Annotated in this window: 51 protein-coding genes (1 of these 51 running past the window's edge); 15 read left to right on the top strand and 36 right to left on the bottom strand. The window is 54.0% G+C overall.

Annotated features, from left to right (window positions below; all coding sequences use genetic code 11):
* From HUU59_10350 to HUU59_10285, 14 genes are all read right to left on the bottom strand, one after another.
* Positions 1 to 539, bottom strand: partial view of an aldo/keto reductase gene (locus HUU59_10350; GenBank protein ID NUO19838.1) — the 5' portion only. 460 nt of this gene lie to the left of the window's left edge; 539 of the gene's 999 nt are visible here — the first part of the coding sequence; it begins with the start codon at positions 537 to 539; its stop codon lies off the left edge, out of view.
* Positions 540 to 601: 62 nt separating this feature from the next.
* Complete coding sequence (locus HUU59_10345) at positions 602 to 1,975, bottom strand: hypothetical protein (GenBank protein NUO19837.1); 1,374 nt, start codon at positions 1,973 to 1,975, stop codon at positions 602 to 604.
* Between the two features lie 79 nt (positions 1,976 to 2,054).
* Entirely contained in the window at positions 2,055 to 2,714 is a 660-nt protein-coding gene (locus HUU59_10340) for a hypothetical protein (GenBank protein ID NUO19836.1), read from the bottom strand.
* 248 nt (positions 2,715 to 2,962) lie between these two features.
* Entirely contained in the window at positions 2,963 to 4,825 is a 1,863-nt protein-coding gene (locus HUU59_10335) for a glutamate mutase L (protein ID NUO19835.1), read from the bottom strand.
* Between the two features lie 49 nt (positions 4,826 to 4,874).
* Complete coding sequence (locus HUU59_10330; GenBank protein NUO19834.1) at positions 4,875 to 5,177, bottom strand: hypothetical protein; 303 nt, start codon at positions 5,175 to 5,177, stop codon at positions 4,875 to 4,877.
* Between the two features lie 7 nt (positions 5,178 to 5,184).
* Complete coding sequence (locus HUU59_10325) at positions 5,185 to 5,631, bottom strand: hypothetical protein (GenBank protein NUO19833.1); 447 nt, start codon at positions 5,629 to 5,631, stop codon at positions 5,185 to 5,187.
* Between the two features lie 58 nt (positions 5,632 to 5,689).
* Positions 5,690 to 6,847 carry a Fic family protein gene (locus HUU59_10320; protein NUO19832.1) on the bottom strand — a complete coding sequence of 386 codons (1,158 nt, stop codon included), beginning with the start codon at positions 6,845 to 6,847 and terminating at the stop codon, positions 5,690 to 5,692.
* A 175-nt stretch (positions 6,848 to 7,022) separates the two neighbouring features.
* On the bottom strand, positions 7,023 to 7,250 hold the full coding sequence (locus HUU59_10315) for a ferredoxin (GenBank protein ID NUO19831.1): 228 nt from the start codon (positions 7,248 to 7,250) through the stop codon (positions 7,023 to 7,025).
* A gap of 54 nt (positions 7,251 to 7,304) precedes the next feature.
* Entirely contained in the window at positions 7,305 to 8,555 is a 1,251-nt protein-coding gene (locus HUU59_10310; GenBank protein ID NUO19830.1) for a cytochrome P450, read from the bottom strand.
* A 210-nt stretch (positions 8,556 to 8,765) separates the two neighbouring features.
* Positions 8,766 to 9,269, bottom strand: coding sequence for an ORF6N domain-containing protein (locus tag HUU59_10305; GenBank protein ID NUO19829.1), 504 nt, complete (start codon positions 9,267 to 9,269; stop codon positions 8,766 to 8,768).
* Between the two features lie 85 nt (positions 9,270 to 9,354).
* The gene (locus tag HUU59_10300; protein ID NUO19828.1) at positions 9,355 to 10,218 is read right to left on the bottom strand and encodes a hypothetical protein; all 864 of its coding nucleotides are present in this window, start codon (positions 10,216 to 10,218) and stop codon (positions 9,355 to 9,357) included.
* Positions 10,219 to 11,769: a hypothetical protein gene (locus tag HUU59_10295; GenBank protein NUO19827.1), complete on the bottom strand. Its 1,551-nt coding sequence runs from the start codon at positions 11,767 to 11,769 to the stop codon at positions 10,219 to 10,221.
* A complete protein-coding gene (locus HUU59_10290) occupies positions 11,757 to 11,987 on the bottom strand; it encodes a hypothetical protein (GenBank protein ID NUO19826.1) in 231 nt (76 codons plus the stop codon). Before HUU59_10290 ends, HUU59_10295 begins: the two co-directional genes overlap by 13 nt.
* 209 nt (positions 11,988 to 12,196) lie before the next feature.
* Positions 12,197 to 13,417 (bottom strand): hypothetical protein, encoded by a 1,221-nt coding sequence (locus HUU59_10285; protein ID NUO19825.1) that lies wholly within the window; start codon positions 13,415 to 13,417, stop codon positions 12,197 to 12,199.
* A 635-nt stretch (positions 13,418 to 14,052) separates the two neighbouring features.
* On the opposite strand from HUU59_10285, the gene HUU59_10280 reads away from it, so the two are divergent.
* The 7 genes from HUU59_10280 to HUU59_10250 all read left to right on the top strand — a co-directional run bounded on the left by HUU59_10280 (position 14,053) and on the right by HUU59_10250 (position 19,142).
* Positions 14,053 to 14,430: a hypothetical protein gene (locus tag HUU59_10280; GenBank protein ID NUO19824.1), complete on the top strand. Its 378-nt coding sequence runs from the start codon at positions 14,053 to 14,055 to the stop codon at positions 14,428 to 14,430.
* Between the two features lie 115 nt (positions 14,431 to 14,545).
* Positions 14,546 to 14,989 (top strand): hypothetical protein, encoded by a 444-nt coding sequence (locus HUU59_10275; GenBank protein NUO19823.1) that lies wholly within the window; start codon positions 14,546 to 14,548, stop codon positions 14,987 to 14,989.
* Entirely contained in the window at positions 14,989 to 16,137 is a 1,149-nt protein-coding gene (locus HUU59_10270; protein ID NUO19822.1) for a hypothetical protein, read from the top strand. Before HUU59_10275 ends, HUU59_10270 begins: the two co-directional genes overlap by 1 nt.
* A gap of 212 nt (positions 16,138 to 16,349) precedes the next feature.
* Positions 16,350 to 16,718, top strand: coding sequence for a hypothetical protein (locus tag HUU59_10265; protein ID NUO19821.1), 369 nt, complete (start codon positions 16,350 to 16,352; stop codon positions 16,716 to 16,718).
* A gap of 9 nt (positions 16,719 to 16,727) precedes the next feature.
* Positions 16,728 to 17,552, top strand: coding sequence for a hypothetical protein (locus HUU59_10260; GenBank protein NUO19820.1), 825 nt, complete (start codon positions 16,728 to 16,730; stop codon positions 17,550 to 17,552).
* A 1-nt stretch (position 17,553) separates the two neighbouring features.
* On the top strand, positions 17,554 to 17,760 hold the full coding sequence (locus HUU59_10255; protein NUO19819.1) for a hypothetical protein: 207 nt from the start codon (positions 17,554 to 17,556) through the stop codon (positions 17,758 to 17,760).
* Positions 17,757 to 19,142, top strand: a complete 1,386-nt coding sequence (locus HUU59_10250; protein NUO19818.1) for a hypothetical protein — start codon at positions 17,757 to 17,759, stop codon at positions 19,140 to 19,142. The genes HUU59_10255 and HUU59_10250 overlap by 4 nt, the downstream gene beginning before the upstream one ends.
* A 58-nt stretch (positions 19,143 to 19,200) precedes the next feature.
* On the opposite strand, the gene HUU59_10245 is transcribed toward HUU59_10250, so the two are convergent.
* The 4 genes from HUU59_10245 to HUU59_10230 all read right to left on the bottom strand — a co-directional run bounded on the left by HUU59_10245 (position 19,201) and on the right by HUU59_10230 (position 27,464).
* Positions 19,201 to 21,759, bottom strand: a complete 2,559-nt coding sequence (locus tag HUU59_10245) for a hypothetical protein (protein NUO19817.1) — start codon at positions 21,757 to 21,759, stop codon at positions 19,201 to 19,203.
* A 573-nt stretch (positions 21,760 to 22,332) separates the two neighbouring features.
* Positions 22,333 to 24,873: a hypothetical protein gene (locus tag HUU59_10240; GenBank protein ID NUO19816.1), complete on the bottom strand. Its 2,541-nt coding sequence runs from the start codon at positions 24,871 to 24,873 to the stop codon at positions 22,333 to 22,335.
* Positions 24,874 to 25,092: 219 nt separating this feature from the next.
* Positions 25,093 to 25,335 (bottom strand): T9SS type A sorting domain-containing protein, encoded by a 243-nt coding sequence (locus tag HUU59_10235; protein ID NUO19815.1) that lies wholly within the window; start codon positions 25,333 to 25,335, stop codon positions 25,093 to 25,095.
* Between the two features lie 8 nt (positions 25,336 to 25,343).
* Positions 25,344 to 27,464: a hypothetical protein gene (locus HUU59_10230; protein NUO19814.1), complete on the bottom strand. Its 2,121-nt coding sequence runs from the start codon at positions 27,462 to 27,464 to the stop codon at positions 25,344 to 25,346.
* Positions 27,465 to 27,556: 92 nt separating this feature from the next.
* Between HUU59_10230 and HUU59_10225 the strand changes: the two genes are divergently transcribed.
* Positions 27,557 to 28,873, top strand: a complete 1,317-nt coding sequence (locus HUU59_10225) for a hypothetical protein (protein NUO19813.1) — start codon at positions 27,557 to 27,559, stop codon at positions 28,871 to 28,873.
* Between the two features lie 85 nt (positions 28,874 to 28,958).
* Here HUU59_10225 and HUU59_10220 read toward each other — a convergent pair whose 3' ends face one another.
* From HUU59_10220 to HUU59_10205, 4 genes are all read right to left on the bottom strand, one after another.
* A complete protein-coding gene (locus HUU59_10220; GenBank protein NUO19812.1) occupies positions 28,959 to 29,567 on the bottom strand; it encodes a hypothetical protein in 609 nt (202 codons plus the stop codon).
* A 233-nt stretch (positions 29,568 to 29,800) separates the two neighbouring features.
* A complete protein-coding gene (locus HUU59_10215; GenBank protein ID NUO19811.1) occupies positions 29,801 to 31,111 on the bottom strand; it encodes an alpha/beta hydrolase in 1,311 nt (436 codons plus the stop codon).
* 122 nt (positions 31,112 to 31,233) lie between these two features.
* Complete coding sequence (locus HUU59_10210) at positions 31,234 to 31,578, bottom strand: T9SS type A sorting domain-containing protein (GenBank protein NUO19810.1); 345 nt, start codon at positions 31,576 to 31,578, stop codon at positions 31,234 to 31,236.
* 1,457 nt (positions 31,579 to 33,035) lie between these two features.
* Positions 33,036 to 36,380, bottom strand: coding sequence for a hypothetical protein (locus HUU59_10205; GenBank protein ID NUO19809.1), 3,345 nt, complete (start codon positions 36,378 to 36,380; stop codon positions 33,036 to 33,038).
* A 182-nt stretch (positions 36,381 to 36,562) separates the two neighbouring features.
* On the opposite strand from HUU59_10205, the gene HUU59_10200 reads away from it, so the two are divergent.
* The gene (locus tag HUU59_10200; GenBank protein NUO19808.1) at positions 36,563 to 37,252 is read left to right on the top strand and encodes a hypothetical protein; all 690 of its coding nucleotides are present in this window, start codon (positions 36,563 to 36,565) and stop codon (positions 37,250 to 37,252) included.
* Between the two features lie 68 nt (positions 37,253 to 37,320).
* On the opposite strand, the gene HUU59_10195 is transcribed toward HUU59_10200, so the two are convergent.
* From HUU59_10195 to HUU59_10180, 4 genes are all read right to left on the bottom strand, one after another.
* Positions 37,321 to 37,722 (bottom strand): MGMT family protein, encoded by a 402-nt coding sequence (locus tag HUU59_10195; GenBank protein NUO19807.1) that lies wholly within the window; start codon positions 37,720 to 37,722, stop codon positions 37,321 to 37,323.
* Complete coding sequence (locus HUU59_10190) at positions 37,712 to 38,620, bottom strand: hypothetical protein (protein ID NUO19806.1); 909 nt, start codon at positions 38,618 to 38,620, stop codon at positions 37,712 to 37,714. Before HUU59_10190 ends, HUU59_10195 begins: the two co-directional genes overlap by 11 nt.
* 183 nt (positions 38,621 to 38,803) lie before the next feature.
* Entirely contained in the window at positions 38,804 to 41,353 is a 2,550-nt protein-coding gene (locus HUU59_10185) for a hypothetical protein (protein ID NUO19805.1), read from the bottom strand.
* Positions 41,354 to 41,476: 123 nt separating this feature from the next.
* Positions 41,477 to 43,996 carry a hypothetical protein gene (locus HUU59_10180; GenBank protein NUO19804.1) on the bottom strand — a complete coding sequence of 840 codons (2,520 nt, stop codon included), beginning with the start codon at positions 43,994 to 43,996 and terminating at the stop codon, positions 41,477 to 41,479.
* A 423-nt stretch (positions 43,997 to 44,419) separates the two neighbouring features.
* Here HUU59_10180 and HUU59_10175 point away from each other — a divergent pair, with 423 nt between their 5' ends.
* Positions 44,420 to 46,453, top strand: a complete 2,034-nt coding sequence (locus HUU59_10175; protein NUO19803.1) for a T9SS type A sorting domain-containing protein — start codon at positions 44,420 to 44,422, stop codon at positions 46,451 to 46,453.
* A gap of 112 nt (positions 46,454 to 46,565) precedes the next feature.
* On the opposite strand, the gene HUU59_10170 is transcribed toward HUU59_10175, so the two are convergent.
* From HUU59_10170 to pyrF, 7 genes are read right to left on the bottom strand one after another with little or no spacing between them, the layout of a single operon-like run.
* On the bottom strand, positions 46,566 to 47,255 hold the full coding sequence (locus HUU59_10170; protein NUO19802.1) for a peptidylprolyl isomerase: 690 nt from the start codon (positions 47,253 to 47,255) through the stop codon (positions 46,566 to 46,568).
* 38 nt (positions 47,256 to 47,293) lie between these two features.
* On the bottom strand, positions 47,294 to 48,100 hold the full coding sequence (locus HUU59_10165) for an MBL fold metallo-hydrolase (GenBank protein ID NUO19801.1): 807 nt from the start codon (positions 48,098 to 48,100) through the stop codon (positions 47,294 to 47,296).
* A 20-nt stretch (positions 48,101 to 48,120) separates the two neighbouring features.
* Entirely contained in the window at positions 48,121 to 48,633 is a 513-nt protein-coding gene (locus HUU59_10160) for an RDD family protein (GenBank protein NUO19800.1), read from the bottom strand.
* A gap of 10 nt (positions 48,634 to 48,643) precedes the next feature.
* Positions 48,644 to 48,961: a zinc ribbon domain-containing protein gene (locus HUU59_10155; GenBank protein NUO19799.1), complete on the bottom strand. Its 318-nt coding sequence runs from the start codon at positions 48,959 to 48,961 to the stop codon at positions 48,644 to 48,646.
* A gap of 3 nt (positions 48,962 to 48,964) precedes the next feature.
* A complete protein-coding gene (locus tag HUU59_10150; protein ID NUO19798.1) occupies positions 48,965 to 49,534 on the bottom strand; it encodes an orotate phosphoribosyltransferase in 570 nt (189 codons plus the stop codon).
* Positions 49,535 to 49,552: 18 nt separating this feature from the next.
* Positions 49,553 to 50,173, bottom strand: a complete 621-nt coding sequence (locus HUU59_10145; GenBank protein NUO19797.1) for an RDD family protein — start codon at positions 50,171 to 50,173, stop codon at positions 49,553 to 49,555.
* Positions 50,174 to 50,175: 2 nt separating this feature from the next.
* The gene (gene pyrF, locus HUU59_10140) at positions 50,176 to 50,970 is read right to left on the bottom strand and encodes an orotidine-5'-phosphate decarboxylase (protein NUO19796.1); all 795 of its coding nucleotides are present in this window, start codon (positions 50,968 to 50,970) and stop codon (positions 50,176 to 50,178) included.
* 177 nt (positions 50,971 to 51,147) lie between these two features.
* On the opposite strand from pyrF, the gene HUU59_10135 reads away from it, so the two are divergent.
* The gene (locus HUU59_10135) at positions 51,148 to 52,404 is read left to right on the top strand and encodes an SO_0444 family Cu/Zn efflux transporter (protein NUO19795.1); all 1,257 of its coding nucleotides are present in this window, start codon (positions 51,148 to 51,150) and stop codon (positions 52,402 to 52,404) included.
* Positions 52,401 to 52,814, top strand: coding sequence for a hypothetical protein (locus HUU59_10130; protein NUO19794.1), 414 nt, complete (start codon positions 52,401 to 52,403; stop codon positions 52,812 to 52,814). The genes HUU59_10135 and HUU59_10130 overlap by 4 nt, the downstream gene beginning before the upstream one ends.
* Here the strand turns inward: HUU59_10130 and alr are convergent, their stop codons facing one another.
* The 3 genes from alr to HUU59_10115 are packed head-to-tail and all read right to left on the bottom strand — an operon-like array spanning position 52,815 to position 55,179.
* Positions 52,815 to 53,924: an alanine racemase gene (alr, locus tag HUU59_10125; protein ID NUO19793.1), complete on the bottom strand. Its 1,110-nt coding sequence runs from the start codon at positions 53,922 to 53,924 to the stop codon at positions 52,815 to 52,817.
* Positions 53,925 to 53,981: 57 nt separating this feature from the next.
* The gene (locus HUU59_10120; protein ID NUO19792.1) at positions 53,982 to 54,584 is read right to left on the bottom strand and encodes a hypothetical protein; all 603 of its coding nucleotides are present in this window, start codon (positions 54,582 to 54,584) and stop codon (positions 53,982 to 53,984) included.
* 7 nt (positions 54,585 to 54,591) lie between these two features.
* On the bottom strand, positions 54,592 to 55,179 hold the full coding sequence (locus tag HUU59_10115) for a hypothetical protein (GenBank protein ID NUO19791.1): 588 nt from the start codon (positions 55,177 to 55,179) through the stop codon (positions 54,592 to 54,594).
* 281 nt (positions 55,180 to 55,460) lie between these two features.
* Between HUU59_10115 and HUU59_10110 the strand changes: the two genes are divergently transcribed.
* From HUU59_10110 to HUU59_10100, 3 genes are read left to right on the top strand one after another with little or no spacing between them, the layout of a single operon-like run.
* Positions 55,461 to 56,069, top strand: a complete 609-nt coding sequence (locus tag HUU59_10110; protein NUO19790.1) for a MotA/TolQ/ExbB proton channel family protein — start codon at positions 55,461 to 55,463, stop codon at positions 56,067 to 56,069.
* A 1-nt stretch (position 56,070) separates the two neighbouring features.
* Positions 56,071 to 56,514, top strand: coding sequence for a biopolymer transporter ExbD (locus tag HUU59_10105; protein NUO19789.1), 444 nt, complete (start codon positions 56,071 to 56,073; stop codon positions 56,512 to 56,514).
* Positions 56,442 to 57,605 carry a hypothetical protein gene (locus HUU59_10100; protein ID NUO19788.1) on the top strand — a complete coding sequence of 388 codons (1,164 nt, stop codon included), beginning with the start codon at positions 56,442 to 56,444 and terminating at the stop codon, positions 57,603 to 57,605. The genes HUU59_10105 and HUU59_10100 overlap by 73 nt, the downstream gene beginning before the upstream one ends.
* The last annotated feature ends 66 nt before the right edge of the window (positions 57,606 to 57,671 follow it).

Raw genomic sequence — 57,671 nt, 5'->3', positions numbered from 1 at the left:
CACAATGAATACTCATACTGCGCCGCGATCATCGGATGCACCGCATGCGCGCGGCGAATCGTTTTCGGTCCCGCTTCGGAAATACCGAGATAGCGGACTTTGCCTGCTTGCACGAGTTCCTTCAGCGCGCCCCAGGTCTCTTCAATCGGCACGGTCGGATCAACACGATGTTGGTAATAGAGATCAATCACGTCAACACCCAGCCGCATCAAACTTGCGTCACAGCAGCGTTTCACGTACTCCGGTTTGCCGTTCACTCCCAGAAACGACCCGTCGAAACTGCGCACGTTGGCAAACTTCGTGGCCAAAAATACCTCGTTGCGGCGCGTGCGCAAAACATTTGAGAGCAAAACTTCATTGAGTCCCACACCGTACATGTCCGCCGTATCCCAGAAATTGCAGCCCAATTCCAGCGCGCGATTCAGGACCTTGATATTTTCTTTGTTATCCGAGATTCCGTAAAATTCGGACATCCCCATACAGCCCAAGCCAAGTGCCGAAACTTTGGGGCCATTCTTACCAAGTTGTCGTTGTTGCATTGTAATAGTTAATTTGACGTATGAAAAGCGCCACTGACACGCTGAGCTAATTGTTTGATCTGTTAATCTTCATCCAACTCGAGCGACAATTGTGCCTCGTCGAATGCAGTGGGTTCTGACTCCATTGTCGAAGCGACGGGTTCCGAAAGTTTGTTCATTTGTGATGCAGCAGCTTGTCGAATTTCTTCACCAAGTGCTCCTGTAATTGCCGCTAGCACTGTTAATCCTGTCATCCTGTAAATTCGCGCCCTCCCCTTCTCTTCAACAGAGAGAATACCTTTGTCAGATAATACTTTCAGCGCACTATTAAAACCCTGAATCGTTTTATAGTCGAAATTTGCGAAATCCTTAGGCCTACATGACTCTTTTGCCCAAACCGCTGAAAGGATTTTAACCTTGCTTTCTGACAAGTCAAGATCTTTTGCGCGTTCGTATGCATATTGTACAAATGCGGAAACTGCAATTTCCCTAGGTATGATTTTTAGAGCAGGATTTACTCCTATTACTCTTCTGACTACTTCACCACAGATGCTCAGTGTTTCACGAGTTTCTTTGAGTGACATATCGTGAAAAAGATATATCATGTCTTCCTGCAATGGACATACAGCATCAGGCCGAGAATCTAATCTAAGCTCGTCAACTCTTCTATCAATAATCTGTTTTGTGTCAGGAAATTTAAGCGGAGTAAGACAAAGTTCTGTACCAGACAGATAATCTCCGACTCTGTCAGATTCAGTTGAAATGACAGTTGCTATTCCCTTCCTGCCAATTAGTGTCCAATAAATACCAGGAATGTCAAACAGTTCGTCACGAGCTTCATTAACAAATTGCAACAAGCTATCTTTAGACAAAATATCTAAGTTGTTAACAACTACCGAAATGCCGTCAAACCTGAGCTCGTCCATGGACAACTCTACTAGTTTGAGTAGATGGTGGCGTATGTTCTTTATGGAAGTTGGGGTTGATGCTTTTCCCGAACCACCAAGCTCAATTCCAAATCCAGCAGGTAAATTGAATCCCACGGAACCACCTGCACCACCCGATTGAATATTGAGATCTAAGAAGAAACGAAGGTACTCCTTTACAAGTGTTGGTGGTTCGATTGTTGCTATTTTGCAGTGATAGGCAATACTCTGACAAATCGTAACCATTACTTGTTGAAAGAATACATCAAGATTATTGCCTTCTCTTACTTGTATTTTATCAAAGCAAGGGAGCAATTTGGGAAGTTCAAATGGGAATCCATCAGGTGATTGCCCGGCATATGACATATATTGACAGGCATTAACAAACGTCGTTTTCCCGACACCAACATCTCCTGTGACGACTTTCAAAGCACGCTTGTCGCTTAAGAGGTCAACCAAATATCTTCGAGTTTCCTCATCACGGCCAACAAAAAGCCTTAGATCTTCTGAAATCGGACGCAAAGGATCCACGAAAAACAAATTTCTCGTAAAGCCGAGATGTCTCCATATTAACATGCGAGTCCCTCTTGATTTTCCATTCTAGAAAGCCCTACTTCCTCACCGTCGCGACACCGTCGTCATGCGCACCGGTGAGAATGAAGTCCTGAATCTTCGTCCACTTCTGAATCTTGGCGACACGATTTTCCGTCTGCGGAGGCAAATCGAGCGGACGGCCGCGCGTGTCGACAATCAAATCCGAATCCGCCGCCGGCAATGTCCGCTCAAAATTCGACTGCATCTGCCCCTGCCGAAGATGCAGCTGGGTCTCGATTTGGTGTTCAAGCACTCGTTGCGACCAACGATGCTTCTTTGAGGCCTCGATGTACCACAACCGTTCTTCAGGCGAGCTTAGCCTGTCCAGAATTCGGGTGTGATGTCCCCAGGGTAATTGTGCAATCACTGATTGCACAATTTGAACGTCCGGCCAAGCCTGTGCGAACTTCTGCATATACTTAAGGTTACGCGCCGACAATCCAGTCATCTCCGGGAACTCCGCCCGCAAGTCAGCCGCCAGCCGCTCGATTACCTTCGTCCCCCAGCCCTCGGCTTCCTGCCGCCGCAGAATCTCCCGGCCAATCTCCCAATACAGCAGCACCAGCTCGCGATTCACCGCCACCACCGCCCGCACCTGCGTCGAACGAATGCGCTGCTTCAACTCCGCCAACAAGTCGGCATAGCTCGGTGTCGAGGGAGTAAGTTGAGAGTTCATGGTCGTAAGTCAATTTGTGCAACAAGCTGTTGCATAATCGTGCAGGCACCTCATGCACAATTCCAAGCGCTTGTCATCCTGAACAAAGTGAAGGATCTATCCAAGCAAACCGATTATTCCAAGCGCATCCGTAGTGCAGCACCTTTGCGCTCTGCTTCCACCGAGCGGGGATTTAGCGAAGCGGTTCCCCGCCGGAATCAGGGCATGTTGACCCTCGCGCCAGCGCAATGTTGGACACTTTTCAAGTGTCACTTCCTCACCGTCGCGACACCGTCATCATGCGCACCGGCGAGAATGAAGTCCTGAATCTTCGTCCACTTCTGAATCTTGGCGACACGATTTTCCGTCTGCGGAGACAAGTCGAGCGGACGGCCGCGCGTGTCGACAATCAGTCCAACCACGCCGCCGTGCAATGTTGCCGTAATGTCCTTCCCCGGCCCGGCGCCGACGTCAAAACCCTTCTCAGGTTTTATCGTGGCCTTAATCTCATCGCCCGGTTCAAGCGGATACAACATCAATTCTCCGAACGGCACACTCTCATTGAATTGCTTGCCGCTCTTCGACGTGCCCGTTATGGTCACACACGGTTTGCCTTCCTTGCTCTTGCCGACCGGACACACACATGAGCCGAGTCGAATCAAACAATCCTTCTCGAACACCTGAATCGCAGCCTCTTCGTGCACACTCGCCAGCACGCCCAGATGCGGCATCATGAAAATCGAATCCACCGCAAGCTCCGTCACGCCCTCCGGCTGAAACGCGTCGATCATCATGTGCGCGGCCTGCGAGCGGCGCGGCGCATGGGACAGCACACCGCCCGAGCCCACGATGATATTCAAGTCCATCATGTTCACCACCGTCTCGCCTGAGCCGCTCTGATCGAACGTGTCCGAAATCGTGCGCTCCTGCTGCACGCCCTTGAGCGATGTGGCGAAATTCTTGTGCTGGATGAACGCGAGCCGGAGCGCTTCGCGGGAAATCGCCTGCTCGATTTGCAGCTCTTCCTTCGTCTGCGGAATCGTCGTCGGACGAATCATCTTGTTGGCAATCCGGTTGCGCAGCTCACGCTCGTCTATTTCAAACGGCACCCAGCGCAGGATATTTTCAATCCCCGCTTCTGCCAGCACGTTCATCACCGAGTAGCTCATCCCGAGATTGGCCGACACCGTGCGATTGAAAACCGTCTCCCTGCCGTCGCCGCCGGGCACACGGAAAATGGAGAACACGTCCGTCGTCGCGCCGCCGATATCCACACCCACGAGCGTAATATCGCGCGCCTTCGCCACACGCTGCATGATGTCTCCCACTGCTCCCGGTGTCGGCATAATCGGCGCGTCCGTCCACGACATCAGCTTGCGGTAGCCGGGTGCTTGCGCCATCACGTGCTCCATGAACAAATCATGAATCGCGTCCCGCGCAGGCCCCAGATTTTCGCGCTCCAAAACCGGCCGCAGATTGTCGACGACAAGCAAATCCACTTCGTCACCAAGCACCTTCTTGATTTCGTCGCGCGCCTCTTTGTTGCCCGCGTAAATCACGGGCAGTTTATACGACGACCCCAATCGCGGACGCGGACGCGCCGCTTTCAACAGCTCCGCCAACTCAATCACATGCTTCGTCGTGCCGCCGTCGATTCCGCCCGAGAGCAGAATCATGTCCGGACGCAGCTTGCGAATACGCTCAATCTTCTGATGCGGCAGACGTCCGTCATTGCTCGCCAGCGTATCCATCACGATTGCACCCGCGCCAAGCGCGGCGCGCTCTGCCGATTCAGCAGTCATGGCTTTCACTACACCGGACACCATCATCTGCAAGCCACCGCCTGCCGACGACGTGGAGATGTAAATATCACAGCCGCGATTGCCGGACTTGGTTTTGATAACTCCGTCCTTCTCCGTAAACTCCCGGCCCATGATCTCGCCAATTTCAGAGATTGCATTCAGCACCCCCTTGGTGACGTCTTCGAACGGCGCTTCCACGGTCGTCGGCGCTTCACCGCGGCAGACCAACCGGTATTCGTTCCCCTGCTTCTCAATTAAAATTGCTTTCGTCGTCGTCGAACCGCAGTCCGTCGCCAGAATGGTCGTAATCTCTGAAGGTTTCTTGCTCATGCTCTCTTGGGTTTATGGTGAGGGGTGGTGATTTGATAAAGTGTGACAATTAAGAGATATTCTTTGGCCATCCGATACCATAAATAATGACGCCCACAATGCCCGCCGCTAACAATCCGATCATAAATCCTTTTGGAGCGCCAAGTAATTGGCCCACAAGTATTCCGCCTCCTGTGAAAAGGAAGAATGGTTGCCATTTTTTGATGTATACGTCTTTCCTTGCCTTAAAACGCTCTTCGTTGGAAACCCATTCGCCGCAATGCTTGCATTTAGAAGCAGAGGCATCTATATCCTCTTGGCAGAAAGGGCATTTCAGTAGATTTGTTGGTGTTACTTCTTCGTTACTATTCATTGCTATTTTACTGCTGATTTATTGGAATACGTTCAGCGAACAAACGTGCGACGATATCTAATTCCTCGTATGCAACGACGTATAGATGAGCCTCAAACCTTGGCCACACATCCATTTTGGAGTACAAGAAATTCCAAATTGCATGATGAGACTGGTAGCCATACGCCCGATTATATACATGTGTCAGGACAACGCGCTCAATATGTTCACACACGTTTATCGGAGCGAGTGCTGCCCAGTATTTGGCGAGGTTTGTTACGCCACCCCCATTTTCAATTTCTACAACATGCGTTTCGTTGCCGGATCTTACCCGCAAGTCGCCAAATTGAACGGATGGTAGATTGGGAAGGATCGCGAGTTGATTTTGATTGCCTTGGCCAATTGTGTATTCCAGATTTCTTTTTTCACATATTTTCTGGAATGGAAGGAGCCAATTTGCTTCATGATTTGCCATTTCGTTGCCCAAGAGCATTTTAAAGTTGTTTGCGAACTTCTGATTTGGATTCTACTTTTCATCCCAAAACCCCCAGCAACTCCGGCACCCGATACACACGCCTATTATAGTTTCCTGTCATTTCTTGGATCAAACCAAGCTCTTCAAATAGCTTGCAGTAACCCGCCATCGCCGGCGGCGTCACGTTGATGGTCTGCATAGCTTGTGACTGTGTGAAAACGGGTTGACAGAAAATAAAATCCACCAATTCAACTGCGCGGCTTCTGGAATGCTCAAGAACTTTCGTGTGATAACTCCGATGCAGTGCAAGAATCTTTTGACTTCGTTCGATTGCATCTTCAGCGGCTTCCTGCACGCCTTGAACAAAATACTCGAACCACTCCTGCCATGCACCCTCGCGCGTCACGCTGTTCAATCCGGCATAATAATCGTTGCGAGTGGCGGCAATGTAGCTCGATAGCGACAGAATCGGAATGGCCAGCAGCCCCTCTTTCTGCAGCATCATGGAGATGAGTAACCGCCCGACGCGTCCGTTACCATCTTCGAAGGGATGAATCGCCTCAAACTGATAGTGCGCAAACGCGATCTTTGCCAAGATGGGAAGCTCGTTATTTGTGCGAACGAATTTCTCCCAATCATAGAGAAGTTCCTCAACTCGTTCCGCTGGCGGTGGAACATAAATGGCCTGTGAGAGCTTTGAACCGGGTCTGCCGATGAAGTTTTGTGTTTCCCGAAATGCTCCCGGGTTCTTGTTCCGACCGCGCGCATCAAGGACCTCATGCATCAGTCGTTCATGAAGTTCGCGGATCAGGCCAAGACTGATTTCCCGTGACTTCATCTGTTCGAGACCAAATCTGAGCGCGTCAAAGTTGTTGTATGCTTCACGCGCGTACCCATTCCCCTGATCCGTTTGCTCCGCTTCGTATTGATAGACTTCCGCAATGGTGGTGTGGATGCCTTCAATCTCAGAACTCAACACCGCTTCCCGTCGCATGAACGCGTAGGTCAAGAGTTCTGGACTCGGTAATTGAACCCCCAGTTCTGATAGCCGCCCGAGGCTATGCTCGGCCTTGCTAAGCTGCCGAATGGCGTGTAACCCAAAGTTAACTCGCGGCGGCAAAGGGTGGGGCAGGAATGCTGAGTAGTTTCCCTCGCTGGCGTGAGTCAGGGATAGAAGGTCACCGGGGCTTGCGGGTGTATGCCATGTTACAGACATAATATCTTTCAAAACAAATAATTAAAGAGTTCTTAAGATTTGCCAATCAATCTAAAGAAAAATGGTCTTTTCCTTTAGATTGTCAGAATTAACTTAACTTCTCTTAAAATAGCAACCCCCAATCTAAACAAAACCACCCTTTTCCTTTAGATTCTCCCCTCAATCTAAAGAAACCTTAGGCGCGCGGCCAAATCCTTTTTCCCGTGGCAATCTCTTCAATGAAAATCGCGTTCATCGGGCAGGCATGCGCCGCCGCCAAAATTCCCTCGTCGTCATCCGAATCGGGATTATCCACCCGTGCCTGATGCTCCTCATCCAGCGCGAAAATGTCCGGCGCTTCCATCATGCACAGCGTCGAACCGACACAGCGGTTCTTGTCAATCGTGATTTTGTATTTGGACATGGGCTCTTCTGATTTCCCCCCAGTCCTCTGGGGGGATGAAAGGGGGGTAAAATGTTATGCGGGGTGATGGGCGATGGGACAACTGCTCCAACTGACCGGAAACTCATTCAGGGCTCTTGACACAATCGCCGGCTGGTATTCCAGTATATTCGCTTCAAGCTGCGGCAGCTCCATCCGCTCCGCCATAATCCGGAATGTCTCCGCCGCTTCAAGTCTCGCCAGCGGGCCGCCGATACACACATGAATCCCGTGCGCGAATGCCACGTGCGGATTCGGGTTGCGCGTGATATCGAGCTTGTCGGGATTCGGGAAAATTTCCGGATCGCGGTTGGCCGCAGTGAGTGCGAGCAACAAGCGCTGGTCTTTCTTAATCTGTTTGCCGCCGACTTCCTGATCGTATTTCGCCCAGCGCACCGTGGCCTTCACCGACGTGTCGTAGCGCAACAGTTCTTCCACCGCGCTCTCGGCTAAACCCGGATTCTTCTTTAGCAGTGCCCACTGATCGGGATTATGAACAAACGCCAGCGAGCCGTTGTTAATCAGGTTCGTCGTCGTCTCGTGTCCGCCGAACACCAGCAGAATCGTGGTCGAAATCACTTCGTCACGGCTCAGAATCCCGTCCTTCTCCGCCTGTGTCAGGAGCGAAATCATATCGTCCTTCGGATGCTTGCGGCGCTCTTCGACCAGCGGCGACAGATATTCCACGAACGACGTAATCCCTTCGCACGCAATCTCGCGGCGTTTGGGTTCATCGGCGCGAATGAAGAACAGCAATCCGATCTGCTCGGACCAATATTTGATGTCGTCGCGATCCTTATCCGCTTCGGGAATCCCCAGCATATTCAAAATCACGGTCAGCGGAATCAAATACGAAAACTCCTTGACCATATCGTATTTCTTGCCCGCTTCAATCCGGTCAATCACCGAGTGCACAATCTGCTGAATCCGCGGTTTGTATTTCTCGAGCGCAATCGGTGTCATGTGCGGATTCAACAGTCTCCGAATGCGCGTGTGATCCGGCTGGTCCTTGAAGATAAACCAGTTGGCCAGCACGTCGAAAATCGGCTTGAATCGCACTTCGTCACCGGGACGCATCTCTTCAGAAAGATACTTGATTCTCTGCGAAGACCACCCCGCCGGATCGCGCAGCACCTTGACGATATCGTTATACCGTGTGAGCATCCAGCCGCCCCACTTCTCATTCCAGTACACCGGATCGTGCGCGCGCAGGTGATGATAGTACGTATGCGGATCGTTCATCACGTCCCGCGTCATCATGTCATTAAAATACTCTGTGGTGTGCATCTGGTCTCCATTTCCCCCCATTCCTATGGGGGGACTAAGGGGGGTAGAATGTTTAAGGAATTACGAACAAAATAAGAAATCGAAAATTTATAGGGGCGGATGGCAATCCGCCCGCGTCAAGCGCGATCACAAATCAAGAACGCATTGTCATCCTGAAGCCGCCGCGGCTGAAGGATCACTCTGCTTCCTGTCCCGCTTCCATAAGGGGCGTCAATTCCGAAACCCAAACTCCCCCTTCTTCTTCGGAGGCTCAGGCTCCATCAACTGCCGGATCGCTTGAAATACAATTGAGAACTGCTTGTCGTATTTCTTCTCCAATTCATCCAACCGTGCCGCCAAATCTTTGTGAGACGCAATCAGCTCGCGCATCTTCACAAAGGCCCGCATAATCATAATATTCACCTGCACCGCACGCGGACTCCGCAGAACGCTCGACAGCATCGCCACGCCTTGTTCGGTGAAGGCACGGGGAACGTAGCGAATACCGCCCCAACTTGAGATCACAATTTGTGATCTCAAGTTGTCAAACTCCTCAGCAGTCAATGTAAACATGAAATCCTCTGGAAATCTATCGGAATTTCTTGTTACTGCTTGATTTAAGGTCCGAACAGGAAGTTGATACAATACCGCCAAGTCCCTGTCCAGCATGACTTTCTGTCCACGGATCAGAAGTATCTTATTTTCAATATGTTCGATTGGAATGAGGTTCGTCATAAGCAACTACTTGATACTCCAATTAGGCACCTCAAACTCCCCTTCCCCCTTCCTCCATTCACGCAAAAGGGCAGGAGGTCTTGAGTTACTTCACAAACTCCGATTCGCTGTTCATCTCCTGAATCACTCCCCAATACGGACTCTTCTGAAGCTCCGTTTTCAAATCGCGAATATATTCTTCGCGGCCAAGAATGAACGGCGGCCATCCCGTTTCGAGCAACTCCAATCCAAGCTGCGCGTTCCCGCTGTAAATCAACTCCACAAAATATCTGTGCAGCACCGCCATCGAAGCCGGCAGAGACTCATCTTCCCGAAGACTCTGGTAATCCTTCCATGCCTTGCCGTCCCGCGATTCGCGCAGCATCCGCAGCACGTCACTCGCCGTCGGAGTATTGGCTTGCATCAGCTCCGCACTCGGCACAAATCCCTTGCGCGACGATTCCAAAATTACTTCCGGCAGCGGCGAATCGCTGTGCGGCAGTTTCCAATAGTCGAGTGTCAAATCATTGGCTGTAATTTCCCACAGCCCGTCCTTGTCCGCGTCCGACCAGCGTCCCGCGTGTTCAATCGTGTCGAGCACTTCAAGTTTCGTTCCGAGCGACAGCACATATTGCGCAAAACAGCAATGCGCGCCGCCCGAATACGTTTCCACTACCACGTCCTGAATTCTGTCTCCTGTCAAATCGCGCGGCAGTCCCAGCGAATCACTGTTCAGAAGCTTCACAAAATACTCGGCCACACTCCACACCGGCTTGTCACGGTGTGACACCGCCAATTCATGTGTCATCCCGAAATTCATCACCCGTGTTGTGAACGTGTAGTCCCCGATCTTCGTCACCGATGCCGTCGAGTCCGCGGCTAAGAGAGTACTACTTAAACAGAATGGAAGCAGCAGCACCGGACAAGCAAATCGAAACAGACCTTCCTTGATACGAGTAAACTCTCTCACTTACCTATCCTCCCAAAGCACAATTTCGCCGGAGAAACTTGTGCCTTGACCATATGACGACCTGTAAACTAATGACTGTTCGCTTGCAGTAAAGCGGTTGCCTGAATTCTTCGCCGCGAAGACTGCCGGAATTTCATAGCTCATTCTACCCCCGTCGTGCGTGATTTGCGACCCGAACACCGTTGCAACATGTGTCACACCCTGCCGCCGCAAATACTCGACCCCGTTCCCACCGCGGCACGCTTCCACGTAATCCCAGCCGTTCACCAATCCGTCCAAATTTGTTACCTGGTGTCTGCTGTGATAGCCGAAATAGCCTGCATCCGCCAAACCTATCACTGCGTCATTCTGCAAATGCTCGTTGCACCACTTCGCCGCTTCAATCACTTCCGTTTGGAATGTCCCTTCGCTCCGGTTCAGCCACTCAAAACGGGAAATCTGACTCTTTAAGATAAACACCCCGAGCAACATAGCGGCTCCCCACTGCACCGCAGTTCGCCCGCGAGATATTCCCATCAACGCTCGCTCAACTCCCCAGCCGATTACCACCGCAAGCTGAAGCAGCGGTGACACAAAGTACCAGTTCGCAAGCACCCATCGAACGCTCACCAACAGAAACATCATATACATTGCGTTGCCCAAAGCCCAATGAAAAAAGACCCGCTCCACGTCCGGTCCTTGCCGCCCAAGACGAGTCCGTAAAGCGAACCAAACCAGCAGAGCGAATGACGATACACAAAGCAACAGCACTCCTTTGTCCCGCAGCCATAGTTCAGGGCGGAACGAAAGCTCACCCGTAGTTTTTATGGCTCCGCTAATCGGCATCGCATGACCGAACCAGACCCAATTCCCCGCAAAGTAAAATATCAACGCCGCAAACGGAAGCAAGATAATCGGCAAACACTTCTTCAACATCTTGACTCGCGAGGGATGCAAGGGGCTAGTCCAAAGTTCGCGCAGAGCGAATAATCCCAATCCACTCACTACAATCGCATGATCCACACGACTAAGAACAATTCCTGCCCCCAATAGTCCCAACAGCCATACCGCCGATGAAATATCCGCTTGCTTAAGAAGGGTCATCACATACAGCAGGATGAATACTCCCAGCACGGTTCCTTCCATGCCGCCTGTAAACAGTGTCGTTGTTCGTCCGTAAAGCAGCAGCGAGCCGGCAATCATTGCCGCAATAACGCCGCTTGCTTGCTCGGCAACTTTCATTATGAGTAATGCCGCTAACGCCGTCAATCCTGCGATGAAAAGACCGTAAACCAGTAAGTAGCTTCCCGGAAAAATGTAAACCTTCAGCGCCGCAATGGGCACCAGAAGCCAGCACCACAACGGTTGGTATCCGTTCGTAGGATTTGTACCGTCAAATGTGCTCCCGTTACCTGCTGCGATGTTCTCCGCAATTCTGAAATAATAGTATGCGTCGTCGTGAAAACTCGCGGCGAGCATCCGCTCCTCGCCAACAAGCCCGAAGAGTGTCGGTACAAGACTTACTGCGAATACGAGACCGGCAACCCATCGCCGACTCATCAGCTGCGGCACGGCTCGCTTCCTTTCGGACCAAAACTCGCATATACCACACCGTCCGTTCCCGTCACGTCAAAAGTCTCCCACTCCGCACGCCGCACCCAATCCCGCACGACAACATTCCGCTCATCCTGTGTGAGAGCATACAATTCGTCCAACGCGGCTTTCGATGGCTTCACTCCAAATGCGGCCTCATATAAATCCGCAAAACTATAAGCACAATGAGATGACATAATTCTTCTGTTCCCTCTTCCTCCATTCATGGGGGAAGGAATGAGGATGGGGGTCTCCATTTCCCCCCATTCCTATGGGGGGACTAAGGGGGGTAAACTTCAGAAAACTTTACTACCGACGGCCTCTGGCCGTCTTCGTATCTCCGCTTCTGTTCCCTCTTCCTCCATTCACGGGGGAAGGGCAGGGGATGGGGGTTTGCGTCCGCTGGTCACATATTCGGATGCACCATCGTACTCCAAACCGCGTTCAAATTCGCGTCGAACTTTGTGATCAACGCCGAGTAACTTCCAATCCCGCGGTCAAATGCTCCGCACAAATAAATACTACCGTCGTCCGCAATCGTGATATCCTTCAACACCACATGCGCGCTGCCGCCGAAACTCTCGACTCCAATCACGTTAAATGCGCTGTCGATCAGCATCAGCCGCACCGGATCCGTTTCACTGCATATCGTTCCGTTGCTTGCGGCCACGAGAATGTTTTCACCGGCAGGATAAAGCACCACCGAATCCTGACAGCCTTCCACATACAGCGTCGTGTCCCGCTCTTCCGTTCCGCTTGCCGTATAATACCACAAATGCGGATCGTTGCTCGTCATGTTCACTCCGCCGGCAATGAAATTCCCATTCCCAAGCTGCGCGATGGATGTCACTCTGTACTCATCCGTCCGATTGAACTCGATGTCGTGTCCGTGAACGCCGTTGTTATCATAGAACCGCACGATCTCGCTGTATTGCTCCACCATCGCAAATCCGCCGTTGCGCAGACTCACCACCGATGTCCAATGAAGCTCCTGGCTATCGAATAGCTGCGACCACATCACCTCACCGTATTCCGTCACACAAGTCAGGCGTGCCGATCCGGTGCTGCCTAAACCCCAATAGAGTAAATTCCCGTTTGCAAGTTTCACGACGTGCATCGGATAAATATGCATCTCGTCCCAATTCTGATAGAAGGCATAGCTGTAATCACACGACAACTGTGCGAATCTGACAAGTATCTCCTGATACTGACCGTCCCTCACGGTGATGGTCGGCAATACGACTTCAGAGTGATTAAAGCAACTGCCGAAATTAACTCCAGCCTGCAGAAATCCGTCCGCGACCCGGTCAAAGTAATACACCAATCCGTACTCGTAATTCCCTCCGCCGACACTTTGAAAATGTCTCCCGCCCGCCTGCAGCTTCAATGTCTGTGAGTTAAAATAATACGGCGGATCATAAATCGGCGATGTATCCAAATGAATCGGGTCCGCGCCTTCCTTCCACCGGCTTACTTCCTGACAAAGAACCCACACTTCTCCGTTCTCCGTTTCTTCAACTCCAACCGCAATCAAATCCTGCGTCCGCGGTTTGCCGTTGTAAATCGGCGGTTCTTCCTCACAGCCCAGCATCAATAAACTCAACCCTAAGAGTACTAAGTAACGCATAATCCCTCCAGACTATGGCTTCCTCACAATTAGGCACACTTCCCCAATAATATGTAACCTGCAAAAATACGAATTTTCTTGTCCAAAATCAAACGAACCCGCCCCCTAAACTCTAATACAGAGAGGAGTTACGCTTCTGATTTCCCCCCAGTCCTCTGGGGGGATTATGGGGGGTAAAAATGTCAGACAACTTCACTACCGACGGCCTCCGGCCGTCTTACCCGTACTTCGCCGTTGTGGGTCTCCAGACCCGCAATGGACAATCACGAGAATTCTGAAGCAAATCGATGATGTCGCCCAAATTCAACAAAACTGTTATCTCCAGCCAAATCAACCCTCACTCACTCAATCCATAAAAAACAATAATTAACACATAACTCCCTGTTTTCCCGTACTCGAAAAAAGAGGCATCACGCCTCTCTTTTGACTCAAAAATCGTAACTTCAATAAAATGTAAGTCACGTCATAACAATATTATACATGCGTTCAGTTTGCACCAATTTGAACAAACGGTCAAATAAGTCTCTGTCAAATCAACAACTTGTGCAATTTATGCGGAAGTGGCTTGACAAACGGACGTTTATACTATATATTTAAGCCGTCACCAACAACCAATTCTCCAACCACAACACAACATGATTTCAAAACCACTCTCAAAAGCTCAAGCCCTCCTGGCCAATCCCGAAAATCTCGATCTCGATGAACTCAACCATCAACTTGCCATCGCCGCTCTTGAAGCCGATGCGCAAGCCGCACTGATTCAGCTCTATGAGGACGAACTCCGCCGCGAACTCAAAGCCAAAATCGAACTCGCCGGCGCGATTCCCGCCTGCCCCGAGCCCGACCACGCCTTCACCCTGAGCGGCAAGCAGCTTCTCTCCGCGCGCCGCGAAGCATCGCTGCATTTCAATCAGGTCTTTCAGCTCTCGCCCATGCTCAGAACGGCAATGAACTCCCGCGCCGCCCGCATTCCCGCCGACCAGCTGCACCGCTCAGGTCTCGGGTCAAACTAATCGCACTTCCGCCGTTGCGCGTCTCAAAATCCGCAATGGCAGCAACAACTCTTCATCTATTCACCAACAACAGGAAGCACCCGCGCTCTCGCATGAGGTGCATCACCAGCAAAACATGCCATCAACATACAAAGTCAATAACGAAGGCGCCGGAGCGAATCTCCTGCTCACCTTTGAAGTGGATACAACCGCCAACAAGGACTTCACCTGGTCGGATATCGACTCCAATCTCACCGCCGCCGCAATGGCCGACAACAACAAAGCCGGCATGGGCGCGGCAGGCTCGCGGCTGATTGGAAAAGTCATCTCCGTCTCCGATGAATTGCAGTCCGGCACCGCCGTGCCTGCTCTCTGCACCGTGCAAGTCACCGGAGTCGCAAAATTCCTCTATTCCGGAACCGCACCCGCCGTCGGACAAAAAGTCGAGTGCGACGGCACCGGCAAAGTCCGCCGCGCCACAACGTCCACCGATGTCCCCACCGGCGGAACAACTCATCGCGGAATGGTCATCGCCGTGGACACCACACTCACCACCTGCGATGTTCTCCTCGATGCCTGATGAAACTCCGTCGCCGCGGCACCCGCCTCGGGTGCCCCGTTTCCTCTTTCCAATTTCACAATTCCTCTTTCCAAAATATGTCTCTCGACTTTTCCCAAGCATACACTCTCCGCGAAAAAATTCTCGACCACTCCCGCTCCGGCAACCTTGCGCTCTACTCCGAAGCCCAAGAGCGAGGACTCTCATTCACCGAACTGCTCGAAGAACTCGACCCTTCGCCGCGTAAGCCCGACGGCTCTCTCGATGCGCCGCTCGACGCCTTCGAACGTCAGCTCTTTCTCGCGGAAATCACGCTCTCCGGCCGCAATGCCACCACCCTCGAACAATTTCTCTCCGGTCCCGGAATGATTCTCGCTCCCGAATACGTTTCGCGCGAAATCCGCCGCGGCTATAAAATGGTGCAGGACCCCGAAGAGCTCGTCGCTGCCATTATCCCCGAGCGCGGACCGACCGTCACTCCGCTCTATATCAAAACCGATTTTCCCAAGAAAGCTCAGCGCCGCAACGATAGCGCCGCCTATCCCGTCGTCAAGCTCGCCTATCGTCAAAAAGAAGCCGGCATGATTGACCGCGGACGGCAATTCGATTTCAGCTACCGCATTCTCAAGAATCAAAAGCTCGCCGAATTCCGCGTCTTCCTCTGGTGGATTGGCGCGCAGCTTGCCAATGATGAAATCTCCGAAATCTACAACATCATCATCAACGGTGACGGCACTTCACCCGCGCCCTCGAACTCCTTCAACGGCTCGGCGGGAACTTTCGCCTACTCCGACTTGGTTCATCTCGCCCTTGCCTTCGACGGCCCCGCGCGCATGACTCATCTTCTCGGAGCGAAATCCGATATCGAAACCGTGTTGAAAATCACCGAGCTGCAGGATGCGCAAGCCTTTCAGGGCGGAGCCTTCAGCAATACCGGCGACTATCGCACCTTCCTCCCCTTGAACACGCGTTTGGTCGCCGTCGAAGGTGCCACCGCCACGAAATTCGCCGCACTCGACCATCGTTTCGCCATCCGCGAATCCGTGGCGCAACCGCTCGTCATCGAAGCTGAAAAAATTATCTCACACAAGCTCGAATCCGCCGTCGTCTCCAAAGAATCCGCTTACACCATCATGGTGGACGACGCCATCGCCATGTCCGACTACTAAGCGCTTGTGCAGCGCACCCTCTGATTTCCCCCCAGTCCTCTGGGGGGATTAAGGGGGGTAAACTCTCAAGCGTATTCTCAATCGAAGAACGCGTTGTCATTCTGAAGGTTTAGCAGAAACCTGAAGGACCCCTCTGATTTCCCCCCAGTCCTCTGGGGGGATTAAGGGGGGTGACTATCCTTTCCCATTTTCAATTTCCTCTTTCAAATTTCATGTCAAAACCCACTCTCGCTTATGCGCTTGCCAGTCAACCGCTTATCTTCTTCTCTTTCAGCGGCACGACTACGACCGCTTCACAATATCTCTCCGGCCCCGGTGGAATTGCCGCCGACGGAATTCCCGTTCCCTTCGCCGGAACGCTCGTGAAGATCATCGTCTTCGACGGCTCCAACACCTACACCGACGACGACAGTATCACCTTTTCCGCGGGCGACCGGCTCAGCGTCTTCTGTCAAAATGCCGGTTCAAACTTCACCGTGCGCGCCCGGCTGAACGGCAGCTCCACCGCGCTCCAAGTCACCGGTGTGCCGTTTAACTCCACCTTGCAAGTCACCCTCGTCTTTGCCATTAACCGCGTCTAAGGAACTCGCATGGCTTTCACAACTCTCGACATCATTCGCAAACACCTTGTCGCGGCCAATCTGCCCTCGCAGCGAATCGAGAACGTCCGCGTCACTCTCTCCGGCACCACCGAAATCGCGCTGCCGCACTTCAGTCTCGAAACCGACAGCGGCGTCGTCAAGCGCGTCGCCTCCGACAAAGCCACACTCGAAACGGCTGTAGTGCTCTCCGATGAAGATGAAATCAGCCTGAGCAACAAGCAACTCATTCGCGGCAGCGTCGCCGTCGCCTCCGACTTGGCGTTAAGCTCCATCTTCAGCGAAGAATTTGATTTTCGCGTCAATCACGAGGCCGGACTCATCTCACGTATGGCATCCGGCGCGATTCCCAATTCCTTTCCCGTCAGCGTCTGGTACGGCTACTACGATGTCTTCGAACCCGCTACCGACTATGTACTTGACCATGACGAGGGAACGCTCCGCCGCACCGCCGGCAGCGCGATTCCCGACGGAGCTTCCGTGCTCGTGGATTACACCGTCGCGCAGGGCGCCGCGGAAGACCTGCTCATCGAGCAGGCCATCATCGAAGCCGATGATATCGTCGTGCGCGCACTTCGGGAAGGCTACAACTCGTCGTCCACCGACCAGGGATTGAAAACCGGAACCGCCTACTTGACGCTCTCCATCGTCGCGCGCGGCATGGCGGCTCTGATGCTCACCCGCAACACCGGAGGCGATGCCTACTCCCGCGCCCGCGAATGGCAGCAACTCTCCGACAAATGGTTCGCAGCCGCATGGAATGTCCTCGCTCCCTTTGTCGTTCCCCACTCACTCCGCTCAACGCTTATCGAATAACATGAATATCTTCGACAAAAAATCAAAACAAAAAGTGCTGGACAATCTGCTGGCTCTCGCCTGCGAAAACAAAAGCACAAACGTCTCAGCCATCAAACTCTATCTCGAATTGGCCGCCGCCGAGCAACCCGATGACACTCTTACCACCGAGCATGCCATCGAAATTCTCAGACAGGCGCAGAACGCAGCCACCGGAGAGCAGCAATGACCAAACACGAATTTCAGGAACTGTTCGCCTGTTCGCGAGACCCGTGGCGCTTCCTCACCACCTATGTCAAAACGCAAGACCCCGCGCACGGAATCAAACTCTATCCCGACTTCGACTATCTGCGCGTGCTCGCCTATCTCACTCTGAATCAGCGCTATCTACTCGTGCCCAAATCCCGGCAGATGATGGTCACATGGAGCGCCGTCGCGCTGTTCGTCTGGCGAGCGCTCTTCAAACAGCCCGGTGTCTATCTCTTCCTCTCGCGCAATGAACGCTGTGCCGAAGAGCTGCTCGACCGCGCGCGCTTCATCATCTCGCAGCTCCCGGCGTTTATGAAACCTGTTCTCACGACCAACAATAAATCCGAACTCGAATTCGGCGGACTGCATTCGCGATTGCTGTCCCTGCCCGCCACACCGGACGGCCCGCGCATGTATTCCCCCACCGCCGTCTTCTGGGATGAAATGGCTTTCACTCCCTTCGATATGCAAATCTGGACGGCTTTGCAGCCCGCCATTGAAAGCGGAGGCTCCTTCATCGGCGTCTCCTCTTCCGGCGGCGCGCTCAACCTCTTTGCGAAGCTTGTGCAACAATGTGATGAGAGTTGTCATCCTGAACGAAGTGAAGGACCCCTCTGCTCACCGTTCCACATCCACCGCATTCACTACTCGCAGCATCCCGCGCGCGCCGGAGAAGAGTGGAAGAAATCGGCCTCGCGCGGACTGTCCAAATCGCAATGGAGCCGCGAACAGGAAATCTCCTTTGACTCTTTCGACGGGCTCGTCTATTCCGAGTTCGACCCTGTCGTGCACATTCTCAAGGATGATTTTTATCCCCGCAAGGAATGGCCGCTCTTCCGCACCATTGATTTCGGCTTCCGCAAGCCGTTCGCACTCTGGCTGCAAAAACTCCCCTCCGGCGAATATGTCGTGTTCTCCGAATGGGAAGGCCGCGATGCCACCACCGAGGCCATGCACGCCGCCATCCTGCGCACGGATATCTCCTTCGGTCTCAAGGAAACCGACTACCTGTGGAGCTCCTGCGACCCCTCCGGAGCCGCCGCGCAGGACAGCGGCATCTCGCCCGTGGATTATCTGCTTCGCAACGGCATGAAACTCCGCTACCGCTCCTCGCGAGTCAGCACCGGCGTTGAACTTGTCAAGGCCGCCTTCCGCGATGCCGCAGGTAAAGTCTCGCTCTTTATCTCGCCGCGCTGCCGCAAACTTATTCAAGACCTGCGCACCTATCAATGGAACGCAGACAAGGACGAGCCGGTCAAGGATGGTGACTCCGACCACTCGCTCGATGCGCTGCGCTACTTCTTCGTCAATCTCGAAGCTGTCGAAGAACGGCAGCCCGTACCGCGCATTGTCAAATGGTGAAAAAAAAAGAGCGGCCCGAGGTTTCTCGAGCCGCCCGCAATCCAACTGCGACGGTCAACTATTCCTGGCTGTCAACACTCAAGTTCAAAACCTTTGGCGGCGGAGGTAATGCCGCGGCGGAATTCGGTGTGCAGTTCAACGTCAGAACGACTCTGACATTATCTGCTAAGTTGGCGTTGGTCGCTAAGGAATTGTTGCCGGCAGGATAGGGGTTTGTTACAAAAGAATATCCGGCTGGATAAATCGCATTCGGATCCGTGGTGTACCAGATCGTCACAACGCCGGGCAGATTCTGATACCAGCGCAACGTGGCGATGCCCGGAGAATTCCAAATATAGGTCAGGCTGTCAATCTCACAGGGCGCCTGATCCAAGCAGAAGGCAAACTCATAATTCGGAGCCACCGGACGAATGTTATCCCCAAAAGGTGACGTCGCCCAATACCATAGGCAACTCGGATCACCAAGCTTTTGAATGGTGAGATTGCCGGAAAGCAATTCACACGGCGGAGAAATCTCCACCTCATATTGGGAGACAAGGTAACTTCCGAAATAGAGCTGCGGAAACTGTGCTCCCGTTGCGGTCACCGTGTATTGGCAGGTGTCCGTCCCGTTGCCGAACGTCAGCAAAAACGTTTCCGGTGCGCCATTGCAAAAGACCGGGAAACCCCAGAAATGAACAGAACCCACGACACTGTTGACCGAGTAGTTATCACTGTACAGTGTGCCATAATCCACATGCGACAAGAGCCCTGTGCCGGCTTCATTGGGAAGGAACGGAAGCTGACTGAAGATAATCTCGCCTTCTCCGCACTCCGGACGTGTGTAACATGCGCCCGTCGAACAGGGCTCAAGGTTTGTCCAGCTTCCGCCCAAACTGTCACAGGCGTTCGGCCCGATGTAGGCGCACGACGGATTACCGGGGTTGCCATAACAGCACGAGCCGACACACTCGAACACGTTCAGCACAAACGGCCCGCAACGCGAACTTGACCAGCCTTCAACGGTTAGATAATATGTGCCCGCTTGCAATTCGACACAGTTAATCACCGACAGACCGATTCCGCCGCAGGCGTCGTCGTCTTCAGCGATCACACTGCCGTTGCACTGATTGCTCAAATAGATATAGCTGTCCCAAATGCTGTCATCGTTGCACGTTGAGAACGTCCACTCGCCGCTTTGAGGAATGTTCACACAGAACGTGTAATCTTCGCTCGGACGCAAATTGTTGTCGTTACCCGCGCCGCACGTGTGCCACGCGCCGCTGCCGGGCGCTTGAATGAACGCGTCAATTTGGCAGCCACTGCACGGAATCAAACCCACCTGCATTCTGTACGTGCGAAAATCATTAATCCCCGTGAACGTATTCGGACGGACCATGACAGAGTAAGTTCCCGGTTGGAAACATGGAGTGACGTGCGTCGCGGTCGAACACGGATACGGGTATGACGTATAAGTCCACAAGAAACTCCAGGGGCAGCTCGCTGTTGTAACAGTAAGCGTATAGCCCACCTCTGAGTTCAAAGTGATCGCGAGCGAGCATGCTTCCGTTAATGTGAAACGATAGGTGTCCACGTCGCGGTAATTGCCGCCGTTCGGACGAACACCGGTGAACAAACGGCCGCACACCGTCTGGCACGGCTGTATGTCCTGCCAGGATTCAACTCCGCCAAACAACGGATTCTCGCAGCCGCCATTGCAGTTGTTCTGCAGATGTGTGCTGTCGCGAACTTCAAAACACTCCTGAATATCACCTGGCTGGCACTCAATATTGCAGTTGTCAAACACGTTCAAAACATAGTTGCCCGAGCTGGAGGCGTATCCGTCCACGATAATGTGATACGTGACGCCTGCTGTCAACGTGCGCGTAATCAGCGAATTTACACCTATTCCGCCGTCGTCATTGCATTCAAGCGTCGAATCTCCCGGGCAGGTTCCGAACCGCTGAATGTAAATATATGTGTCATAGCTGCTGCCATCCGTCGTTATCGTATAGCTCTGCGTGTACGGCGGAACGAAAGAATAGATTACGTCCGGTGCATTGTTATTGAAGCATGCGCCGCCAATCTGAGCAGGACTGAAGTTGTTGGCACGACCCGAAGTTGTGCCCGTGTCCGTGTACGGCAATCCGTTGATCGGTGTTGCAGGACAGGTGTCATTGCCTTGATCCAACGGATTGGCAGGATCACGAACGACGCGCTGCGAATACAGGTCGTTCAACTGATCTTTGAGATTCAAACGCGTAATTTCATCCGGTTCAACTGAGCTGAAACCACCGTCAATTTGAAACTCCAACTCCTTGATCTGCTGTTCAAGCCGGGTCAATTCCACTTGGCGAATCACCGCACCCGGTGCGAAGCCTCTGTCAGCTTGTATCACAGGGAGATCAGCAGGCACCTTGCTCGCATGGCCTTTCACCAACGGAATCAACTCGCGAATACGAGTTGTCCATGCTGGGTCTGGCGTCTGGCCGTTGGCCTTTGCCTTGGCAATCATGTCCTCAAGCTCTGCAATTTCAATTGCCGGAGCTTTGCCAACAAGCGACAACGGGACCTGTGATGTGGCAGCAATTGTCATACAACACCACAAAAGTAAAACAACAGTCAAAAGTCTCTTCATCCATCTCTCCTTGGTTTGGGAATCATCTAATCTATATAAATATGACTACACTTGTCAACATAAATCGACAATTCTCGGCTCGGGAGCGAAAAAAAAAGCGACCCGGAATTTCAGGTCGCTCATCTAAAACTACTCAAGCAATTACTTGATTCTCGTTTGAAGCAGAATTGAATCCACTTCAAACTTGCTGATTACTGCGATTGAAACAGAGGCCGGGCAGAAGGTGTCGAAGCCGCCGCTGAGCACTCAACCACGAGCACGATGCTCGTGATGTCGGAAGCGAACAGAGCGTCCGCAGTCTGCCAGCCCGAACCGAACGGAAAACTGCCAAAGCTGACTGTTCTTGAGGCTGGAGCGCAGCCAGAGCAACGGTGTTTGTCCGCGCATGGGTCTACAGAGCGAGCAAAGTCAACAACAGTGCCGCGATTGTCTTCATATTTTCATCGCTTTCTTCTTGTTCACAAATTTCAGCAAGTCACTCGCAATCTGTCAGCAAGAGAACGCAACCGCTGAGAAAAAAACAGGCAGCCCGAAGGCCGCCTATTAGACAAATCGAACTTGCCGATCACAGGGTCATTTAATCTGCGGCACAATCGTCAGCGGTGTCGGCGCACTTGAGAGCGGCAGCGAGCAATCGTTCACCAGCACAAGGCCGAGAATCTGGTCAGGCAAATAGATGGGGCCCCACGTAAAATGGCCTGCGGGCAGATTTCCTGCCGCGAAGACGGTGTAGCCCGCCGGGAAGACGGAATTCAAATCAGTCGTCGAGTAGACTGTGATATAGCTTGCCTGCGGCATCCACCAATTCATCATGTAACCGTCTTCGGTTTGCCATTTGATGGTTACGCTGTCCGGAGGCAGACAAGGTGCACCCAGACAAAACGCGAAGTCCGCCGTTCCGCTGGGCCAGATTCCGTCACCGAACGGAGAAGTGCACCAGTACCACGCGCAGCCGGGATCACCGAGCTTGGCAATCGAGATCTGTCCTGTGTCAAATGAACACGGCGGAGAAAGATTCACAGCATATTCCGACAGCAGGAATTGGCCGAAATAAGCCTGCGGCAACTGCATGCCCATAGTTGTCACCGTGTAAAAGCAAGTATCAATAATGTTTGTGAGTCGCACCACAAATGTTTCGGGAGCGCTGCTGCACGTAATCGGGAAGCCCCAGAAGCGAACCGAGCCGACTTGCGAGTAGGTTGAGTAATTATCGTATTGGATGAAACCATGATCAATGTGCGAAAAGTATCCGTTGCCGGATTCATCGGGAAGCCACGGCAATTGAGAAAATACCGTTAGTCCGTCGCAGGCCGGCCGCGTGAAACAGGCTCCGCTGGAACACGGTTCGAGATAGGTAAACGTGCCGGCGTAATCCTCGCACGAGGAGGGCGTTGTGTATTCACAGAGCGGTTCGGCGGGATTTCCGTAGCAGCACGAGCCATAGCACTCATTGATAATGAGAGTGTACGGTCCGCAATAGGTCGAGCTGTAGCCCTCGATGGTGAGATAGTAGAGTCCGCGGTCGAGCGACAGACAGTTCATGACTGAAAATCCGACTCCGCCGCACCCGTCGTCGTTAGAAGCGATTACTCCGGAGCAGCAGGCGTTTGTCAAATACATATAGCTATCCCACTCGTCCGGACCGCCGCAAAGCGAAAATGTCCAATCGGATGCCCACGGTATGACGACCGCCATTGTCACATCTTCTGACGGACGCAGGCCGCAGTTGTTTGCGTAGCCGCAGGTTGAACCGGTGACACCGGCGGGAGCCTGCACGCCGAAGTCAACGACGCAGCCGTTGCAGGGAATGAGCTCCATTCTCACACGGTAATCGCGGTAATCGTTGATGCCGCTGTAGAATAGGGGTCCAACCCACAAGTTATAGGTTCCAGGCTGCAGACACGATGTGTAATAGTAAGCCGTCGAGCATGGATGTTGCCACACAGGAGGATCAAAAAACAATTGCCACGGACAGTTATCGCTCAGTATAAAGATTTTACTGACAAACTCCGCGTCGACGGAGATACGCAGCGAGCAGGCTTCGGTCAGCGTGAAACGATAGGCATCGGTGTCGCGGAAGTTGTTGCCGTTGGGTCCGAAATATGTGAACACCCGGCCGCATATTGTTTGGTAGGGAAGAATCTCCTGCCACAGCGCCGAGCCGCCCCACGTGATGTTATTGCAGGCGCCGTTGCAGTCATTGTAAGCGTGCGAGGAGTCGGTCGGCTCCCAGCACTCAGTTACGTCACTGGCTTCGCAGGTGATACTGCACAAATCGGTGATGTTCAGCACATACGCGCCGGTGTTCGCCGAGTAGCCGTCAATGATAATGAAATACGTTTGCCCGGCATTCAGAACGAGCGAGAGAAAGGACTGCAGATTGCCGAAGTCGTCGTTGCAGCCGACCTGCGTGTTTCCCGGGCAGACTCCGCCGGTGTTCACATAAAGGTACGTATCATATGACGAGCCTTGCAGTGAGATGTTATAGGTATACGTGAACTGCGGTGTGAACTCATAAATGACATCCGGCGCATTAGTGTAGTTGCAGGAGGTAATCGGATTATAGTTGTTCACTCTTCCAACCGTGGTGCCGCTGTCATAATAGGGGATGCCCGAAACGAGAGTGCCGGGGCAGGCGTCATTGCCCTGATCGAGCGGATTGCGCGCGTGGTTCTGCTCACGCTGCGCGTAGAGGATGTTCAACTGCTCTTTCAGATCGGCAAAAAATAACGGGTCAGGTGCCTGCGCGCCTAACCCGCCTGTCAGTTCAAACTCGAGCCGTCGAATCTCCGCTTCCAGCGGTGTTAATGGCTCCGGTGAAACCACTGAGCCCGGAGGAAAATCTGTCTGTGGTAGAATCTCGGGGAGAGGATACGAAGTTCTCCCGGGGTGTCCTTTGACTTGAGGCAAGAGCTCCCGAATCCGCGCTGTCCACGCCGGATCGGGAGGAAATCCCGCATCCTTGGCGGCGGCAATCATCGCTTCAAGCCTCGCTACTTCATCTCGTGCATCCGTCCAACCGGAGAGTTCCTTTAACCCTCCGCTGCTTTGCGCTGCGGCAAACAAGGAAACCGTGCAGGCCAGCAGAAAACAAGCAATCAGAAGCTTTTTCATGGCCTTCTCCTATGAAGTGAGGGTGAAGAAATATACTTCACTTTCGCTCGAGATTCAATACTTATGCACGATATGATTCGATAAAACACCGCGTGTATCGATACTTCCGGTTTGTCGCGCAATTGTCTCTAAACAAAATCAAGTTTTGCATTGTGCCCGATAAACAAAAAGAGCAGTCCATAAGACTGCTCTCGCACACAAACGAATGAATATGTTCTCTTACTTCAGCAACACCGCTCTTTGCACGGCATTGAAGACCGGAGTTTCGAGTTGAATAAAATATGTTCCGGACGACAAATCGTTCGCGTTAAACTGCATTTGATGAGTTCCGGCTGGGAGCGTTCCATCAAACAACGTGCTCGTCACTCTTCCCAACACATCATAGACTACCAACCGTCCCGTGACTTCGCGGGGTAAATCGAAACTGATGTTCGCCGTGTTGTTGAACGGGTTGGGGTAGATGGGATGGACTAGTCATCTAAGGCGACGACTTTAAAATAACGTTGTCCAAGAGAAATCAAGGTGTCCGTGAATTGAGTAGAATTCGGTGGGGAAACAACTATAACATCTTCCCAATCTCCATCAGACCATATAAACGATCTCTGTACCAAATATCGCTCAATCGTCGCCTCAAATCCATGAATAGTCAATGCAACAGGTTCCCAATTTAGATTGACCGAGTTGATGTCTGGTTCATAAATCATTGTCAGATTCTTCGGCGCAAGAGGTTTATCCGGGAGACCTGAAATGTGCTGAACGTTGAGGATGTCAACATAATAGTCGTCTGCAACGTAGACAGTGTGGCGGTCCACGGCAAGTCTGGTTGCGATTCCGTTTGTGTTGAAATACCCGCGGCGTCGAAGTATGTTCGGATTCGTTATGTCTACGATGTAAAGCCCAAAACCGCCATCCGGAATATATGCATAATTGCCAGAAACGACCACATCTGTTGGTTCTGTGCGCGTGGGAAATTGACCTGTAAGAATTGGGTTGGTGGGATCTGAGACGTCCAACATGCGAACTTCGTTGTCATCTGTCCAGAAGTCTGAATAGCTATCGGTGATAAATACATACGGTGAAGAAACGTCAATGTAATTCGAGTACCCGTCAGTGCTGTATGAGCCGATCTGAACGGGCGCATACGGATCGGATATGTCAATAATCGAAAGTCCGTAGGCGAAGTTGGCGACGTATGCGAAGTTTCCCGCGACAGCTACCCCAGTTGCTTGCAAGGGAGTTGTGCAAGCTCCAACTTCAACCGGTGCCGTCGGGTCGCTGACATCGAGAATCCGTATTCCGCTTTGGTAGCCGTCCGCGACGTAGGCAAAATTCCCTTGAAGTTGCACTCCTGTGGCGTAACCCGGTGTATCGAAGTGACCAACTTCTTCCAACATGGTCGGTTCAGAGAAATTGATAACTCTGATTCCCATTTCGCCATCTGCAACGAAAGCAAGTGAATCCTGAATCACGACTTCGAAAGCGCTTCCCGGCGTGTCATAGGTCCCGAGTAGTGTCGGTGCAGAGGGACTCAATATGTCAAAAAGGCGAATGCCGTCTTGTCCCTCGGAAGCGATCATAAAGTTCCCTTCCACCGCGATATTCGTAACAGACTTTGGAGCAACGAAACGGCCAATCTCGTTTGGTGCGCTTGGAGTCGTAATATCTACGAGGCGAAGGCCATCCCGATCAACTGTCAGAAGCACAATGCTTCCGAATGCTGTCACATCAGTCACTGCTCTTGATGTATTGAACTGTGCGATTTGTGTCGGGAATTCCGGATTCGAAATATCAACCAAAACCAATCCTCCTGTCTGTGCGCCAACACACAAAGTTGAGCCGGCTATCCACAGCGACCGGGCAACACCCGGCGTCTGTATGTGGCTAACAAACTCTGGTTGTGCCGGATCTGAGATGTCAACAACCCTAACCCCACTGCGGCCGTCCGCGATACAGGCAAAACTTCCCGACAACGCAACGTCAGAAGCATTGCCCGGTGTGTCGAAAAAACCGACTTCCACCGGATTACTCGGAACTGAAACATCTGCTATGTGAAGCCCAACTCCATCAACAACGTAAACGTATTGACCTCTCGCTGCTACGCCATTCTGTGACCCAATTGTCTCAAAAATACCAACCTCTACTGGTGCTGTGGGATCTGACACGTCAATGATCCGAAGCCCGTAATTCCATGTCGCCAGGTAGACGAAATTTCCTTCTTTGGCAACTTCCACGGCATAGCTATACCCGCCGCTGTCTCTGCTGACTTCAACAGGCCCGGACAAGTTGGAAATATCGATTATTCTGAAACTGTTTCCGTACGCAATATAGGCATATGTGCCGGAAATCTCTGCGCTGTAAGCATAACCGGGGGAAATGTATTGTCCGATTTCGACTGGCCGAGCTGGATCCACGAAACTCAGTATGCGTAGTCCTGTGTGTTCCGAGCATACAAAAGCAATGGAATCCTGAACGGAAACGCTAACCGCATCCTCCCAATAGTCTGACACAGAGCCAAGCCGAGTAAACACCAAACTATCCTGCCCCCAGACGAGGGCGGGAATAAATGATAAAAATATGAATAATCTACGCATGGACAGATTCCTGCAAAGTACAGTTTCTCTAAGATACCCCACAAAATCGCTATAGTCAATAACTCCTAACCAAACTCATCAAATTCTCCACCATGTTCTCTTTTCTCAAGAAAAACACCCTCCAAGAACTTCCAGCGCGGGTTTCAACACAGCGCGCTACCAATTACAAGCCTGTTCCCGTACCCGGAGAGGCTATCTCCCCGCCCCGTAATGTGACGGGCAATCTGTTCTCAGCCACGCTCGATGGCAACGAATTCGTCTGGACCGGAACGAATCGCGCCGAGTTCTACCGCTACCTGCGCGATCACGTGCCCATTATCTCCTCCGCCGTGTGGGCGTGGGTGCATCTGTGCGCGACGCCGCAAAGCTATACGCTGACCGGAAGCGAAGACGAAAAACGTAAGGCCGATGCGATATTGTCGGCGCTCGACAAACGGATGCTCGAAAATCCGCTCGTGCGGCGCGGTGGTATCGCGCATCTGACGGAGCAGTTCTTTCTCGAACTCTTCACCACCGGACGATTTTGCGGCGAAATCATTCCGCTGCCCGACGGCAAAGGAATTGACTACTTCCACACGATGGACGCGGACTTGATTCAATGGGAGCGCGACGGCCGATGGAAGGCGTTCATTGAAACAGAAACCAGACGGCCGGAGGCCGCCGGTAGTTCTCAAAAATTGTATCTGAATCCGGAGCGATTTTTTTATGCGTCGCTCGGCAGTGATATTCACAATCCGCGCGGGATTGAGCCGCTCGCTTCAATTCCGTTCGTGGCGCAAATTCAGGAAGCGATGCTCTCGGATATGGCGCGCAGCGCGCGCATGGCCGGAACGCCGCGCTTGCAAATCAAGGTCAAGCCGCCCGCGCCGTTCGCGCACGAGTCCGACCGCGAATATCAGGCGCGCGTCAACCGCTATTTCGACGACACCGTGCAACAATTCCGCAAACTCGACGCGGACGACAACGTGTTCACGTGGGACGACGTCGACGTCGTGCTCATTGGCGGCGACACCAACCGCAATTTCACGTGGCGATTAAACCGCGAGCAGGTGATTGAAGACGTGATTACGGGACTCAGGCTCTATCCGTGGGTGGTGGGACGGTCGCACGGCACGACGAAAAATTGGGTCGAAGCGCAATTCAATCTGCTGATGCAAATCGTGGATTCGGTGCAGAATCTCGGCAAGTCGTTGGGAAATTTCCTGCGCAACACGGAACTCTCGATGCAGGGCAATCTGTGCAAATCCGAACATGTCTTTGAACCAAACCAAGACCCGTTTCAGTTGTCGCGCATGCAGGCCCGCAGTATCGAATTTGAGACGATTGACAAAAAAGTCAAGCGCGGTTACATCTCGAAAGACGACGGCGCGCGGGAAATGGGGTATCAGAAGGCGTACTCGGCGGAATGACCCCCCCCTTGCCCCCCCGCTAAAGCGAGGGGAAAGCAAAAAGCCCGGCACGATGGCCGGGCTGAGCTGAACGTGAGGGGGAAGGTCAGTTGTTGTTGCGGCTGGCGATAATGTAGCGCGAAAAGTGATTCGTGCGCACCGTCAAATAGAGATTGAGCGGCCCCCATGACTGGTCGGCAAGCTCGCAGGTGCCGTCGTCATGCACATAGAAGGCGGCGATATCATCAGGGTTCAGCAACTGCCCGTAGCGAACCTGCGGAAGCAGCCAGCGCAGCTCCACCGTGCCGTTGAACTGGAAGGGATGCGGATACAAATCCACCACCGCTTCGCAGGTGTTCGGCATCACCATTGTAATGGTCTGGTTGTGCGGCAAGTCGCTGCCCTGCACGTGCAGGGACGTGAGATTGAGGATGCTCAGGAGATTGAGCGGCAGCAATCTGCGGCAGAGCTGTGACACCGAAACCGAATCGCATTCGTCCAATGAACTTGACGAGCGCAGCACCCTGTACCCTTCGGGCAATTGCAGATTGACAAGATCAAAGGGAATGTGCTGTGCTCCCAGCGCCACTTCCGACGGCTCGCTCGCGGTTGAGCTGACCGGATTCATTTCCGAGCAGGAAATTGCGAATGTGGCAATGAGAATCAATACAAACGAAACATACTTGCGGGAACCCGTCATTGTCGTCTTCAGCATACGCATCTCTCTTCGTGAGTTCGTGACATGTTGTGACTCGTCAACGCAACTGCCATGCCGGGTATGGTAAGTATAATAAGACATGGAATAACATATTTTCAATATGTGCTCATTGCGCGCAATCAACGCAAGATTCGGTTCATCTCAACCGAACGATTGAACCAAACCCGTGAAATGCGCCAAAAAAAAAGAGCAGCCGCTTGGGCTGCTCTGATTGAAGAATAGTTCGAGTTCTACTTGCGGATTGCCTTTTGACAGAAGGCGAGCACCGTGGGGAAGAAATCAGGATGCACGGCGGGCGGACCAAAACCGCCTTCGAAGGCCTTCATCTGTGTGCCCGCGTTGTTGAACCCGTGGTCCATGCCCTGAATGGCGACATATTCCGCACGGCCGGGATGATAGGAGTTCACAATGTCGCGCGCGTAGATGTGCTCTTCTTCGGCCACGACAAAATCCGCCGTGCCGCACACGAACAGCACGGGCGTATCCACATGCTTCCAGTAGTCGGCTAAACTCAAATCGGCCACTTCCTGCATGAAGGTGTAATGCGCGGGATAGGCGAGGTCTTCGGCGAGCGTCGGGTCCACGGCGAGAATCTGTTCGGGAGTCTTATGCTCGACAAAAATCTCGTGCATCGCCTTGTACTTGCGGTCAAGATAGATTTCAATGGAATCGTAGGGAACCCCCGCGAGCACTAACTGGCGGCGTGTGTTTTTCATCTCGTATTCCTTCCAGTCAATGCCGGACGTCGCGATGGCCACGATGCCCGCGCAGGGAATATCCTGATAGACGACCGGCGACGTCAATCCGCCCATCGAGTGTCCGAAGTATATCATGCGCGACTTGTCCATCCACTTGAAGCGGTCGAGCGACTTGATGCCTTCGGTCAAGCCGTGAGTTTCGTCAAAGAAACTCTGCTGGCTGCATGGCTCGCCCTGACTGTCACCCATGCCGGTTTTCTCGATGCGCACGGTGGCGAAGCCATTGCGCGTGAAATCGTAGAGAATATCACGGTAGGCAAACGGCTGCGGCGGAGCAACGTCCACACTGTAACAGCCCAAACCGCCCATCAGGACCACGACCGGAAAGGGACCGTCGCCTTTGGGTTTAGTGAGAATCAGGCGGCGCAGGAAGCCGTCAATGTTTGCGGATTCGTAGATGATTTCGAACTCAGCGGAGGTTTCGCGCGGAGCTTCCTTGAAGCGCACCGTGACTGCCGAGACTTTGCCTTCACGGAGCACGTCAAACACCACGTCGGCGCCCACGCCCTGCGATTTCAATAAGGGGCCGATATCCTGGGGGCCGCGCAAAGGAATGTGATTGGCGGTCAGCAGCACATCACCGGATTGCAGTCCGGCCTCGGCGGCGCTGGTGTTGGGAAAGACCTGCGGCAGCGCAACGCCCGACTCGTAGGTCTTGTCTTCGGCGGTCAACTGAGCGGGTGTGGGCGGGGCAATCTGAGCACCCAGCATGGCGCGGCGCGGCAGCGCGTCTGCGGCCATGAGCACGGTGGCGGTGAGCAGCAACGGAAGCAAATACAGCATGTGAACTCCAATTCTATGCAGGTGGGGGAACACAGGATTGGAGGAGCGGAAGCCCGGAAGTGTTGCAACAAAAAACAGGGCACCACTTTCGTGGTGCCCTGCCGGAATCGCAGCGACCTAATTTACTTCAGCAGAAGCATCTTCTGCGTCGAGCTGAAGGCACCGGCCTTCATGACGTAGAAGTAGATACCCGTCGGCAAACCGGATGCGTCAAACTGCACGGTGTGTGAACCGGCTTCGACACGGCCGTTGACCAGCTTGGCCACTTCAATACCGAGCGCGTTCACAACGGTCAGCGTGACGTCGGACGCTTCCGGAACATCAAAGCTGATGGCCGTCGTCGGGTTGAAGGGGTTCGGGTAGTTCTGGTTCAGCGCGAACTCGGTGATGACGGCGCTGTTGAACAGACCGGCCTCAATCGTGCGCACACCATGGCTGCGGCGAATACCGTTGATGTCCTGCGTCATGAGTTCATAGCTGTACACCTGACGCGGAGTAACATTGCGGTCCACCCATTCATAGTTGGTGCGGCCGTCGGAGAATCCGGCGCCGTCAATCTGCGCAACCTTCTGTCCGTTGCGATAAACTTCAAAGAAATCGTTGCCGTTTTCGGAGGCGGTTGCCCAATCGAGGTGAATCTCACCATTGCTCTGTGAGACGGTGTAGTCGAGCATTTCGACCGCCAACTGACGCTCGAAGAAGATGCAGAAGCAGCCGTCTTCCGCGGCTTCAAACACGGCATGCCAGTAGCCGCCCGGAAGTTGACATTCGATACCGGATGAATCGTAGGAGGCAACCCACGTCAAGCCTGCGGGAATCGGTGCACCGTTCGGGCAATTACCAGCGATGAAGACGGGCTGGCCGTCAAAGGGGCAGCACCAATAGACTTCAACGGGGGTGCCGCAATACTCGAGGCAGAACGTGCTGCCGACTTCCACCCAGATGGGCGGCATCGGCGGGCAGGGCTGCGTGACTTCGCAATCCGGCGGAACAACCAGAACTCCTTCGTTGACCGTTCCGTCCACAAAGTTCTGATTGATGTTGTCCACGGCTTCGTTCAGATCGCCAATGTCGGTTCCAACCGGCAAGCCGCTGTAGTCACCGCCCAAGACGGCGTTGGCCAATGCCAGAACTTCGGCCACCGTGTAGCCCATGAAGGGACCGGCGCCGATTTCCAACCAATCAAAGTCGCCAAAGCCGGGGACTCCGGCATTGCCGAAGGCCACACTGATAGACAGTGCAGTTACCTGACCAGCAAAGACACCGGCTTCCGTGGAAAGTGGATTGACATGATTTTGTGTCAGCACATCCGGGGTGCCGCCGGCGGGCAGGAAAACCTCCACAGCCGCTGAGGTCGCGAAGTGAATCGTGAAATTGCCGCCGATAGTCAAGCCACCGGGAAATACGGAGGGAAACCAAGTATCACGAATGCAGCCGGGATTTCCACCGTTGCAACTCGTGCCCCAGCCGCCCTGAGTTTGAGTGCGATAATCACCGACATCTATTGTGCAATCGTCCGGCTGAGCCGAAGCGACCGTAGTCAGCAGTAATAGCACGCATAAAGTGTTAAAAAGTCTCTTCATAACCATTCGTTCTCCAGTGTCAGTGTATCTCCGTAAAAGTGGAGCATTTTTGTCCTATTAACTGCTACGAATATACATCCGAAACCCTCTCAAGTCAAGTCACTATCCTTTGACAAAAACAGTAACTTAGTGGGTCAGTTTCAGAGCAAGTCCCTGTTCCTGAAAAGGTTCGTGTTGCGAAACGTCAACCTCCGGTTCAAGAATAATTCAATCATGCCTCTTGATTTGTCCTCCTTTGTCCTAATGAAATTCACACAATTCATCAATTTATATCAAAACACAAACAAACAGCCCTTCGACTTGAAGGGCTGCTTGCAGGAAAACCGGAGTGCGATGGAAGTCTATTTGCCGTTCAGATAGGCCTGTTCTTCAATCACATCGGTCATGGACAGATGCGGGTTTTGAAGTTCGACCGAGTTCACGGCTTCCGACTTCGGCAGCATGTCGCCCGTGTTGACGGCCAGACTTGCCCCGTCCGATCCGAGAGCCACGACTTGGAAGAATCCCATCGGTTGAGCATTCGAGAGAACACCGCTGATCGTGGCATCTGTGGATGTCGTGGTCAGGTAGAGATTGGCCGGAGTAACGATATTCGACTGGTCGGTGGAGTAGTAAACTTGATAGGAGAATGCGTTGGCCGTCGCATTCCAGAAGAGTTTTGCATCATCGGTGCCGTCGTTGGCAAGTATGACCAACGAATCCACCGCGGCAGGTGTCGGCGCCACACAGGGTGAACCCGTGACATTGATGGCATAGTTGCCGCAGTTGGTGGAGTAGCCGTGAATGAGAATCTGATAGTTCGTGTTGGCTTCGGCGGTGAAGGTGGCCGTGCTTTGCAGTGTGAACACGCCGCCGCAGTAGTTGTCGTCATTGCAGACAATCAGCGGAGCAATATTGGGGCAAACGCCGCCGTAAATTCCCAATCCGGTGTCGTAACCGGAGCCGCAGAGCGACACGGTGACTTCCTGACAGGAGGTTGAGAAGTAGTTATACACGACTTCACGGGAATCCACGCCGACACAGGGAGTGTAATTGTCCGCCATGCAGCAGGTGTTGCCGTTGTCAAAGAACGGCAGCGAAGGAATTTGCAATGCGGTTTCGCAAACATCACCGGCCGGAGCGCCAAGCGACTGTCCGCCGTTCAGGTAGAGCATGAACTGTCCTTCGCTCGTGCCGAAACCGCCGACGATGATGTAGTAGGTGCGATTGGCTTCAGCATTGAATATCACATTGCTCTTGAGGCCGTTGTTGCCGCACGCGTCGTCATTGAAGGCGACAAGCGTCGTGCCGGGACAGGGCCCGCCCGTGCGCACTTCAAGACCCGTATCATAGAGAGTCAGATTGTCGTCGCAGGTGTTGATATACAGGGTCTGGCAAACGGGCGAAGTGTATTGGAAGAAGACCTCTTTTGAATTGGGACCTATTACAGTGGCGAAGTTGTCCGTCGCCGCGCGGGTGTCACCGCCATAATTGGCAGGAAGGCTGGGGACGATAATGGGACTTGAGCAGTCGTCGTTATAGGCTCCAAGTTCGAGGGAGGCCATGCCTTCCGCGCCGTTGTAACCGTCCATGTGAATGTAGTAGGTCACACCGGCGGAGGCGCCGAAAACGACCGTGCTGGCCAAGGCGTCGCTGCCGCAGTAGTAGTCGTCATTGCAGCCGGCGCTCCATGTGCCCGGACAGGCTCCGCCGTAACGCACTTCGAGAATGGTGTCAAAGTTGATGAAGCAGGTGCGCGCGCGCATGGCCTGATTATAGGGAGAAACCCAATACCAGTGCACGTCCTGGCTGTCAAAGGTCTGGCAACCGGGATTGACGTCGTCGTTGCCGCACCACGTCGCGCCGTAGGTGAAATAGGGGACTTGAGTGATTTCATAGCCGGGACACTGCGCGTTGCCCTGCGCGCCGGATGATGTGCCGGTGACGTTCAAGACGAAATTACCCCACGACGAGCCATAGCCTTCGAGCACGATGGTGTAGAGTTGGCCGCCGGTGGCAGTGAAGGAGACTTGACTTTGCGTTCCGCAGAAGTCATCGTTGCAACCCGCGAGCCAGACCCAGTCCATGCAGGAGTTCACTCCATAAACCATGAGCTGAGTATCAAAATTCGAGCCGCAGGTCGAAACGGTGACGTTATGGTCGCAAGGCAGTTGCATCATGTACACCAGTTCCGGCGAAGTGTTGGTGTTGCAGTTGAGCGTGTTGAAATTGTTCGCGGCGAAGAGTGTGCTGCCGGAGCGCGAGAAGGGCAGTGTTGTGATGGTCTCAAAACCCGGCTGTCCGCAGGAATCATTTTGCGGACCTTGGGGCTGCCAGTAGCCGGCGAAGGTCGCACCGCTATTGTTGGGGTCGAGCCAATCGCGCAGACGGGAAGACGAATTGCCGCCGCCTTCCCATGCGGTGGCGAGCTTGCCATAGACGGCCTGCTCCTGCGTGTTGGGGTCGCAATCGGGGGTCGGGCCGCCGTGCATACATCCGACGACGTAACCACCTGAGTTTATCATCGGTGATCCGGACGAGCCGGGCTCAGAGGTGCCGTTGTCGGTGTAGGTGCGCCAGTGCGTGTTAGGCCAGTTACCGTTCCAGTCGGTGCTGACTGCGGCGCCGTAGTCTTCGTGCGCTTTCTTCACGTCGGCACGCGGATGGTGAATGCCGTACGAGTTGCTTGCGGCGATGTCGGGACGATACCAGCCCATATAGGCGGGAATAAAGGGACGCTCTGGACGCGGACGAGAGAGTCGCAAGAGCGCGTGGTCGGATTCCTGATGGGACATCAGCAACGTCGCGTTGGCAATCACGAACTGCAAACTGCCGTTCTGATTGGGCGAGCAGTTGGGGCTTTCGTAATTGAAATAGAAGAGCCAGTTGTTCTGATTGCCGTTCAGACAGTGAAAGGCGGTGTTGAAAAGCGGGTCGCCGTTTTGAAGCGTGTTGTTGAGCATCGTGCCGGTGCAAGTTCCGCCCATCGGATCAGCAATCAGGGCGACAGCGCGCTTTTCTTCCTGCATGTAGCCGAAGCAGTTTACGTTAATCTCGCAGGCCAGCGCGTCGCCGAAGGCATCCAGCGCATCTCGGTCGCGGGCCTCGCGATTATTGAAATGCCGGTAGCCGTGAAGCACTCGCATCACTGAAAGCTCGCCAATGTCTTCCTGACCTTCAGGCACGACGTATTCGAGCGTCACCGCCTCGCCGCTTGTGATGGGAGTGACGTTGGTGCCGTCCCAGTTGTCCACGGCAGTGTAGGGGCCGAGCACCATGGAGCGGTCGTCGTTGTAAAGAAAGAGTTCGCAGGGCTTGACGATGCGCCACTGGTCATAGACCAGCCACAAATCGGTCGCGTTAGGCGAGACGATGCGCAGCCGCCAAATGCGCGAACCGTCGGGGAGAGTCTCCCATGTGCCCGAGTTATTCAGATTGTAATTGACTTCCTGCGGGCGGGCAATCTGCGCAGGCGGCATGACTCCCTGCTCCATGGCAAGCGCGTAATTGACTTCGTCTTCAATCAGGAACGAACGATTGTCCTGTGCCGGAAGTGTGACCGTGGCAGGATTGGAGACAGAGAACTGCGCGCTGGGGGGGAGAATCTGCTGGTCGGGCGGAGTGAAGACTTGAGATTGAGCGAACAGATTCGAGGCTGCAGAACATAGAAGCGCGGTTAGAATTACACGACATCGTAACGTTTTCATTGCTTCGTCCTTTCGGGTTGAACTCCCGGCGGTCTCCGGAACCCATGCAGGTGCCGCCAATTAATGAGACAATTTATGTCATATTTAATCATAAAACAATGTCTTGCCGCACTTGAAGAAAACCCTTGCAGGCAGGATTTGAGTTGCTAAATCTTTGTAAACCTTAACAGGAGCTTTGCAGTATGATACTTCAGACCCGTTCTCTTCCGATTTCCCTCCTCGCTTCGCCGGAGCCGTCCGGCGAACTTGACTTGATAAACCGGCTGCCCAACCCGCCGCTTCGGCCACTCTCTGCCGATGAGATCCATGTCCGCCGCTGCCGGCTGGCGGGAGATGCGGTGGATTCGCACTTCGGGTGCTTCCGCACGGGAGATTTGGAGCACATTCTCCAATTGACACACGGCGCGCCGGCACTCATCGGGCACAACCGGTTGTCAATCGCCGTGGCGAGATTTTTCGGCGGCAATATTGAACCGCATCTCAACAACAAGTACGTCGTGCCGAATTTCTATTGGCCGAAGGCACACAGCGGCGCGGAGGATTTTCGTGTGCTGCTGGACAGCGGAATTATCACGGAGGCTTCGATTGCCTTTACATTTCAAAAGCCGAGCTGTTCAATTTGCGGACACGACATTCGCGAGTGCGAGCATGAGCCGGGAGTTTACTATCACACGAAGCTGTGCCACTACTGGTATGACGGAGTGGAGCGAGTGCTGGAAGGAAGTTTTGTCTACCGGGGGAGCGAACCGGGGACGGGGATTCTGGCGGAGATGAAAAACGTCCGTTCCGAGTTAAAGAACAGACGCATGAAATTGAGACTGGGAGGGAAGGTGTATGAAGTGATGCCGGCCGCCAGCGTGCCGCTGGACTGATTGTGCTTCGCTGGCGCTCTGAACACGTGACCTTACTTGGGCATGCTACTCGCCATCCGCCCCTTCAATTATTTCTTCCAGCCGAACTTTTTGAAGTCAACTTTATCTTTGTCGTTGAATTCGATGCCCTCTTGCTCCAGCAGTTTGCGCTGAATTTTGGCGGCGAGGGGATTGCTGCGAATGGAGATATAGCCCTGCGCGTTGATAACACGCTGCCACGGAACGTCGTGGATGTTCTCTTCACTCAGAGCATGCAGAGCATAACCGACCATGCGGGCATGGCGCTCCAAGCCTGCAACTCTTGCCACTTGACCGTAGCTTGCAACCTTGCCGCGGGGGATTTTCTTGACGGTGGCGTAGATGCGCTTGTACAAGCTCTCGGGACCGTTTGCAGATTCCGGCGGGGAACCGCGCTTCGCGCTTAATCCCCGCTCGGCGGTCCTGCGCGATGGAATTTTCTTAGACGTCATAGTTCAGCAATTTGTAAATCATCAGCGCACGGACGGTGAGTTCGCGGTCATGAGCATGTTCTTCAAGCGGAAAATACCATGACAAGTGCGCCGGAGTTTCTTCAAGAAAAAAGTGCCACATGCCGTCGGCGTCCTGCTGCACTTCCAGCTCTTCATAGAGCCAGCGCAGGTGCGCGACGTCGTTGACGATTCCCGCGCGCGCGCCGTGTTCCAAATCGAACAGCATGCGCACGGGTTCGGCAAGATATTTTTCCTTGCCGGGAATCAGCAGGCGCGTGTTTTCGGGCAGGAGCACTTCGGGCAATGCTTCGACTTCGTTGAGAAGCTGTGCCAGCAGTTCGCGCTTGCTTACGGCCTGCTCGGCCGGCGGCTGCCACCAGACCATCGCACAGTAGGCCGGAACCGTGGGCGGCGAAGACTTCTTGTCCTGAAACCAATGCTGCCATTCAAGTTTAACGAGTTCGAGATAGGATTCGAGCAGAGGATGCGTCCCGCGGGTGGCGCGTGCGAGCAAGTGCAGGCAGACATCGCGCACGAGCGGCCGCTGCTCCCGCGCAAGCTCCCACGTCACATTCTCCTGCGCGAGTGTGGGCAGCACGACATAATCGAGCGCGCGCTGGACGGCGCCGTGGCTGGCCGCTCCGGCTTCGCACATCCACAACACGGTGGCGGCGGTGTGCGAGAGCCTGTCGCCAAAGGAGCCGTTGGGCAATTGTTCGGAGGCAAGCTGCACGAGTCGAGGATGTTTCAGCACCGCGCCTATTGCGTTGGAGGTTTCAATCCAGCTCTCGTCACGGTCTAACACATCGCGCAAGATGCGGTAGCGAAGTATCGGGCCGCTGTCTTTGTAGAGCTGTTGAAAGGATGGCGGAAGGTCGGGAATCACAACAAAAAACAAGAAATAGGAAATTAGAAATAGGAAAGCAGATTCCGGCGGGGAATCGCTACGTGCTTGTCAAGCACTTCGCCTAATCCCCGCTCGGCGAGCAGGGGAGAACTGAAGCAATATGCGAACTACAGATTGAAAATGCAAACGGGGCTGATTGCTCAGCCCCGTCCGGTGTCAAGTTGTTGAGAATGTTTACTCGCGAGGAGTGATGACGCGGGGTTTTTCTGGTTCAATCGCCGTGGAAACTTCGTCACACGGAATTGCACCGGTGCCGCAATAGGCCACTATTTCGTAAATCCAGATATCGTTTCCGCCAAAGGCAATCACGTTTCCATGCACAAAGAACGTGTTGGTCGTGGAGCCGACATAATTGGCCGGAGTGACAATCACCGGACTATTGTTGTCGCTCGAACGATAAATTCGATACTCCGTCGCACCGGGAATGGCATTCCAATAGAGCACAATGTCCGTCTCCGGATCAGAGGCAAGCACGGTATCAGGATAGTGAATCACCAGACTGTCCGGAGCGGGACATACCAGCGGTTCGCAAGGCGAGCAAGCGGTCCAGAGCACATAGTCCCAGCAGTTGACGGGTTCCAATCCTGTCGGTGTAAACTCAACCATGTAAAGTCCGGCGTTCAGGCAAACTGAGATGCACTGGCCGCCCTGACAGCCGACAATCGGCAGGCACTCAATCAAGTCGCGCTGGTTGCAGGGATTCAATCCTCCACCCGGCTCATAAATGCTGAGATAGCCGTTGAACTCGCTGTTCACGCAGACTCTGACTTGGCTTGGATCACCGACTCGCAAGAGATACCAATCGGAATCCGTGTAGCTGGGATCGGAGTAGCTTGTGCCACAGTACATATCATTGCAGAAGAGCGGCAGGAAGCGCGGCGGCTGATTGTCGCAGCCGCTGTTAAACGTGTCCGGGAATGAAGGACATGTTTCATTCTCAAGATTTGCCGTATCCGGACACGCCACGACACAGGGCGCGTCGCACTGACATTGTTCACAGCCGATAAAGAGAATGTACGGGCCTTGCGTTCCAAACTCGGGTATGACATGCAGCATGTAGATACCGGGGTCGAGACAGCCGGTTGTCAATTGCGCATCTTCGCCGACGCCGCTGTTCTGGTCTCCATAAAGACCGCCGGAACATGCTGCGTTGAAGAGCTCCACGGCAGGATTCAGCCCCTGTCCAAACGGATAGAAGCCGGGCGTGTCGTCGCCCAGCACGTCAATGAAGAGCTGTGTACACTCGGTGATTTGCAAAACGTACCAGTCGGTATCGCCGCCGTCAATCTCTCCGCACACGACATCGCCGCAGTGAAGTATGTGATTGAAGGTGCCGCAGTCGTCGTTGACGGGCTCGATGTCGAAACTCGGATAGGGACAGGTGTCGCACGGTTCGCACGAAGTCGCGAGAATATAGGGACCAGTCGTGAAATCCTCCTGCTGCACTTGTATGTTGTAGGTTCCCTGAGTCAAACAGATTTCGAGATGCGCATCTTCACCCACGCCTCCGGCGGTATCCACACCGAGTATGGTGGTGCAGCCCGCGCCGACCAGACGAACCATCGGGTCGAGTCCCAGACCGAAAGGATACCAGCCGGGAGTGTCGTTCGCGAAGATATCAATCTTCAAGCGAATCAAGCCTGGACCGACGACGGTAATCAAGTACCAGTCGACATCATTTACGGTCACGATGTCACCGCAGAGCGTATCGCCGCAGATCATCGGCGGATTGAACGTTCCGCAGGTGCCATTCAAAGCTTCAACGTCGCGATTTTCATACTCGCACGAGTCCGGACATGGGCATGGTGTACATGATGTGGCGATAATGTAGGGGCCGAAATTGGTGGCCTGAGGTTGACCGGAAACGCGAATGCGATAGGTTCCGGGCACAAGACATAGAGAGTCAATACGCGCATCTTCACCTGTGCCGCTATTAAAGTCAGACGAAATCGCATTACACCCGGCATCATAGAGCGTTACCTCGGGATTGAGTCCCTGACCAAACGGGGGAAAGCCGGGCGTGTCATCACCGAAAACGTCAATCGTGACGGACTGACAGCCGGGACCGAGTACGCGGAAGTAGTAATAATCATTGGCGCCCAATTCCTGATAACCGCACACGGTGTCGCCACAGGCGAAGACGCCTCCTCCTCCTGCGCAGATATCATTGGGCTCACTGTCCAAATCAGGATAGGGACAGGTGTTCTGGCAAGGTGTTGTGGGGCAGTTGTCGCCTTGCACCACGTTCAGTGTATAGTTGCCGGCATTCGGTGCAACACCACCGTCCACAACAATGAAGTACTGCACATTGGGCAGCAGAGTAACGTTAGTACAGCAGGCATCGTCGCCACAGACGTTGTCGCTGCAGCAGATGATGACTCCCCCTGCGGACGGACATCCGCGCCAGATGGTCAGGGCGCTATTGTAGTCGGAACCGCAGAGTGAAAAAGACAGGACGGCAGTAACGGGCGGTGTCATGGTATAGACGACGTCAGGAGCGGCACTTCCGGTTTGGCAAGGGACGGGGTAATCATTTACCCGCCCCGCAGTAGAGCCAAAGTCGCAATAGGGAATCGTGGTGATTGCGACAGCTTGAGCACAGGTTTCGCCGCCCTGGTCGAGAGGGTCATTCGGGGTACGGCCAGCCTCGTCATTTGCAGCCCAAAGAGGCAAGACAAGCAGCAGGTTCAGAAGGGCGAGACAGAGCATTTTACATCGGTACATCTTGATTTCTCCCAGTTTAGTCATATTTTGCCAAATATTCACAAGGTGCCGTTCTATACTCTATAATAAAACAGCTTGCACCAATGGTGCAAGCTGTTCTGGGGGACTTTGTGAAGTTTGTACCTACCTGGTCAAAGGGGGCGAAACCGGATTCATTTCGGGCTTTCGGGCTGCGGGCGGCGCCGGTGCACAAGGGTCGCCATCGAAGCAGACGGTGACAACCTGGTAAATCCAGACGGCGTCGCTCAGTGATACAATGTTTTCGTGCACGAAGTGAGTGCCGGTTGCTGAGCCGAGAAAATTGGCCGGAGTGACGATGAGCGGGTCGTTGTTGTCGTCTGTGCCATAGATTTGGTAATCAATCGCTCCGGGAACAGGCGGCCATTGCAGTTCGATATCCTGAAATGGATTGCCGAACCCATTTTGAGCAGGATAAACGATCACTACGCTGTCCGGCTCTGGACACGGAGGCAATACACAGGGCGAGCAGCTTGTCGCGATTATCCATGGCCCGGTTGTGCCGCTGGTGCCGTTTGAGACGCGCAGGCGATAGGTGCCGGGGTCAAGACAGACTTGCACTCGCGCATCACTGCCGACGCCATCATTGTCATCCTGAATAATCGGGACACAGGTCGTGTCATCGTAGAGAATCAGGTGTGAATTCAACCCCTGTCCGAAGGGATAAAAGCCGGGAGTATCGTCACCGAAGGCGTCAATAGTGACCAGTTTGCATTCAAACCCCAATACGGTGAAATTCAGGTGATCGGGTCCGGTATCGGCGGTGATTAATCCGCAAACGGTGTCGCCACAAGTGATAGAGCCGCCGCCGTAGTTTGCGCAGGAGTTGTTATTGGCTTCAATATCGCCGTTGGGATAGTCACAGGTTGCGCAGGCGCAGAGCGTGTAAGAAGTCGCAACGACATACGGGCCGGAGCTTACTCCTTGCGGCTCAGCGGTCACCAATAACCGATAACGCCCCGGTTCGAGACAGATGGAATCGAGCCGCGCATCTTCGCCAATACCGCTGTTTTGATCACTTGCCAACGGAGCGCAGCCGGGAGTCAAGGCATAAAGCGTCAATGCGGAATTCATGCCCAGTCCAAAGGGATAAAATCCCGGTGTGTCATCACCGAAAGCATCAATCGAAACTAATTTGCAGGTGGGGCCGGGGACTTCGAAGAAGTAGTAATCGTTGCTGCCGAGTTCCTGATTTCCACACACGGTGTCGCCTAAGATTATCGTTCCGCCGCCGCCGCCGTTGCAGGTGCCGTTGGGCTCAATGTCAAGATTGGGATAGTTACAGGTCGCATCTCTGCAATCTATAGCCATGACATATGGCCCGCCCGGCGTGTTGAACGCGCTTTCGACGACCAAGTGATATGTGCCAGCCGTGAGACTGTCGGCAATGAGCCGCGCATCTTCGCCGACACCGCCATCAAAATCAACGGCGATTGAATTGAAACAGGGAGTTGCCAACAACGTGATTTTCGGATCCAGCCCTTGACCGAAGGGGAAGTAGCCCGGAGTGTCGTTACCGAAAATATCAATGGTTAATGTTTGCAAGCCCGCACCGGTGATATCAAGTCGGTAATAATCCAAAGTGTCCAAGGCTATCAGTGCGCCGCAAAGTGTGTCGCCGCATTCGATGGCTACCATCGGATTATTGCAATCGCTGTTGGCAGGTTCGTAGTCAAGGTTCGAATAAGTGCAGGCTGTCGTGCAAGGCTCACAGCTAATCGCAATGAGGTATGGGCCACTGTTGGATTGAGGTTCGGCGGACACATGCAGCAGGTAAACTCCGGCGGCAAGGCAGTAATTTTCAATACGCGCATCGTTGCCAACACCACCGTCACTGTCCGCCGCATAGACTTGTGAGCAACTTTGGATTTCGACGCGGGGATTCAAGCCACGATCGTAAGGATACCAACCGGGAGTATCGTTGCCGAACACATCAATGGTGACATTGCTCCAACCGTTTCCGCCGATGACAAAGTAATGAAAATCGTTGCTGTTCGGTTCCATGAAACCGCAGAGCGTATCACCGCAGGACGCGATACCGCTTGGGTCCAAACAGCTGTTGTTCGGTTCGGTGTCAATCGAGTCGTACGCACAGAAATCCGGCGGGCAAGGCGTGTTCGGACAGACGTCTGCACCATCCAAAACGTTGAAGAAATAATCCCCCGACATATCCGCAGTGGAGCCTCCGTCGACAACGATGTAGTACGGTGCTCCGGGTGTAAGGGTTACTGCGCAGCAGGCATCGTCTCCGCAGATATCGTTGCTGCAGCAGACGAGTGTACCGCCGGAACTTGGGCAATGACGCCAGACTGTCAATGCCGTATTGTAAGCCGAACCGCAGAGCGAGAAGGTCACCGTTCTGGTTGATGCTACGAACATTGTGTAAACGACATCGGGAGCGTGAAGGCCCGGGGCGCATGTTGACGCGTAATTATCAACGTAACCTACCGTCGTCCCGGTGTCACAGAATGGAAGTGAGTTAATGGGGGTAGCGTTGGCGCAGGCTTCGCCGCCCTGGTCAAGAGGGTCATTTCGATACCGCGATTGCTCTTCTTCTGCGGCCACCGCGTTCAGAGAGAAGCTGATAGCGCAACACATAAACCACGAACGATTCGATTTTCTCATCCTTATTCTCCCCAAAACTGCACATTAAACTTCAATTGCTCATGATGCCATGGTGATAAACATAATAATACAGTTTGCACCAATGGTGCAAGCGGTACAAGCTAATTTCTTGAAAATTGTTTAATCCAATATAATCATTTATTTATGGCAACGGAACGCGAGTCCGGAGGTGGTAGTATCGCAAGTTCAGATTCCGGCGGAGTGTCGGGCAACGATGCCACAGTGAGTCCTTTCCGCCCCAGAAAAATACTTGTTCGTGCTACAGCATTTTGCATGTACACATGTCCCGGAATTTGTGAGGAAAACTTTGTAAAACATTACGTTAGAGGAAAGCATTGCCAGAAGTTCCGGAGGCTGGCACAAGGGTTGCCAAATAGAGATTCATCTTCGATGGTGTTTCCGGTCATTCAAGCAGCTTCACTCATGCAGAACTTCATTTTCTTGTGCACACTTTTCGTTTCATCTGTGACTTGCTTCGCGCAAGTGGATAGTATTTGGGCGACGGTCAGCGGCGGAATTCAACATGATCGGGCGCAGTCGATTCAGCGCACTGACGATGGTGGCTTAATCGTTGTCGGCTCGACGGCATCGTTCGGCGCGGGAGCAGGCGATGTCTGGCTTCTAAAATATGACAGCGAGCACACGCTGTTATGGTCGAGAACCTTTGGCGGCAGCGGCATTGACCAAGGCTGGTCGGTCAAGCAAACGGTGGACGGCGGACTTGTAATTGCGGGTATGACACAATCGCAAGGCGCGGGCAGTGCGGATGGCTGGCTCATCAAGACGGATGCAGAAGGAAACATGGTGTGGAACCGGACATTCGGGACATCATCCTATGATTGGCTGACGACGATTGATTTGACTCAAGACGACGGATTCATTCTCGGCGGAGTCAAAGGCACGAGCGCGCAATTGGATCAATTCTGGCTTGTCAAAACAGATTCGCTGGGAAATCATGAGTGGCAGAGAACGTTCGGAGGCAGTGACTATGATCAGTGCATGAGCGTCATCGCCACAGACGACGGCGGCTATGCGATGACGGGCAATACCAATTCCTTCAGCGCGGGACGGTCGGATGTGTGGGTGGTGCGAACGAACAGCGCGGGCGACAGTTTGTGGGCGCGCTCTTACGGGGGTGAATGGGGCGAAGGCGGGCGCACGATTGTGCAGACGTTTGACGGCGGTTTTGCAGTGGCGGGAAAGTGGCGCGAGTTCAGAGACGGGGACGATGACTTTTGGCTGGTGCGGCTGAATGAGAGCGGAGACACGCTGTGGACGCGAAGCTACGGCTTTCAATACCATGACGAATGCAACGCGATGATGCAAACGAGCCAAGGCGAGTTTATACTGGCGGGATTCAGAAGCCGGGGCTGGAGCGCGGGCTCGGAACAATTCTGGTTTGTAACCGTTGACGGCGACGGAGCGGTGATGCAGGAGGGAATTGCCGGAGGAATCGGTCAGGACATGGCCAACGGAGTGACCATTGATAACAACGGCAATATCGTGCTGGCCGGAGAGACGTATTCGTTCGGTTCAGGGCTGGACGATGTGTGGCTGGTGGGATTCGGCAACGGAGACTGGCTGAATCTGACTGCACCCGCAGGAGGCGAAAACTGGAACAGTCTGACCACGCAGACGATTACTTGGACATCGGCGGACTACACAGGTGCGGTGACTATCCGGTTGAACCGGAATTTCCCTGACGGCGATTGGGAGACGATTCCAGAATTACTGAATATACCGGACACAGGCAGCGCAAGTTTTACCGTGAGCGGCCCGGCGGCATCACAGTGCCGGATATGGATTGAAGATGCGGCCAATCCGTCGGTGTTTGATGTCAGTGACACGGACTTTCACATCACACAAGGGACGCTCCGGCTGAGCCGCACGGAGCTTGATTTCGGCGATGTGCCGGTTGGTCTCAGTCAGGAATTGAGCTTCAGAATTTTCAGCGACGGGCCGGACACGCTGTTCGTGAGAAATTTCAGCTGCGATAATCCGGACTTCGCATTTGAGGCAGCGCCGTTTTTTCTGACCGCCGGAAGCAATCAGACCGTTAACGTTGTTTTCGCCGCGAATAGGAGCGGAATTTCGGAAGGCGAGCTGGTGATTGAGAGCAGCGCGGGGACAGTATTTGTGTCTTTGTCGGGTAACGGAATGTTGGTGAGTTCGGCGGAGGACAGGGCTTTACCGACGGCGTTCGACGTGCTGACCGGGTATCCCAATCCGTTCAACAGCATGACCACGCTGACTTATTCTCTTCCACAGTCGGCGCAGGTGAGTCTGCGTGCCTTTGACCTGCAAGGCAGACTAGTGGAAGAGCTTGTGAACGGTGTGCAATCGCAAGGTGAACATCGTGTGATGTGGGACGGCTCACAGCTTGCCACCGGGACATACATCGTGGTTTTGAGCGGCGACGGATTTCAATCCATGCACAAGGCAATTTTGCTGAAGTAGGCGCGAGGACTTGGAAACTCGCCAATGTAAAACAGCCGCAGAAATTCTGCGGCTGTTCTGTTTTCATTGCCAATGCGGGCGTTGAGACCCACAACGGCGAGTGTTGAAAATCTTACAGACCGGCCTGAGCACGGCTCATAATCTTGACGGACTTCATTTTGACCTTGTTGAGCGGGGTAGAGCCCTGCACAGGCGTATTGGCGATGGCGTCAACGATTTCCATACCCTTGATGGTCTTGCCGAAGACGGTGTATTGATTATCGAGGTGCGGCGTGGCGACATGGCAGATGAAGAACTGCGAGCCGGCGCTGTTGGGGTCGGGTGTGCGAGCCATGGAGAGAGTGCCCGGTTCATGCTTGCGGTCGTTGAACTCCGCGTTCACGGTCCAGCCGGGGCCGCCCTGACCTGTGCCGGTGGGGTCGCCGCCCTGAATCATAAAGTTTTTGATGACACGGTGGAAGATCACGCCGTTGTAGAAATTGTTGCTGGCGAGATATTTGAAGTTGCGTACGTGATTGGGGGCTTTGTCGGGATAGAACTCACAGACGATGGTGCCCTTGATGGGGCCGCCTTCCTGTTCGATTTCAATCACAGCCACACTATCACCATCCACCGGATAATCGGCAGGCCATTTTTCGAGCTTGGGAGATTCGGACACGGGTTTCGCTTGCTCCTGAGTGTTTTGAACTTCGGTCTTTTTCGGTTCCTCCTTCTTTGCGGCGGTATCGGCAGGCTTTTCAGATTTTGAGCAGCCCGCGAACGCAACGCCCGCGGCAATCAGGACAATCAACAGTGATTTCATGGAGGCTTCTTCCTTTGACGGGAGTTATTTGAATTGGTTTATAGTGTCAAAATCGGTCCGAGCGTTCTCTGTGCCGTAAGATGCACGGAGATGTCGGGATTGTTCTCCAGCGCGCCGCGCGCGCAATCGTGCGCGAGCAGCGGATGGTTGTTTTCTTCGGAGAGATGCGCAAGCACGACGTGCTTCATGGTTCTGTTCGTGCAGTCGCGGAGCACATCGGCGGTCTGACGGTTGGACAGGTGGCCGGTGCTGCCTGCGATGCGAATTTTCAAGAGCTCGGGATAGGGTCCGGTACGGAGCATTTCCTCGTCATGGTTGCTCTCAATCACGGCCACGGTGGATTCGGAGAAGGCCTGATGCAGTTCCGCGGGCACTTCGCCCAAATCGGTTGCGACGGTAACGACTTCGCTGCCGCAATGAATCTGATAGGCAACCGGTTCGGCGGCATCGTGCAGAATCGGCAGCGCACGGACATTGAAAGGGCCGACATCAACGGCTGAGCCGTTCATGGGAAAGGCACGCTGCGCGCGCATGAAACCGGGCGAGAGAGCGGTGAGTGTTCCCGCCGTCGCATAGACGGGCGCGCCGGACTTCTTCAGGAGACTGTTCAGTCCGCGAGTGTGGTCGGTATGCTCGTGGGTGATGAACACCGCGTTGACATTCATCACGTTCTCACCGATTTGCTGCATTGCAAACATCAGCCCGCGAATGCCGAGACCAGCATCAATGAGGATGCGGGTGTTGCCTTCACGCAGAAGCAGCGCGTTAGCCTTTGAGCCGGAGGCGAGAACGGCCAGCGTGAACGCTGGACCCATTGCGCTGACGCGACCGTGTGGAACTGTCAACAGTAGTCTTCGCTTTATAGTTACTTTTGAACGACCAGAGTTCCGGCCAGAACGTCGTGCAAGGCCTGCTTCTTCTGGGTGAATCCGGCCATCATGAAGCCGATACCGAGAATCACCGCGCTCAGGAATTTGCCGAAAAATCGACCGGTGGCGCGGCCAAAGGTGATGCGGCGATATTGTTCATCCGTGACGACGATGCCGATGGCCATTTTGCCGAGCGTGGCCTGATAGTTTGAGCTTTCCAGGAGCGCGTAATAGAGCCATTGAACGACAACTCCAAGTCCGTAGCTGACTTTGAAGTCGCCGAAGTCAACCACCCATGTGAATGACCCGGTGACGAGCGAGAGCAGAATTCCGTCAATCAGCGAGGCCAGCACGCGGCGCCAGAATCCGGCATACTGAACCGGAGCGATATTGATGGACTGCTGTGCCTGTGCGGTGGCCTGAGTTGCGGCGTTGGAAAGTTCGCGGCCGCAAATCTGACAGTATTGCGCGTCGTCGGGATTGGGTTTTCCGCAATGAGGGCAGAACATGTTCGTACTCCTATCGTTTATAGGGGTCGCCGGCGTAGGCATTGATGATGCACAGCAGGTGGAGTACCAAGCCGGGGACGATGAGCAACCAATAACCGACTGCCACAGCGGCCATCCAGAGCAGACCGCGCAGAATTTTGCCGCGGTAGATTTGACCGACACCGGGGAAGAAGAAGCTCAAAACCGCGGCAATGCCGGGGTGCCATTGCCGTTCACGCGGAGGCTGGACCACTACAACAGGCCGGGCATGCGCGCCGACTTCAGTTCCGCATTTGGAGCAGAACTGCGAGCCTTGTGGAATTGAAGAGCCGCAAACGGTGCAAGTCATAGTTCAAACGGTTGTCCGGCTACCGCGCTTGGTCAGCGGAATGCCTTGCTTGCAAAGCGGGCATTCGTCCGGTGTGAAGGAATCGAGAGCGAGTTTCACCACTGCGAACGGCGTGGGCGTGAGGTCAATTTCGCCGCGCTGAATCAGCGTGCCGATGCCGATGACGCTGCCGCCTTCGCGTTCGACGGCTTGCTTAACTTCACCGACGGACAGGCCGGTGGTGATGACATCTTCGCAAATGAGAACACGCTGGCCGGGTTGAATCGCAAACCCGCGCCGCCATTCCATGCGACCGTCAATACGCTCAGGGAAAGCGATGCGAGATCCGAGGTCTTTGCCGACTTCGTGTGCGACGAGGACACCGCCGGTGAGCGGGCCGACGACGAGATCGGGATCAGCCGAGCGAAAGTGATCGGCGATAACACGGCCAAACTGTTCAGTCAATCGGGGCTGTTCGAGCAGACGGAATTTTTCCACATAGACGTTGCTGTGCCGTCCGCTCGAGAGCAGAAAGTGACCTTCGAGAAAGGCGCCGCAGCCGCGAAGTAACGATAGTGCGAGGTCCTGGGTCAAAACGACGATTTTCTAAACTTATTCGTAATCGAGTGAATCACGTTGCTTGACGACATAGGTGTCGGCAAGAAGATCGTGGAGGGCTTGCCTCTTCGGAGTGAAGCCGGCCATGATGTAGCCAACCATCAAGATTAGACTTGATAGAATTTTGGCGAAGTAGCGTCCGGTGGCACGCGCGAATGAGATCGTGTGGCCGGTGGGGCCGATCACCTGCAGTCCGAGTGCCATTTTGCCCAGAGTGCCGCGCGACGCGGAGCTTTCCATGAAGGCGAAATAGAGCCACTGCGCGACGCCGTAGACGATGCCGAAAACAATCCAGCCGCCGACCAGTCCGACAATTAGCGCAGGTTCGGGATCTTCAAATTGATCGAGCGATGTTATTCCACCAAATGTCATCATGAGTCCAATCAGCATGAAGACGAAACCAACGACTGAAATGACAAGCTGGTCAATCAGGTAGGCCAGGAAGCGAATCCAGAATCCGGCGTAGCGGTATTTGCTTTGCTGCAGCGGAGCCGCGGGCAAAGGTGGAACCTGCTGGACAGTCTGGGGAATGGTCACGGGAGCGACGGGTGTTCCGCAGGTTGAGCAGAATTTCGCGTCATCAGTCAGTTGTGCGCCACATTTTGTGCAGAACATGGTTAGCTCATTTGCCGGTTAAGTTTCTCTACTTCCCTTTTGGCGGCGTCAATGCAATCTTCACCGGATGAAGCGTAGAGAACGCTGCGCGAGACGTTGATTAAGGCAACGCCGTTTGCGTTCTTCACTTTTTGCATGACGTCAAAGCTGCCGCCCTGCGCGCCGCTGCCGGGCAGGAGCAAAGGAAGCTCAGGTGCGATGTTCAGGATGCTGTCAAGTGCCTCGGGCTTAGTTGTTCCGACAACAAGTCCCATATTGCCGTTCAGGTTTGCGGCTTTGACCTGATGCGCGATTTCCTGATAGAGTTTGCGCTGGCCGAGGTCTATATCCTGTACGAGTGAGGCACTGGCATTGGATGTTGCACACAGCACGAACACGCCTTTGTCGGCATGTCTCCAGAAGGGTTCAAGAGCGGCCATGCCAAGATAAGGCTGAACGGTTACGGCATCAGCGCCGAGACCGTCAAAAATAGCGCGCGCGTAGGCTTCGTTGGTGTGCTCGATGTCGCCGCGTTTGGCATCCACCAGCCAAATTACTTCGGGCGGACAGGCAATGCGCAGACGTTCGAGCACCAACCAGCCGCCGGAGCCATAGGCTTCAAAAAAGGCGGTATTGGGCTTGAATGCTGCGACCTTGGGCCAAAGAGCAATGATAATTTCTTCCAGAAAGCGTCGGGCGGCCTCTGGTCCCCGGCCATAATGTGCGGGAATTTTGGCAGGGTCGGGGTCAAGTCCGACACAGAGCGGGGAACCAGAACGGACTATGGAGGCTTTAAGACGGGAGAGGAATGCGGACACAGACAGAGCTCTGGAATTTATAGAATAACCCTGAAATATAGCGAATTTTGGACTGAAGTGCAAACCCACCGTGAGGCAAGCTGTTTGCTTGAGTTGTATTTACGGGGGAGAGAGTGTATCTTTTCCGAAATTAAAAATCGGAAATTCGAATAACAAAGCCAATCGAGGCATTTACAATTGACTCTTGACTACTTCACAGGGACTTGGGCTCTGTATCTTGAAATGGCTCCGTATCTGATGCTGGGGTTTGCTCTTGCGGGGGTGCTGCACGCATTTGTGCCGCGCAAAGCAGTGGGCAGGCATCTGGGTGGAGAAAACCTGATTTCGGCATTCAAAGCGGCGGTGCTTGGAGTGCCGATGCCGCTTTGTTCGTGCGGAGTGATACCGACGGGTGTGGGTTTGCGCAAACGCGGCGCTTCGCGAGCGGCGACGGTATCGTTCCTGATTTCCACACCACAGACGGGCGTGGACTCCATTCTTGTTACCTACGGGTTCTTCGGCTGGGCGCTGGCTATCTTCCGTCCGATTGCGGCATTTATCAGCGGAGTGCTGGGTGGACTGGCGGTGATTTTGGTTAAACCGGGTGCGCGAGAAGACGAGTGGATGAAGCATCATATGCACTCGGAGGACGCGCTGGCCGAAGCCGACGCGAAGAAATCAGCACGTCAAAAGCTCAGCGACGCCTATCACTTTGCGTTCAAGGAACTTCTCGGTGACATCGCGTTTTGGCTGGTGATTGGCATTCTTGTGGCGGGGGTGATTTCGGCAGTGATACCGGATGATTTTTTTGCGGGGAATTTGGGCAGCGGTATCGGGGCAATGCTGGTGATGATGCTGTTCGGTTTGCCGCTTTACGTGTGTTCGACGGCAAGCGTACCGATTGCGGCGGTGCTGATGACGAAGGGAATTTCAGCAGGTGCGGCGTTCGTCTTTTTGATGACCGGACCCGCAACAAATGCCGCGACGATGATTGTGATTGCGCGCGCCCTCGGTTCAAAAGTGCTGGCTGTGTACCTGACGGCGATCGCGGGATTCGCGCTGCTGTTCGGACTGGGTCTCGATTATCTTCTGGCAAACACGGCGCTGACAATCAACATGCCGCATCATCTGCACGAGCATGGCGCGACGTGGTGGCAATACGCGGCTGCAGCGGTACTTGGTTATTTTCTCGTGAGACATTTCTATTTCAAACTTAAACGGCGGTTTGGAGCCGCACCACAAGCTATGGCGAACGAATTGCAATTGGATATCGAAGGCATGAACTGCTCGCATTGTGTCAAGAATGTCAAGGACTCGCTGGAAAAGGTGGCGGGAGTGACTGCATGCGAGGTGTCGTTGGACAAGGGAACGGCGGTTGTGAAGGGAGACAACATGGATCGCGAGGCGTTGGCCGCCGCGGTTGAAGGCGCGGGGTACAAGGTCAAACAGCCGTGATGGCTCTGTATTTGGCTTCGTCGCTCGTCTTGACGGGGCTCATTTGGTTTGTACAGATTGTCCACTATCCGCTGTTTGACGCGGTGAAGGACATGAGCGGCGAGTATTACCGGCTGCATGCGGCGAAAACCGGATGGGTGGTTGTACTGCCGATGGTTGTGCAGATGGGATGCGCGGCGTGGTTTGCACTCAGACCCGGAGAATGGGACGGCGGTTTGATGCGGCTGCTATTCGCGACTGTCGTGCTGGTGTGGATTGCGACGTTCACGTTGTCCGTGCCGCAGCACAATCTGCTGGCGAACGGATACAATGAACAGGCGGTTCGCATGCTTGTCCATACGAATTGGATTCGTACTGTGTTGTGGAGCGCGCATGCGGCGGGGCTGCTGTGGATTGTAACGAAGAGGTGATTAAGCGGGAATGCGGACGTATTCGCGTTCAACGTTCTCGTTAAGCCACGTCGTCAATTCGTAGGGCAGCGCGTCAATCAGCGGGGAGAGTTCATACAGGAAGATTCGTTCCTCTCCCTGCTCACCCCAGAAAACAATCTCCTCGCCCGCTTCTGGTTTATCACCCGTCATGAAGGCAAATGATTTGTCTTTGCTCATGATTCCGACCAGCGGAATGCGTTTACCGCGGTAGAGCACGGCGGCGGAATTCACCATCGTGCGCGGGTAGCCGGTGGAGAAGCCCACATCCGTCTCAATGCCCCAGCCGTCATAGGGGGCTTTCCAGAAATGCGGCGCGGGAAAACCGTGGCCGCGTTTTACTTTGCGGACGGAGCGAATGGTGCCGCACAAGGTCATTACTGGCTTAAGCGGGAGCATATCGGCGACAGCGGGGGAGGGAGGCTGACCGTACAGAGCAATTCCGGTTCTGACCAAGTCGCCGGGGACTTCGGGGAGTGCAAGAGCTGCGGCGGAATTGGCAAGATGTGTGACCGACGGTGCGAGGCCGACGGTCTTTGCATGTTTAAGAATACTGTTGAAGACGCGAATCTGTTCGAGGCCGCGTTCGCGATCGTGAGGGCCGCCGTAGGCAAGATGCGAGTAGATGGCGTCGAGCTTGAGATGGCGCATGCTTTTGACGGCGCTGAGAGTCTTGCGATAGAGCGAATGGTGAATCCCGACGCGACCCAAGCCGGTGTCGAATTTCAAGTGTGTGGAAATAGCCTTGCCGCGCTTTTGCGACAGTGATTCGAGATACTCGACTTTGTACCACGACGTCGCGGCGAAGGACAAGTCAAAATCGGTGAAATGCCGGGCGGGCTTACCGACCCAATCGGTCATCACCAGTACGGGTTTGGTGATGCCAAGAGAACGCAGTTCGATGCCATCGGCAGAGGAACTGACTCCAAAGCCCCATGCACCGGCTTCATCGAGCACTTGCGCGCACTCGGTCAATCCGTGTCCGTAAGCATCCCACTTGACCACAGCGAGCACGCCCTTGGGTGCAACGCGAGCAGCGAGCGCCTTGAAGTTGTGCTTGAGAGCGGCAAGGTTGATGCGGGCGTAGGGCATTGTGAATAAACAAAAGGCGACCTAATCAGGCCGCCTTTTTCAGTTTTTGTCTTGCGCTTAGAAGTTTCCGGGCAGTTTCAAGCCGTCCATTTTGGCCAATTCGTATTGTGCGGAAGTGTGCGGTCCTGTTCCGGCATAGAGCGAATTGGTGACAAAATCTTCGAGAGCCTTGCGGCGCTCCTGCGGGCTTTTGAACGTCATGATGCGGTCGAACTCGGCACGGGCGAGTTCTTCGCGAGCCATGGAACCTGCGGGAGTTTGCGGATAGTCGCGCGCGGCTTCCGACACGCGACCGGCATCGTACAAGGCCTGCGCGGCCAACTCGCGTGCCTTGATAGCGGCGGGAGTGTCGTCATATTTGTCAATGACCTCTTCGAACTTGCCTTCGCTTAGGAGTTTTTCGGCAAAGCGAACGCGGGCTTCAAAGGCCATCGGAGTATCCGCGAACTCGGTCATGACCTTCTCATAGGCGCCTTCCTTCAGGTATTTCGTAGCGAGAGCTTCCTTGGCTTTCACCGCGGCGGGTTCCTGCGGGTAGCGGGAAATGACCTCTTCGTACTGGCCATCCTTGAAGAGTTTCTCGGCGCGTTCAGCGGGTGTCGCACAGCCCAGCAGTAAGAGCAGCGACAGGAGCGAAATCAAATATGAGGCGCGATGCATAGTGTGATTATTTCTTGCGGACTTCGCGGAGCAGATTAGCGGCTTCCTTATAGGCGGCAGTTTCCACATACTGCCTCATGATGGCTTCGAGGGCCTGAATCTGCTTGTCGCCTTTCATCTTCTTGGCGGCATCAAATTCAGCCTTGGCACGTGCTTCGAGAACCTCTTTGCCCTTGGGAGTTTTGGGGTATTGAGCGACCAATTCGTCAAACCGTCCCTGATTGTAGAGGTTTTCGGCGAGAATGTTCTTGGCGTCGTTGGCGAGCGGCGAGTTGGGGAACTGGGCAATCAGTTCATCGAACTTCTTCTCGTTAAAGAGGGAGCGGGCCTTCTCTTCATGCGCAAGCAGGGCAGCGCGGGTATCGGGGTACTTTTCAATGACTTCCTGATACTTGCCGGCTTCAAGGAGATCTTCGGCCATCATGGCTCGTGCGCGGCGCGCGACCTGCGAGTCAGGGTATTTATTAATCACCTCCTGATACTTGCGCTCTGCAAACAGCTTTTGGGCTTGCGCCTCGGGGCTCTGGCATCCGGCAATCCAAAGGGCTGCGATCAGCGACAGCAGCAGGCCAGAAATCAATCTGCGGGAAATCATGGTTTCGATTCGGTGGATTTTGAAGCTTTGTCTTTTGAAGTTAATAAGTTAAGGATTCCGATGGGGAATGTCAAGGAGTTCGATGCTACTCAGTTTGGAGAGTTCTATAGAACAAGAGGTTGCGAGAGTGAAACGGCATTTTGCCCGGGCATGGCGGGTGCAAAGAGCTTTCGCTTGAGTCGTGAAGAGTGTTGACACTTCCTTGAAACGATGCTATATTACTTGTTATATCAAAGGTTTACCCTAAAGCCTGACCCACATTAACCATCAGGATGACACGGATGAAAACACGGCAACGTATGAACAAGACCGTATTTGCTTATGTATTGTTTGCAGCTCTCGCCATGACCCTGCTTTACACGGTTTTGGCCAGCGCGCAAACGGGAGCGGAGCGGGAAGTGACGATGAGTGAGAAGATAGGGGCAATCGTTGTGCTCTATCGGGCATTTGACAGCATGATTTATTTCCTGCAGGGCCTGCTGCTGTTTATCGGCGTCGGGATTACGATTTTCTATTACATGAAGTTCAAGCGTGCCGGGTTCCAGGCGGAGCTTGGCAAAAAGGTGCACGCGATGGCGGATGAAGTGACGCTGCAGGCGGCCATCAACTTTGAAATCGAGAGTTTGCAGAACAAGTATATCTTTCTGGACTTGATGATTGCGGCGGCGCCGATGTCCGGATTGCTGGGCACGGTGGTGGGACTCGTGCAGGTGTTCAGCGAACAGACGATGGTGGAGCATGTGACGATGCAGTCCATCGCGAGCGGTATGTATGTGGCCATGGTGACGACGGTGTGCGGACTAATTGTCGCGCTGATTGGAGTCATCGGACGGCATATGCTGAACAGCATTCTGGCGACCATGCGCGAAGAACTGGCGGGGGCGAAGTGACATGCGCAAAAGTGATCCGTTTGCCGAAGCGACGACGTCGCTGATTGATATTGCCTTCATCATCATCTTGTTTCTGATTGTCTCGACGGTGATTGCGCCGGAAGACGTGGTGCCGCTCAAGCTGCCGAACAATTTCGACGAGGGGACTCCCTATTTGCAGGTGGACAAGGAGTTGATTATCCATGTGCGGAAGTCGGGCAAGGTCGAGGTGTCAGGTGAGATGCTGGCGGACTCGCTCGATGCGGACTCCACTCTGTTCCAGTTGGCTGACGCATTTATCGAGCGCTATAAGGCCGTACAGCCGGACGGAAAGGTTATTTTAAGAGCGGACAGCGGCGCGGTGTGGGATAGACCTGTGCAGGTGATGCAGGCATGCGGAAAGCACGGCTTGCCGCTTTCCATTGCGCTGGAGCCTGCGGACTTGGCGGAGGACTTGAAGCCGTGAGCGAGCGCCAGATTCTCATGGGTATTCGCGGCATGGCGTTCGTGCTGACGAGCGTGATTTTGCTCAACATGCCGTTTTTTCCGCTTGAACGGCTGAGCGAGAAATACGACTGGCTGATGTATATCAATCTCGAAGAGATTTTGATCATGCGCGAGCCGCCCAAGCCGAGGCCGCTGCCGGTGCCCGTTGAACAGGCGCGGATTGCGCCGAGAGCGACGCCCTCTCCGGTGATTGCGCCGACGCAGGTGACGTCGAAACCGTCTCAGCTTGTGGTTGAGGAGCCATCATTGGAGAAGCCAGAGTTCGGCTTGGTGCATGAGCTGTTCGACACGCCGCCGGAAGAGCGGCCACAGACAAAGCTGCTGCCGAACGCGTCTCCGCTGCCGGATATTTTGACACAGCGGGCGGACGCAGGCGAATCGCGGCCTCCGGCGGCGATTCCTGCTCCGACTTCGCAGGCGGGACGAGTTTACAAGGGAGCAGGCGCGCCGAATCTTGAGCCGGCCATAACACCGGGTTACACGGGGCCGGACTTGAGTTTGCCGAACGCGCAGCAACCGACGGTCGGGCTTAGCCGCGGTGAAGAGCTTGCGACTTCCAAGACGCCGGGCATTGCGCGCGGAGAGCAGGATTTTCAGTCTTCCGTCGGAAAGCAGGCCGGGCCGGGCAACGCGGAATCCATCGCCATCGGCAACGACCTTGTGGGTGAGAGCGAAATCGGCGGACTCATCGGCTGGCTGAAGGCGAATCCGGCGAATTTTTCGCCGGTGCTGATGGCCTATATGGAGAGCGGTGACGGGGATTTGAAAGGCGTGACGTCGTATGCGGGCTGGGATATTTTTATACAGTATTCGCAGGACGACGGACAGCTCAAGATCTTTTTGTCACGAGGAGATCAGGGGATATTGCTTGCGGACTCGGATTTCAAACGGCGCTCTCAATTTCTGGGCTTGGGCAGCGTCGCGCGGGTCGGGCAGGAGGTGAATTCCATTACCGCCCGCCGCGAAAAGCCGACCGCACACTCAACGGGAGAATTTTATTCCGTGTTTCAAGGCTGGATGCAGAGTAAGGGAATTGCGCTGAACAGATGACTAGATTGGAATGATGAACATGAATAGATTACCAATGGTTGTGATGCTGCTTGCTGTTTTGATGGC

The organism is bacterium (assembly GCA_013360195.1).
Classification (GTDB): Bacteria; Electryoneota; RPQS01; order RPQS01; family RPQS01; genus JABWCQ01.
Note: the sequence above shows the minus strand (reverse complement) of the source record. Positions and strands in the feature narration are given on the sequence as shown.

Bases quoted from the DNA above. Each gene is read 5' to 3' on its own strand.
- HUU59_10340 (NUO19836.1), bottom strand. From the start codon at position 2,714: ATGAACTCTCAACTTACTCCCTCGACACCGAGCTATGCCGACTTGTTG.
- HUU59_10335 (NUO19835.1), bottom strand. From the start codon at position 4,825: ATGAGCAAGAAACCTTCAGAGATTACGACCATTCTGGCGACGGACTGC.
- HUU59_10330 (NUO19834.1), bottom strand. From the start codon at position 5,177: ATGAATAGTAACGAAGAAGTAACACCAACAAATCTACTGAAATGCCCT.
- HUU59_10325 (NUO19833.1), bottom strand. From the start codon at position 5,631: ATGGCAAATCATGAAGCAAATTGGCTCCTTCCATTCCAGAAAATATGT.
- HUU59_10320 (NUO19832.1), bottom strand. From the start codon at position 6,847: ATGTCTGTAACATGGCATACACCCGCAAGCCCCGGTGACCTTCTATCC.
- HUU59_10315 (NUO19831.1), bottom strand. From the start codon at position 7,250: ATGTCCAAATACAAAATCACGATTGACAAGAACCGCTGTGTCGGTTCG.
- HUU59_10310 (NUO19830.1), bottom strand. From the start codon at position 8,555: ATGCACACCACAGAGTATTTTAATGACATGATGACGCGGGACGTGATG.
- HUU59_10305 (NUO19829.1), bottom strand. From the start codon at position 9,269: ATGACGAACCTCATTCCAATCGAACATATTGAAAATAAGATACTTCTG.
- HUU59_10290 (NUO19826.1), bottom strand. From the start codon at position 11,987: ATGTCATCTCATTGTGCTTATAGTTTTGCGGATTTATATGAGGCCGCA.
- HUU59_10285 (NUO19825.1), bottom strand. From the start codon at position 13,417: ATGCGTTACTTAGTACTCTTAGGGTTGAGTTTATTGATGCTGGGCTGT.
- HUU59_10280 (NUO19824.1), top strand. From the start codon at position 14,053: ATGATTTCAAAACCACTCTCAAAAGCTCAAGCCCTCCTGGCCAATCCC.
- HUU59_10275 (NUO19823.1), top strand. From the start codon at position 14,546: ATGCCATCAACATACAAAGTCAATAACGAAGGCGCCGGAGCGAATCTC.
- HUU59_10270 (NUO19822.1), top strand. From the start codon at position 14,989: ATGAAACTCCGTCGCCGCGGCACCCGCCTCGGGTGCCCCGTTTCCTCT.
- HUU59_10265 (NUO19821.1), top strand. From the start codon at position 16,350: ATGTCAAAACCCACTCTCGCTTATGCGCTTGCCAGTCAACCGCTTATC.
- HUU59_10260 (NUO19820.1), top strand. From the start codon at position 16,728: ATGGCTTTCACAACTCTCGACATCATTCGCAAACACCTTGTCGCGGCC.
- HUU59_10255 (NUO19819.1), top strand. From the start codon at position 17,554: ATGAATATCTTCGACAAAAAATCAAAACAAAAAGTGCTGGACAATCTG.
- HUU59_10250 (NUO19818.1), top strand. From the start codon at position 17,757: ATGACCAAACACGAATTTCAGGAACTGTTCGCCTGTTCGCGAGACCCG.
- HUU59_10245 (NUO19817.1), bottom strand. From the start codon at position 21,759: ATGAAGAGACTTTTGACTGTTGTTTTACTTTTGTGGTGTTGTATGACA.
- HUU59_10240 (NUO19816.1), bottom strand. From the start codon at position 24,873: ATGAAAAAGCTTCTGATTGCTTGTTTTCTGCTGGCCTGCACGGTTTCC.
- HUU59_10230 (NUO19814.1), bottom strand. From the start codon at position 27,464: ATGCGTAGATTATTCATATTTTTATCATTTATTCCCGCCCTCGTCTGG.
- HUU59_10225 (NUO19813.1), top strand. From the start codon at position 27,557: ATGTTCTCTTTTCTCAAGAAAAACACCCTCCAAGAACTTCCAGCGCGG.
- HUU59_10220 (NUO19812.1), bottom strand. From the start codon at position 29,567: ATGCTGAAGACGACAATGACGGGTTCCCGCAAGTATGTTTCGTTTGTA.
- HUU59_10215 (NUO19811.1), bottom strand. From the start codon at position 31,111: ATGCTGTATTTGCTTCCGTTGCTGCTCACCGCCACCGTGCTCATGGCC.
- HUU59_10210 (NUO19810.1), bottom strand. From the start codon at position 31,578: ATGACGCAGGACATCAACGGTATTCGCCGCAGCCATGGTGTGCGCACG.
- HUU59_10205 (NUO19809.1), bottom strand. From the start codon at position 36,380: ATGAAAACGTTACGATGTCGTGTAATTCTAACCGCGCTTCTATGTTCT.
- HUU59_10200 (NUO19808.1), top strand. From the start codon at position 36,563: ATGATACTTCAGACCCGTTCTCTTCCGATTTCCCTCCTCGCTTCGCCG.
- HUU59_10195 (NUO19807.1), bottom strand. From the start codon at position 37,722: ATGACGTCTAAGAAAATTCCATCGCGCAGGACCGCCGAGCGGGGATTA.
- HUU59_10185 (NUO19805.1), bottom strand. From the start codon at position 41,353: ATGTACCGATGTAAAATGCTCTGTCTCGCCCTTCTGAACCTGCTGCTT.
- HUU59_10180 (NUO19804.1), bottom strand. From the start codon at position 43,996: ATGAGAAAATCGAATCGTTCGTGGTTTATGTGTTGCGCTATCAGCTTC.
- HUU59_10175 (NUO19803.1), top strand. From the start codon at position 44,420: ATGCAGAACTTCATTTTCTTGTGCACACTTTTCGTTTCATCTGTGACT.
- HUU59_10170 (NUO19802.1), bottom strand. From the start codon at position 47,255: ATGAAATCACTGTTGATTGTCCTGATTGCCGCGGGCGTTGCGTTCGCG.
- HUU59_10160 (NUO19800.1), bottom strand. From the start codon at position 48,633: ATGTTCTGCCCTCATTGCGGAAAACCCAATCCCGACGACGCGCAATAC.
- HUU59_10155 (NUO19799.1), bottom strand. From the start codon at position 48,961: ATGACTTGCACCGTTTGCGGCTCTTCAATTCCACAAGGCTCGCAGTTC.
- HUU59_10145 (NUO19797.1), bottom strand. From the start codon at position 50,173: ATGTTCTGCACAAAATGTGGCGCACAACTGACTGATGACGCGAAATTC.
- alr (NUO19793.1), bottom strand. From the start codon at position 53,924: ATGCCCTACGCCCGCATCAACCTTGCCGCTCTCAAGCACAACTTCAAG.
- HUU59_10120 (NUO19792.1), bottom strand. From the start codon at position 54,584: ATGCATCGCGCCTCATATTTGATTTCGCTCCTGTCGCTGCTCTTACTG.
- HUU59_10115 (NUO19791.1), bottom strand. From the start codon at position 55,179: ATGATTTCCCGCAGATTGATTTCTGGCCTGCTGCTGTCGCTGATCGCA.
- HUU59_10110 (NUO19790.1), top strand. From the start codon at position 55,461: ATGAAAACACGGCAACGTATGAACAAGACCGTATTTGCTTATGTATTG.
- HUU59_10105 (NUO19789.1), top strand. From the start codon at position 56,071: ATGCGCAAAAGTGATCCGTTTGCCGAAGCGACGACGTCGCTGATTGAT.
- HUU59_10100 (NUO19788.1), top strand. From the start codon at position 56,442: ATGCGGAAAGCACGGCTTGCCGCTTTCCATTGCGCTGGAGCCTGCGGA.